At 73.4% G+C, this 55,130-nt stretch carries 50 protein-coding genes and 6 pseudogenes (1 of these 56 only partly in view); 23 read left to right on the top strand and 33 right to left on the bottom strand.

Annotated features, from left to right (window positions below; genetic code table 11):
• The first annotated feature begins 87 nt into the window (after window positions 1–87).
• Genes ACGFIZ_RS03605 through ACGFIZ_RS03590 form a run of 4 tightly spaced genes read left to right on the top strand, consistent with a single transcriptional unit; the run spans window position 88 to window position 3,283 of the window.
• Window positions 88–1,149: an ABC transporter substrate-binding protein gene (locus ACGFIZ_RS03605; RefSeq protein ID WP_393415445.1), complete on the top strand. Its 1,062-nt coding sequence runs from the start codon at window positions 88–90 to the stop codon at window positions 1,147–1,149.
• Window positions 1,146–1,925 (top strand): ABC transporter ATP-binding protein, encoded by a 780-nt coding sequence (locus ACGFIZ_RS03600; protein WP_393415443.1) that lies wholly within the window; start codon window positions 1,146–1,148, stop codon window positions 1,923–1,925. The genes ACGFIZ_RS03605 and ACGFIZ_RS03600 overlap by 4 nt, the downstream gene beginning before the upstream one ends.
• On the top strand, window positions 1,915–2,799 hold the full coding sequence (locus ACGFIZ_RS03595) for an ABC transporter permease (protein ID WP_393415441.1): 885 nt from the start codon (window positions 1,915–1,917) through the stop codon (window positions 2,797–2,799). Before ACGFIZ_RS03600 ends, ACGFIZ_RS03595 begins: the two co-directional genes overlap by 11 nt.
• 4 nt (window positions 2,800–2,803) lie before the next feature.
• On the top strand, window positions 2,804–3,283 hold the full coding sequence (locus ACGFIZ_RS03590; RefSeq protein WP_393415439.1) for an RrF2 family transcriptional regulator: 480 nt from the start codon (window positions 2,804–2,806) through the stop codon (window positions 3,281–3,283).
• Window positions 3,284–3,353: 70 nt separating this feature from the next.
• Here the strand turns inward: ACGFIZ_RS03590 and ACGFIZ_RS03585 are convergent, their stop codons facing one another.
• The 6 genes from ACGFIZ_RS03585 to ACGFIZ_RS03560 form a co-directional block, all read right to left on the bottom strand.
• Window positions 3,354–3,578: a hypothetical protein gene (locus tag ACGFIZ_RS03585; RefSeq protein ID WP_347671156.1), complete on the bottom strand. Its 225-nt coding sequence runs from the start codon at window positions 3,576–3,578 to the stop codon at window positions 3,354–3,356.
• A 232-nt stretch (window positions 3,579–3,810) separates the two neighbouring features.
• Window positions 3,811–4,014 carry a cold-shock protein gene (locus ACGFIZ_RS03580; protein ID WP_347671157.1) on the bottom strand — a complete coding sequence of 68 codons (204 nt, stop codon included), beginning with the start codon at window positions 4,012–4,014 and terminating at the stop codon, window positions 3,811–3,813.
• Window positions 4,015–4,239: 225 nt separating this feature from the next.
• A complete protein-coding gene (locus ACGFIZ_RS03575; RefSeq protein ID WP_393415436.1) occupies window positions 4,240–7,755 on the bottom strand; it encodes an ATP-dependent helicase in 3,516 nt (1,171 codons plus the stop codon).
• A 31-nt stretch (window positions 7,756–7,786) separates the two neighbouring features.
• Window positions 7,787–11,380, bottom strand: a complete 3,594-nt coding sequence (locus ACGFIZ_RS03570; RefSeq protein WP_393415434.1) for an ATP-dependent helicase — start codon at window positions 11,378–11,380, stop codon at window positions 7,787–7,789.
• A gap of 409 nt (window positions 11,381–11,789) precedes the next feature.
• On the bottom strand, window positions 11,790–12,335 hold the full coding sequence (locus ACGFIZ_RS03565) for a TIGR00730 family Rossman fold protein (protein WP_393415432.1): 546 nt from the start codon (window positions 12,333–12,335) through the stop codon (window positions 11,790–11,792).
• A gap of 4 nt (window positions 12,336–12,339) precedes the next feature.
• Window positions 12,340–13,191 (bottom strand): TIGR00730 family Rossman fold protein, encoded by an 852-nt coding sequence (locus ACGFIZ_RS03560; RefSeq protein WP_393415430.1) that lies wholly within the window; start codon window positions 13,189–13,191, stop codon window positions 12,340–12,342.
• Window positions 13,192–13,356: 165 nt separating this feature from the next.
• On the opposite strand from ACGFIZ_RS03560, the gene ACGFIZ_RS03555 reads away from it, so the two are divergent.
• Complete coding sequence (locus ACGFIZ_RS03555) at window positions 13,357–13,524, top strand: hypothetical protein (protein WP_347670942.1); 168 nt, start codon at window positions 13,357–13,359, stop codon at window positions 13,522–13,524.
• 126 nt (window positions 13,525–13,650) lie between these two features.
• Here the strand turns inward: ACGFIZ_RS03555 and dapE are convergent, their stop codons facing one another.
• From dapE to ACGFIZ_RS03540, 3 genes and pseudogenes are all read right to left on the bottom strand, one after another.
• Window positions 13,651–14,724 (bottom strand): succinyl-diaminopimelate desuccinylase, encoded by a 1,074-nt coding sequence (gene dapE / locus ACGFIZ_RS03550; protein WP_393415428.1) that lies wholly within the window; start codon window positions 14,722–14,724, stop codon window positions 13,651–13,653.
• Window positions 14,725–14,779: 55 nt separating this feature from the next.
• Window positions 14,780–15,259, bottom strand: coding sequence for an RNA-guided endonuclease InsQ/TnpB family protein (locus tag ACGFIZ_RS03545; RefSeq protein WP_393415632.1), 480 nt, complete (start codon window positions 15,257–15,259; stop codon window positions 14,780–14,782).
• Between the two features lie 319 nt (window positions 15,260–15,578).
• Window positions 15,579–15,701: pseudogene (locus tag ACGFIZ_RS03540) on the bottom strand (helix-turn-helix domain-containing protein); the annotation flags it as partial.
• Window positions 15,702–15,799: 98 nt separating this feature from the next.
• On the opposite strand from ACGFIZ_RS03540, the gene dapD reads away from it, so the two are divergent.
• The gene (dapD, locus tag ACGFIZ_RS03535) at window positions 15,800–16,756 is read left to right on the top strand and encodes a 2,3,4,5-tetrahydropyridine-2,6-dicarboxylate N-succinyltransferase (protein WP_393415426.1); all 957 of its coding nucleotides are present in this window, start codon (window positions 15,800–15,802) and stop codon (window positions 16,754–16,756) included.
• 370 nt (window positions 16,757–17,126) lie between these two features.
• On the opposite strand, the gene ACGFIZ_RS03530 is transcribed toward dapD, so the two are convergent.
• Window positions 17,127–17,441 (bottom strand): DUF397 domain-containing protein, encoded by a 315-nt coding sequence (locus ACGFIZ_RS03530; protein WP_393415424.1) that lies wholly within the window; start codon window positions 17,439–17,441, stop codon window positions 17,127–17,129.
• A gap of 59 nt (window positions 17,442–17,500) precedes the next feature.
• Here ACGFIZ_RS03530 and ACGFIZ_RS03525 point away from each other — a divergent pair, with 59 nt between their 5' ends.
• Window positions 17,501–17,926, top strand: a complete 426-nt coding sequence (locus ACGFIZ_RS03525) for a DUF4241 domain-containing protein (RefSeq protein WP_393415423.1) — start codon at window positions 17,501–17,503, stop codon at window positions 17,924–17,926.
• Window positions 17,927–18,433: 507 nt separating this feature from the next.
• The gene (locus tag ACGFIZ_RS03520) at window positions 18,434–18,916 is read left to right on the top strand and encodes a CAP domain-containing protein (RefSeq protein WP_393415422.1); all 483 of its coding nucleotides are present in this window, start codon (window positions 18,434–18,436) and stop codon (window positions 18,914–18,916) included.
• Window positions 18,917–19,258: 342 nt separating this feature from the next.
• Here the strand turns inward: ACGFIZ_RS03520 and ACGFIZ_RS03515 are convergent, their stop codons facing one another.
• The 4 genes from ACGFIZ_RS03515 to ACGFIZ_RS03500 all read right to left on the bottom strand — a co-directional run bounded on the left by ACGFIZ_RS03515 (window position 19,259) and on the right by ACGFIZ_RS03500 (window position 25,214).
• Complete coding sequence (locus ACGFIZ_RS03515) at window positions 19,259–22,657, bottom strand: S8 family serine peptidase (RefSeq protein WP_393415630.1); 3,399 nt, start codon at window positions 22,655–22,657, stop codon at window positions 19,259–19,261.
• 141 nt (window positions 22,658–22,798) lie between these two features.
• The gene (locus ACGFIZ_RS03510) at window positions 22,799–23,446 is read right to left on the bottom strand and encodes a nucleoside/nucleotide kinase family protein (protein WP_393415419.1); all 648 of its coding nucleotides are present in this window, start codon (window positions 23,444–23,446) and stop codon (window positions 22,799–22,801) included.
• Window positions 23,446–24,093: an SIMPL domain-containing protein gene (locus ACGFIZ_RS03505; RefSeq protein ID WP_393415416.1), complete on the bottom strand. Its 648-nt coding sequence runs from the start codon at window positions 24,091–24,093 to the stop codon at window positions 23,446–23,448. Before ACGFIZ_RS03505 ends, ACGFIZ_RS03510 begins: the two co-directional genes overlap by 1 nt.
• A 62-nt stretch (window positions 24,094–24,155) precedes the next feature.
• Entirely contained in the window at window positions 24,156–25,214 is a 1,059-nt protein-coding gene (locus ACGFIZ_RS03500; protein ID WP_393415413.1) for a prephenate dehydrogenase, read from the bottom strand.
• Window positions 25,215–25,242: 28 nt separating this feature from the next.
• On the opposite strand from ACGFIZ_RS03500, the gene ACGFIZ_RS03495 reads away from it, so the two are divergent.
• Window positions 25,243–25,410, top strand: a complete 168-nt coding sequence (locus ACGFIZ_RS03495; RefSeq protein WP_393415410.1) for a hypothetical protein — start codon at window positions 25,243–25,245, stop codon at window positions 25,408–25,410.
• Between the two features lie 83 nt (window positions 25,411–25,493).
• Here the strand turns inward: ACGFIZ_RS03495 and dapC are convergent, their stop codons facing one another.
• Both dapC and fdxA read right to left on the bottom strand, forming a co-directional pair.
• The gene (gene dapC, locus ACGFIZ_RS03490) at window positions 25,494–26,609 is read right to left on the bottom strand and encodes a succinyldiaminopimelate transaminase (RefSeq protein ID WP_393415628.1); all 1,116 of its coding nucleotides are present in this window, start codon (window positions 26,607–26,609) and stop codon (window positions 25,494–25,496) included.
• Window positions 26,606–26,932, bottom strand: coding sequence for a ferredoxin (gene fdxA / locus ACGFIZ_RS03485; protein ID WP_347670928.1), 327 nt, complete (start codon window positions 26,930–26,932; stop codon window positions 26,606–26,608). Before fdxA ends, dapC begins: the two co-directional genes overlap by 4 nt.
• Window positions 26,933–27,012: 80 nt before the next feature.
• Between fdxA and ACGFIZ_RS03480 the strand changes: the two genes are divergently transcribed.
• Window positions 27,013–27,969: a GNAT family N-acetyltransferase gene (locus ACGFIZ_RS03480; protein WP_393415406.1), complete on the top strand. Its 957-nt coding sequence runs from the start codon at window positions 27,013–27,015 to the stop codon at window positions 27,967–27,969.
• A gap of 13 nt (window positions 27,970–27,982) precedes the next feature.
• Here ACGFIZ_RS03480 and ACGFIZ_RS03475 read toward each other — a convergent pair whose 3' ends face one another.
• From ACGFIZ_RS03475 to mshB, 3 genes are all read right to left on the bottom strand, one after another.
• Window positions 27,983–28,447 (bottom strand): hypothetical protein, encoded by a 465-nt coding sequence (locus ACGFIZ_RS03475; RefSeq protein WP_393415403.1) that lies wholly within the window; start codon window positions 28,445–28,447, stop codon window positions 27,983–27,985.
• An 81-nt stretch (window positions 28,448–28,528) separates the two neighbouring features.
• The gene (locus ACGFIZ_RS03470; protein WP_393415626.1) at window positions 28,529–28,966 is read right to left on the bottom strand and encodes a hypothetical protein; all 438 of its coding nucleotides are present in this window, start codon (window positions 28,964–28,966) and stop codon (window positions 28,529–28,531) included.
• A gap of 17 nt (window positions 28,967–28,983) precedes the next feature.
• Window positions 28,984–29,910, bottom strand: coding sequence for an N-acetyl-1-D-myo-inositol-2-amino-2-deoxy-alpha-D-glucopyranoside deacetylase (gene mshB / locus ACGFIZ_RS03465; protein WP_393415400.1), 927 nt, complete (start codon window positions 29,908–29,910; stop codon window positions 28,984–28,986).
• 87 nt (window positions 29,911–29,997) lie between these two features.
• Between mshB and ACGFIZ_RS03460 the strand changes: the two genes are divergently transcribed.
• Window positions 29,998–32,142, top strand: coding sequence for a prolyl oligopeptidase family serine peptidase (locus tag ACGFIZ_RS03460; RefSeq protein ID WP_393415397.1), 2,145 nt, complete (start codon window positions 29,998–30,000; stop codon window positions 32,140–32,142).
• Window positions 32,143–32,230: 88 nt separating this feature from the next.
• Here the strand turns inward: ACGFIZ_RS03460 and ACGFIZ_RS03455 are convergent, their stop codons facing one another.
• The 4 genes and pseudogenes from ACGFIZ_RS03455 to ACGFIZ_RS03440 all read right to left on the bottom strand — a co-directional run bounded on the left by ACGFIZ_RS03455 (window position 32,231) and on the right by ACGFIZ_RS03440 (window position 36,552).
• Complete coding sequence (locus ACGFIZ_RS03455; protein ID WP_393415624.1) at window positions 32,231–33,634, bottom strand: ABC transporter substrate-binding protein; 1,404 nt, start codon at window positions 33,632–33,634, stop codon at window positions 32,231–32,233.
• Window positions 33,635–33,755: 121 nt separating this feature from the next.
• Window positions 33,756–34,466 (bottom strand): annotated as a pseudogene (locus ACGFIZ_RS03450) (ABC transporter permease); the annotation flags it as partial.
• 20 nt (window positions 34,467–34,486) lie between these two features.
• Window positions 34,487–35,500 carry an ABC transporter ATP-binding protein gene (locus ACGFIZ_RS03445; RefSeq protein ID WP_393415395.1) on the bottom strand — a complete coding sequence of 338 codons (1,014 nt, stop codon included), beginning with the start codon at window positions 35,498–35,500 and terminating at the stop codon, window positions 34,487–34,489.
• Complete coding sequence (locus tag ACGFIZ_RS03440; RefSeq protein ID WP_393415622.1) at window positions 35,497–36,552, bottom strand: ABC transporter ATP-binding protein; 1,056 nt, start codon at window positions 36,550–36,552, stop codon at window positions 35,497–35,499. The genes ACGFIZ_RS03445 and ACGFIZ_RS03440 overlap by 4 nt, the downstream gene beginning before the upstream one ends.
• Window positions 36,553–36,841: 289 nt before the next feature.
• Here ACGFIZ_RS03440 and ACGFIZ_RS03435 point away from each other — a divergent pair, with 289 nt between their 5' ends.
• The gene (locus tag ACGFIZ_RS03435; protein ID WP_393415392.1) at window positions 36,842–37,390 is read left to right on the top strand and encodes a Uma2 family endonuclease; all 549 of its coding nucleotides are present in this window, start codon (window positions 36,842–36,844) and stop codon (window positions 37,388–37,390) included.
• Here the strand turns inward: ACGFIZ_RS03435 and ACGFIZ_RS03430 are convergent.
• The 3 genes and pseudogenes from ACGFIZ_RS03430 to ACGFIZ_RS03420 form a co-directional block, all read right to left on the bottom strand.
• Window positions 37,390–37,569, bottom strand: a pseudogene (locus tag ACGFIZ_RS03430) (transposase); the annotation flags it as partial. The gene ACGFIZ_RS03435 and the pseudogene ACGFIZ_RS03430 overlap by 1 nt on opposite strands.
• A gap of 106 nt (window positions 37,570–37,675) precedes the next feature.
• The gene (locus ACGFIZ_RS03425; RefSeq protein ID WP_393415389.1) at window positions 37,676–38,995 is read right to left on the bottom strand and encodes a hypothetical protein; all 1,320 of its coding nucleotides are present in this window, start codon (window positions 38,993–38,995) and stop codon (window positions 37,676–37,678) included.
• 115 nt (window positions 38,996–39,110) lie between these two features.
• Window positions 39,111–39,356 carry a hypothetical protein gene (locus ACGFIZ_RS03420; protein WP_393415386.1) on the bottom strand — a complete coding sequence of 82 codons (246 nt, stop codon included), beginning with the start codon at window positions 39,354–39,356 and terminating at the stop codon, window positions 39,111–39,113.
• Between the two features lie 164 nt (window positions 39,357–39,520).
• Between ACGFIZ_RS03420 and ACGFIZ_RS03415 the strand changes: the two genes are divergently transcribed.
• The 6 genes and pseudogenes from ACGFIZ_RS03415 to ACGFIZ_RS03390 form a co-directional block, all read left to right on the top strand.
• Window positions 39,521–40,957, top strand: coding sequence for a TldD/PmbA family protein (locus ACGFIZ_RS03415; RefSeq protein ID WP_393415384.1), 1,437 nt, complete (start codon window positions 39,521–39,523; stop codon window positions 40,955–40,957).
• A 73-nt stretch (window positions 40,958–41,030) separates the two neighbouring features.
• On the top strand, window positions 41,031–42,461 hold the full coding sequence (locus tag ACGFIZ_RS03410) for a metallopeptidase TldD-related protein (RefSeq protein WP_393415381.1): 1,431 nt from the start codon (window positions 41,031–41,033) through the stop codon (window positions 42,459–42,461).
• A 220-nt stretch (window positions 42,462–42,681) separates the two neighbouring features.
• Complete coding sequence (locus ACGFIZ_RS03405; protein ID WP_393415379.1) at window positions 42,682–43,488, top strand: hypothetical protein; 807 nt, start codon at window positions 42,682–42,684, stop codon at window positions 43,486–43,488.
• A 10-nt stretch (window positions 43,489–43,498) separates the two neighbouring features.
• The gene (locus tag ACGFIZ_RS03400; protein ID WP_393415376.1) at window positions 43,499–45,415 is read left to right on the top strand and encodes a fumarate reductase/succinate dehydrogenase flavoprotein subunit; all 1,917 of its coding nucleotides are present in this window, start codon (window positions 43,499–43,501) and stop codon (window positions 45,413–45,415) included.
• Window positions 45,415–46,201: pseudogene (locus tag ACGFIZ_RS03395) on the top strand (succinate dehydrogenase/fumarate reductase iron-sulfur subunit); the annotation flags it as partial. The gene ACGFIZ_RS03400 and the pseudogene ACGFIZ_RS03395, both read left to right, overlap by 1 nt.
• 77 nt (window positions 46,202–46,278) lie before the next feature.
• Window positions 46,279–46,521 (top strand): annotated as a pseudogene (locus tag ACGFIZ_RS03390) (succinate dehydrogenase/fumarate reductase iron-sulfur subunit); the annotation flags it as partial.
• Window positions 46,522–46,632: 111 nt separating this feature from the next.
• On the opposite strand, the gene ACGFIZ_RS03385 reads toward ACGFIZ_RS03390, so the two are convergent.
• Complete coding sequence (locus ACGFIZ_RS03385) at window positions 46,633–47,073, bottom strand: (deoxy)nucleoside triphosphate pyrophosphohydrolase (RefSeq protein ID WP_393415373.1); 441 nt, start codon at window positions 47,071–47,073, stop codon at window positions 46,633–46,635.
• Window positions 47,074–47,257: 184 nt separating this feature from the next.
• On the opposite strand from ACGFIZ_RS03385, the gene ACGFIZ_RS03380 reads away from it, so the two are divergent.
• From ACGFIZ_RS03380 to ACGFIZ_RS03370, 3 genes are read left to right on the top strand one after another with little or no spacing between them, the layout of a single operon-like run.
• Window positions 47,258–47,566, top strand: a complete 309-nt coding sequence (locus tag ACGFIZ_RS03380; protein ID WP_393415370.1) for a pterin dehydratase — start codon at window positions 47,258–47,260, stop codon at window positions 47,564–47,566.
• Window positions 47,567–47,586: 20 nt separating this feature from the next.
• Window positions 47,587–48,321: a class I SAM-dependent methyltransferase gene (locus ACGFIZ_RS03375; RefSeq protein WP_393415367.1), complete on the top strand. Its 735-nt coding sequence runs from the start codon at window positions 47,587–47,589 to the stop codon at window positions 48,319–48,321.
• 34 nt (window positions 48,322–48,355) lie between these two features.
• Window positions 48,356–48,718, top strand: coding sequence for a PH domain-containing protein (locus tag ACGFIZ_RS03370; protein WP_393415364.1), 363 nt, complete (start codon window positions 48,356–48,358; stop codon window positions 48,716–48,718).
• A 330-nt stretch (window positions 48,719–49,048) separates the two neighbouring features.
• Here the strand turns inward: ACGFIZ_RS03370 and ACGFIZ_RS03365 are convergent, their stop codons facing one another.
• The 5 genes and pseudogenes from ACGFIZ_RS03365 to ACGFIZ_RS03345 form a co-directional block, all read right to left on the bottom strand.
• Entirely contained in the window at window positions 49,049–49,861 is an 813-nt protein-coding gene (locus ACGFIZ_RS03365; RefSeq protein ID WP_393415361.1) for an alpha/beta hydrolase family protein, read from the bottom strand.
• A 266-nt stretch (window positions 49,862–50,127) separates the two neighbouring features.
• Window positions 50,128–50,481, bottom strand: a complete 354-nt coding sequence (locus tag ACGFIZ_RS03360) for a hypothetical protein (RefSeq protein WP_393415358.1) — start codon at window positions 50,479–50,481, stop codon at window positions 50,128–50,130.
• A gap of 59 nt (window positions 50,482–50,540) precedes the next feature.
• A complete protein-coding gene (gene ychF, locus ACGFIZ_RS03355; protein ID WP_347671557.1) occupies window positions 50,541–51,626 on the bottom strand; it encodes a redox-regulated ATPase YchF in 1,086 nt (361 codons plus the stop codon).
• Window positions 51,627–51,720: 94 nt separating this feature from the next.
• Window positions 51,721–52,047: pseudogene (locus ACGFIZ_RS03350) on the bottom strand (peptidase E); the annotation flags it as partial.
• Window positions 52,048–52,098: 51 nt separating this feature from the next.
• Complete coding sequence (locus ACGFIZ_RS03345; protein ID WP_347671558.1) at window positions 52,099–52,596, bottom strand: MarR family transcriptional regulator; 498 nt, start codon at window positions 52,594–52,596, stop codon at window positions 52,099–52,101.
• Window positions 52,597–52,686: 90 nt separating this feature from the next.
• Between ACGFIZ_RS03345 and ACGFIZ_RS03340 the strand changes: the two genes are divergently transcribed.
• On the top strand, window positions 52,687–53,664 hold the full coding sequence (locus tag ACGFIZ_RS03340) for an EamA family transporter (protein WP_393415354.1): 978 nt from the start codon (window positions 52,687–52,689) through the stop codon (window positions 53,662–53,664).
• Here ACGFIZ_RS03340 and ACGFIZ_RS03335 read toward each other — a convergent pair.
• A complete protein-coding gene (locus tag ACGFIZ_RS03335) occupies window positions 53,556–54,071 on the bottom strand; it encodes a hypothetical protein (protein WP_393415351.1) in 516 nt (171 codons plus the stop codon). The two genes, ACGFIZ_RS03340 and ACGFIZ_RS03335, sit on opposite strands and share 109 nt — an antisense overlap.
• A 187-nt stretch (window positions 54,072–54,258) precedes the next feature.
• Between ACGFIZ_RS03335 and ACGFIZ_RS03330 the strand changes: the two genes are divergently transcribed.
• On the top strand, window positions 54,259–55,130 hold the 5' portion of the coding sequence (locus tag ACGFIZ_RS03330) for a DNA-3-methyladenine glycosylase 2 family protein (RefSeq protein WP_393415348.1). It continues 631 nt past the right edge of the window; 872 of the gene's 1,503 nt are visible here — the first part of the coding sequence; it begins with the start codon at window positions 54,259–54,261; its stop codon lies beyond the right edge, outside the window.

Raw genomic sequence — 55,130 nt, 5'->3', positions numbered from 1 at the left:
GGCATGTGGATGAGCCTTGACGCAGCCCGAACCCTGCCCCAGTCTTCCTACCAACTAAGTAGGAATACTGTAGATTGGACGAGCGATATGAGACGCCTCCCCTTCCGCCGGTTGGCCTCCCTGGCCACCCTCGCCGTGGTGGGCACGGCGGCCCTGGGCACCACCGCCGCCTGCGGCACCGACGACGCCGCCTCGGGCGGCTCCGGCCCGGTGACGCTGCGGCTCGGCTACTTCCCCAACATCACCCACGCCCCGGCGGTGGTCGGCGTGGAGAAGGGCATCTTCGCCGAGAAGCTGGGCAACAGCGCCAAGCTGGAGACGAAGACCTTCAACGCCGGCCCGGCAGCCATCGAGGCGGTCTTCTCCGGCGCGCTCGACGCCACGTACATCGGTCCGAACCCGACGGTGAACGCCTACTCGAAGTCCAAGGGCGAGGCGGTCCGGGTCGTCACCGGCGCCGCCTCCGGCGGCGTGGCGCTGGTGGTCAAGCCCGACATCACCTCGGTCGAGCAGCTGCGCGGCAAGAAGATCGCCACCCCGCAGCTCGGCAACACCCAGGACGTCGCCCTGCGCTACTGGCTCAAGGAGAAGGGCCTGACCACCACCAAGGAGGGTGGCGGCGACGTCAAGGTGGTCCCGCAGGAGAACGCCCAGACCGTGGAGACGTTCAACAGCGGCGCGATCGACGGCGCCTGGGTGCCCGAGCCGTTCGTCTCCCGGCTGGTCAACGCCGGCGGCAAGGTGCTCGTCGACGAGCGGGACCTCTGGCCGGACAGGAAGTTCGTCATCACCAACCTGATCGTCTCCACCAAGTTCCTCAAGGCCCACCCCGACGTGGTGAAAAAACTGGTCGAGGGCCAGGTCGCGGCGAACGAGTTCGTCAACACCAGGCCGGACGAGTCCCAGCAGGCCATCTCCGACCACATCGGCAAGATCACCGGCAAGCCGCTGGACGTGAAGCTGATCAAGCAGGCGTGGCCGACGCTGGAGTTCACCAACGACCCGATCGCCTCGTCGCTGAAGACCGGCCTGGACCACGCGGTCGCCGTCGGGCTGACCCAGCCGGTCAGCCTCGACGGGCTCTACGACCTGACGTACCTCAACGAGGTGCTCAAGGCCCAGGGCAAGACCGAGGTCGCGCAACCATGACGTCGACCGCGACGGCGTCGCGCAGCGCGACCGGTTCGGTCGCGCTGCGCGGCGTGACCAAGGTGTACGGGCAGGGCGGCAACGCCGTCCTCGCCCTGGACGGGGTCTCCCTCGACGTCGAGCCGGGCGAGTTCGTCTGCCTCGTCGGCGCGTCCGGCTGCGGCAAGAGCACCCTGCTCAACCTGGTCGCCGGCCTCGACCGGCCCAGCGGCGGGCAGATCGAGCTGGGCGAGGGGGTGGAGCCGGGGCTGATGTTCCAGGAGGCCGCGCTGTTCCCGTGGCTCACCGTCGAGGGCAACGTCGACGTGCCGCTGAAGCTGCGCCGGCTGCCCCGCGCCGCGCGCCGGGAGCGGATCGCCGAGCTGCTGCGTACGGTGCACCTGGCCGACTTCGGCCGCAAGCGGCCGCACCAGCTCTCCGGCGGCATGCGGCAGCGGGTCGCCCTGGCCCGCACCCTCGCCCTGGACACCCCGGTGCTGCTGATGGACGAGCCGTTCGGCGCGCTCGACGCGATGACCCGCGACATCCTGCACGACGAGCTGGAGCGGATCTGGTCCGAGCGGCGGCTCACCGTGCTCTTCGTCACCCACAACGTCCGCGAGGCGGCCCGGCTCGCCGACCGGATCGTCCTGCTGTCCAGCCGCCCCGGCCGGATCATCTACTCCACCCGGGTCGACGTGCCCCGGCCGCGCCGCATCGACTCTCCCGAGATCGCGGCCATCGCCGCCGAGGTCACCGACCGGCTGCGTACGGAGGTGGGCCGCCATGGCCAGTGACACCATCACCGGCACCCCGCGGGCCGACGCCGAGATCTCCGGGCTCGACGCGCTGGAGATCGCCGGCCGGCAGAAGACGACCTCCCGGGCCACCACGATCTGGGCCGCGACCTGGCCCAAGCTGGCCGCGCTCGCCATCGCCGTCGCCGCCTGGCAGGTGGTGGTGTGGGCCGAGATCTGGCCGCCGTACTCGCTGCCCGGGCCGGTCACCGTCGGGCAGGAGTTGCTGCGCCAGGCCAGCGGGCCGCAGCTCTGGGAGGGCATGGCCACCACCCTGCGCCGCGCCGCGGTCGGGTACGTCTTCTCGGTCGGCGTCGGCCTGCTCCTCGGGCTGGCCGTCGCCCGCTTCCGGGTGCTGCGGGCGGCCATCGGCTCGATGATCACCGCATTGCAGACCATGCCGTCGATCGCCTGGTTCCCGCTGGCGATCCTGCTGTTCGAGCTGAGCGAGAAGGCCATCTTCTTCGTCGTGGTGCTCGGCGCGGCCCCGTCCATCGCCAACGGGGTGATCAGCGGCGTCGACTACGTACCGCCGCTGCTGCTGCGGGCCGGGCGCAACGTCGGCGCGCGGGGCCTGAACCTCTACCGGTACGTCGTCGCCCCGGCGGCGTTGCCCGCCATCGTCGCCGGGCTCAAGCAGGGCTGGGCCTTCTCCTGGCGCAGCCTGATGGCCGGCGAGCTGATCGTGGTCGGCATCTCCAGCACCTCGCTGGGGGCGCAGCTGACGTACTCGCGGGAGCTGTCGGACGCGCCGTGGCTGCTCTCCACGATGATCGTCATCCTCGTGGTGGGTCTGCTCGTCGACGCCGCGTTCGGGGCGGCCGACCAGGCGATCCGGCGCCGCTGGGGCGTACTGGACCAGGCCGGGCAGTGACGCCGTGTACGTCTCCGCGCGCAACGAGTACGCGCTCCGGGCCATGCTCGCCGTCGCCGCCGCCTCGGCGGGGGCCGGGGCGGGCGGGAACGACGGCAGCGCGCGGGTCGGCGCCGGCCCGGAGCCGGGCGGCGAGCTGGTCAAGGCGGCCGCCCTGGCGGAGAGCCAGGACATCCCGCTGAGCTTCCTCCAGGGCATCCTGCTCGACCTGCGCCGGGCCGGACTGCTGCACAGCCACCGGGGCAACGAGGGTGGCTACACCCTGGCCCGGCCGGCCGACTCGATCAGCGTCGGCGACGTGCTCCGCGCGGTCGGCGGGTCGCTCACCTCGGTGCGCGGCCAGCCGGCGGGGTCCGCCGGCTACCACGGGGCGGCCGTCGGCCTGCGCGACGTCTGGCTGGCCGTGGACGGGGCGATCGCCCTGGTGGTCGACCGGACCAGCCTGGCCGACCTGCTCGTCCACGAGGCCCGACCCACGGCCTGACGGCACCGTCGGGCTCGGCTGGCGCCCGAGAAGGACCGGCCGCTCAGCCGGTGGGCGCGAGGCCGCCGGCTCAGCCGGCGGCCCTGTCCGTCACCGGGACGACACGGCCGCGAAGGTCGCCGCCGTCCGGCCCGTCCGGGTGGTGGAGCCCCACCACCCCGGACGGCGGCCGGGCGCCCCGGCCCGGGTGCCACGGCGTGAGGGCCGCGACCATGGCCAGCAGCAGTCCCGCCCCCGCGACCGCCAGCACCATCAGCAGTTCACGCACCGCCCCCGACTCGGCGTCGCCGGCCATCGTCACCCCTCCCGCGCGGCCGGCCCCCGGCCGGCCCGTGCTCCCCCGCGGCAAGCATCGATCACGCGAATGGCCCGGGCCAGTCGTCGATCGGACCCTTTTCCCGCCCGATTTCCGACTCGGTCCACACCGGAAAGGCGTGCGGCCGGCCCGCCACGCTATGGGGCGGGCCGGCCGCGTCGTCACGCCCGCACGGGCGCCACGCGTTCCCGGCGTACGGGTGCCAGCTGGTTCAGAGCGGGCGGATGTTCTCCGCCTGCGGGCCCTTCTGGCCCTGGGTCACGTCGAACTCGACCCGCTGGTTCTCGTCCAGGCTGCGGTAACCGGAGCTCTGGATCGCCGAGAAGTGGGCGAAGACGTCGGCGCCGCCGTCGTCCGGGGTGATGAAGCCGAAGCCCTTGTCAGCGTTGAACCACTTGACGGTGCCAATTGCCATGTGTTTCGTCTCCTTGACGGAACGTTTCCGGTCCGCACCTGTTGCGGGCCGGAGGGGAAGCGCGCCACGGGTGGCGCACCTGTCGCTGGTGGTCGCCCCGCCCCGGAGAACTCCGGAAACGACAAAGAGCGCCTGGGGCCATAATCCGCCAGGCGCACACGAAGTCTCTGGGAACCACAACTGCAACCCAGACAACGTATCACGGATCTCGGCGATCCGGCAGTACTACCGGGCCTCCGGGATCCCGGCGATCAGGGCGGTCAGCCCGGCGACGTCGAGCAGGTCCGCCGGCCGGACGGTCACCCCGTCCCGCACGTAGTGGAAGGCCGCCCCCACCTGGTCCACGGGCACCCCGGCCAGTTCGGCCCACGCCAGCCGGTAGACGGCGAGCTGCACGGCCGCCGCCTCGGCAGCCGCCCCGGCCGGCTGCCGCCCGGTCTTCCAGTCGACCACGTCGAACCGCCCCCCGGGGCGGGCGAAGACGGCGTCCATCCGACCGCGCACGACCACCCCGGCGAGCACCGTGGCGAACGGCACCTCCACCTCCACCGGCACCCGGTCGGCCCACTCGCTGGCCAGGAAGCGCGCCTGCAGGTCCGCCAACTCCTCGTCGCCGGCCTCGGCGTCGGCCGCCCCGGGCAGCTCGTCCACGTCGAGCAGCCGATCCGCGCCGAAGCGCTGCTCCAGCCAGGTGTGGAACGCCGTGCCCCGGCGGGCGTACGGGTTGGGCTCGGTCGGCATCGGGCGGCGCAGCGTACGGGCCAGCTCCTCCGGGTCGCGGCGCAACGCCACCAGCTGGGTGACCGAGAGCTGGCCCGGCAGCGTCACCTCGACGGACCCCGCGCCGGCGGTCAGCTCGGCCTGCTCGGCGAGCAGCAGATCGGCCTCCCGCCGCCACCGCGCCACCTCCGGGTCCGCGTCCGCCGGGTCGGCCGCCGGGCCGGCGTCGGCGTCGACCCCCTCGACCGCCCGCCCGGCGTCGGCCCCCTCGACCGCCGGCCCCGCGTCGGTCCGGTCTGCCGCCGGCCCGGCGTCGGTCCGGTCTGCCGCCGGCCCGGCGTCGGTCCGGTCGACCGTGGGCTCGCCGGGCAGGGGCGCGCGGGCGGCCGCCGGGCCCTCGGCGAGGAACCGGCGGACCAGCGCGGCGGCCTCGGCCAGCGCCGGGCGCCGCCCGCCCAGCGGGTCGGCCGGCCACTCGGCGCGCAGCACCACCTCGGTGGTCGGGTTCGTCGCGTCCCCCGCCGGCTCCGGCGCCCAGCGGTCGACCAGGTGCCCGTCGCCGCCGTCGAGGCAGGCGTCGTGCACCTCGCGCAGGAACACCGACGGGCCGCGCGGGCGCTTCGTCCCCTCCCCCCACCAGTAGCCGGAGCAGAGCAGCAGCCGCCGGGGCCGGGTCACCGCGACGTACGCCAGCCGGCGCTCCTCCCGCTCGTCGTGCGCCCGCCAGGCGTCGGCGAAATCGGCCAACGCCCGGGCCACGCCGCGCTGGTCCGCGGCGTCGGCCAGGCCCAGCTCGGGCAGGCCGTCGGCGTCGCCGCGCAGCGGGAACGGCAGCACCCCCAGCCCGCCCAGCCAGTGGTCGGAGTTGCGCACCGGGCCCGGCCACACCCCCCGGCTCAGGCCGGCGACCGCGACCACGTCCCACTCCAGGCCCTTGGCGGCGTGCGCGGTGAGGATCTGCACGGCGCCCTCCACCACCTCCACCTCGCCCGGGGCGAGGCCCCGTTCCTCGTCCTCGGCCGCGGCGAGGTAGGCCAGGAAGCCCGACAGGGTGGCCCCCGGGGACTCGCCGGTGAACCGGGCCGCCACGTCGCCGAGGGCGTCCAGGTGGCCCCGGGCCAGGCCGGCGTCGCCGGTGCCGTCCCGGCCCGCCCGCACCGCGACCTCCACGTCCAGGCCGATGGTGCGCTCGACGTCCGCGATCAGTTCCGGCAGCGTCTGGTCCAGCCGGTGCCGCAGCAGGGCCAGCTCCTCGGCGTACGCGCGCAGCCGCGCGTAGCCCTCCGCCGAGTACGCCTGCGCCGGCCCGAGGTCGGCCAGCGCCTCGACCAGGGTGGCCTCGTCGAGCAGGTCCACGGCGATCTCGGGCTCGTTACCGGCGGCGAGTTGCCGGCGGCCGGCGGCGATCGCCCGGGCCCGCCGGTGCAGGGCCACCAGGTCGCGCGGCCCGATCCGCCAGCGTGCCCCGGTGAGCAGCCGCAGCAGCGCCGCCCCGTCGGTCGGGTCGGCCAGCACCCGCAGGGTGCACACGACGTCGCGTACCTCGGGGGTGTCCAGCAGGCCGCCCAGCCCGACGACCTCGACCGGCAGGCCCCGGGCGCGCAGCGCCGCCGCGATCGCCGGGATCTGGCTGCGCAGCCGGACCAGCACGGCGGTGGTGGGCCGCTGCGGCACCGGGATGTGCTCGGGCAGCGTCCCCGGCATGCGGGCCGCGCCCCGCCAGGCGGCCAGCACGCCGTCGGCGATCCAGTCCGCCTCGTCGGCGTACGTCGGCAGCAGCGCGCAGTGGACGGTGCCGGCGGCCAGGCCGCCCGGCGTGCGGTGCGGGATCGGGTCCTGCACGCTCAACGCGGCGCGCAGCTCGGGCACCCGGGCGCCGGCCGCCCGCAGCGGTGTGGCCAGGGCGTTCGCCACCCCCAGGATCTCGGGTCGGTTGCGCCAGCTCGTGGTGAGGCTAAGCACCTCGGCCGGCGCGCCGTCGGCGCGGGCGAACTCGGCGGGGAAGCGGTCCAGGGTGCCGGCGCTGGCCCCGCGCCAGCCGTAGATCGACTGGCAGGGGTCGCCGACCGCCGTCACCGGGTGGCCGCCGCCGAACAGGGCGTTGAGCAGCACCACCTGGGCGTGGCTGGTGTCCTGGTACTCGTCGAGCAGCACCACCCGGAACCGGTCCCGCTCGATCGCGCCGACCGCCGGGTGGTCCCGGGCCACCCGGGCCGCCCGGGCGAGCTGGTCGGCGAAGTCCATCGCCTCGAAGTCCTCCTTGCGCCGGGCGTACGCGCGGACCAGCGGGAGCAGCTTCAGCCGGGTCTGCTGCAGCTGCAACGCCTTCCGCACGTCGGCGTACACCCGGCCGGGCCGGGCCTGCACCTCGGCGAAGAACCGGCCCGTCCAGGCGGCCAGCCCGTCCGGGTCGACCAGGTGCTCGTCCAGCTCGCCCGCCAGGGCCAGCACCGCGTCGGTGATGGTGCTCGGCATCCGGTCGACGCCGGACATGTCGCCGTCGTAGTTGCGCACCAGCAGGTCCACGAGCTGCCAGCGGGACGCCTCGGTGAGCAGCCGGGTCGACGGCTCGTACCCGGCGCGCAGGCCGTGCTCGGTGACGATCCGCCCCGCGTACGAGTGGTAGGTGGAGACGGTCGGCTCGCCCGCGAACGGGTCGTCCCCCGGGTCCCGCCCGCGCCGCCCGAGCCGGCGCACCAGCTGGTCCAGCCGGGTACGCACCCGGTGCGCCAGCTCACCGGCCGCCTTGCGGGTGAACGTGAGCCCGAGGACCTGCTCGGGCCGCACGTACGCGTTGGCGACCAGCCAGACCACCCGGGCCGCCATCGTCTCGGTCTTGCCGGACCCGGCGCCCGCGACCACCAGCAGCGGCTCGACCGGCGCGGCGATGATCGCGGCCTGCTCCCGGGTGGGCGCCGGCAGCCGGAGCAGGCGGGCCAGCTCGACCGGGGTGTACCGGGGGCCGGAGTCGGCCGTCCGGGGCGCCGGGGTCGAGCTGCCGAACAGGGTGGGCTGGGTCATGCCTCGCGCTCACGGGAACGCTCCGGACTGGTCACGGGTCCTCCGGGCTGCGGATGGTCGGCGGCTCGACGACCTGGCGCCCCTGCCCGGACACCGGGCAGCTCGTGCGCACCGGGCAGACCCGGCACTTGGAGTTGGCGACCGCGGCGAAGGTGGCGGCGGCCATCGTATCGGCGGTGCGCCGGACCAGCGCCGTCGCCCAGCCCGCCTCCGGCCCCTGCCCGGCCGCCGGCTGGCTCTGCTCCTTCGCGTCCTTCGCCGCCGTGCCGAGCTGCACCAGGGCGGCGCCGCCGGACTCCTCCCCGAACTCGGTGAACGCGCCCGCCTCCACCGCCGCCTGGTACGCCCCGAGCTGCGGGTGCTCGGCCACCTCGGGCTCGGTGACGGCCGTGGACCGGCCGGTCTTCAGGTCGACCACCACCAGCCGCCCGTCGGCGTCCACCTCCAGCCGGTCCACCCGGCCGGTCAGCTCGACGGGTCGGTGCGGATCGTCGAGGCGTACCGCGAACTCGTGCTCGATCGCGAGCAGCCGGCGCGGGTTGGCGGCCAGCCAGCGCAGCAGCTTGTCCACCATGGTCTCGGCGCGGGCCCGCTCCGGGCCGACCATCCACCGGGCCGCCAGCTCGATCGCGTCGAACCGGGCGGCCACGTACTCCAGCAGGGCCGAGCGGTCGGCGCTGGCGTCCTCGGCGAGCATCGCGGCGGCGTGCACCAGGTTGCCGACCCCCTGCGCGGCGCTGGCCGGCGCGCTGCCGCCGTGCCGCTCCAGCAGCCAGCGCAGGCTGCACCGCAGGGCGCTCTCCATCGCCGACGGGGTGACCCGCACCGGCTTCCCCTCGTCGACCAGCGGCCGGTCGTCCGACAGGGCCCGCAGCCCCCACCAGTCGTCCGGATGCGCGCCGGGGACCCCGGCGGCGGCAAGGCGGGCCAGCTCGGCCGCCGCCGCGCGCCGCCGGTGGTGCGGCGCCGCCGGGTCTGCCACCACGGTACGCAGTTCGGCGACCAGCGCCGGCAGGGTCAACGCCCGGGGCGCCCCGGCCACCGGCAGGGCGACCCGGCCACGTCCCGACCCGTCCTCCGGCCCGCTGCCCTCCGAGTCCTCACCCCCGGTCGGGCCGCCGCCTCCAGTCGGGCCGTCGTTTTCGGCCGGGGCGTCGACACCGGTCACGCCCGGCGGCTCGGTGGGGTCCAGTTCGTACTCGGTGGGGTCCAGTTCGTAGAGGAACCGGCTGGGCTGCTCCTCGTGGTCGTCGCCGCCGACCGCCGTTGAGGCGACCGCGCTGACCAGCAGCCGCCGCCGGGCGCGGGTCACCGCGACGTGGAACAGGCGCCGCTCCTCGTCCAGCAGGGCGGAGGTCTGCCCGACCAGCACGGCCCGCCCGCCGTCGCCCTCCGCCCGGCCGGCGAGCACGTCCACCAGCCGCTCGGAGCCGAGCAGGCTGCCGCGCAGCCGCAGGTCCGGCCACACGCCCTCCTGCACCCCCGCGACGGCCACCAGGTCCCACTCCAGCCCCTTCGCGGCGTGCGCGGTGAGCAGGCGTACCGCCTCGCCGCGGTCCGCCGCGGCGGCCAGGGTGTCCGCCGGCAGGTCCTGGCCGAGCACGTGGTCGAGGAAGACCTCGGTACGCGCGCCCGGGAGCCGGTCGGCGAACCGGGCCGCCGCGTCGAAGAGCACCAGCACGGCGTCCAGGTCCCGGTCGGCGGCCTCGGCCCGCCAGCGCCGCGCGATCTCGTGCTCGCCGGTCGCCGTCCGGCCCCGGGTGATCGCCCCGGCCCAGCGTTCGGCCAGTCCGCTGTCCCGCCACACCGCCCACAGCACGTCCTCGGCCGTGGCCCCCGGGCGGGCGGCGGCCTCCCGGGCCGTGGCCAGCAGGCCGGCCACTGTCTGCGCCGGCTCGGCCCAGCGCCGGTCGATGCCGGCCAGCTCAATCGGGTCGCGCAGCGCCTCGACGATCAGCTCCCCCGAGGGGCGGCGGTCCCCGCCGGCCAGGGCGAGGGCCCGCAGCCCCTGGCGCAGCCGCCGCTCCGCCAGGGGGTCGGCCCCGCCGAGCGGCGAGTGCAGCAACGCGACGGCCGCCTCCTCGTCGAGCCGCTCCGGCTCCAGTGCGCAGCGCAGCAGGAGCAGCAGCGGGGCCACCCCCGGCTGCAGGTGCAGCGGCAGGTCCTCGCCGTGCACCACGGTCGGCACCCCGGCGGTGTGCAGCGCCCGGCGCAGCGACGGCAGCTGCCTGTTGGTGGACCGGAGCAGCACGGCCATCCGCGACCACGGCACGCCGTCGAGCAGGTGCGCCGCCCGCAGCGCCTGGGCCAGCCAGGCGGCCTCGCCGGTCGCCGAGCGGAAGGTGCGCACCTCGACCGAGCCGGGCGGGGCGTCGGGCAGCGGGCGCAGCCGCCGGTGGGCGGACGGACCGCGCAGCCGCGCCGTCAGCCGCCGCGTCGCCGCCAGCATCCCCGCCCCGGCCCGGTACGAGATGGTCAGCACGACCTGGGCGGACGGCGCGCCGGAGGCGGTGCGGAACCGGTGCGGGAACGCGGTCACCCCGGCCGGGTCGGCACCCCGGAACGCGTACGTGGAGGAGTCCGGGTCCGCGAACGCGACCAGGGACTTGCCGCCGCCGGCCACGACGGCGAGCAGGTCGAGCTGGGCGGGGTCGGTGTCGGCCAACTCGTCGACGTAGACGTGGGCGAGCCGGCGGCGCTCGGCCTCCAGCAGCTCGGGGTCGTCGAGCAGCAGCCCGGTGGCGGCCCGGACCAGCTCCGCCGGGTCGTACGCGATCGAGCCGCGGTTGCTCACGTCGCGCAGCGCCAGCACGGCGACGTACTCGCGGAGGAAGCGGGCGGCGGCCGGCCAGTCGGCGCGGCCCAGCTTCTCGCCGAGCCGGGCCAGCTCCACCGGACCCACGCCCCGCTCGGCGGCCCGCATCAGCAGGTCCCGCAGCTGTTGCGCGAACGCCCGGGTACGCAGGGCGGGGCGCAGGTCGTCCGGCCAGCCGACCGGGTCGTCCGCCGGTTCCTCGCCCACCGCGTCGAGCAGCTCGCGGATGATCAGATCCTGCTCGGGGCCGGTGAGCAGGCGCGGGGACGGCTCACCCCGCTCGGCGGCGGCCCGGCGCAGCAGGCCGAACGCGTACGCCGGAAACGTGCGTACCAGCGGCTCGCGCAGCACCCGGTGCCCGTCGCCGGCCACCCGGGCCTCGATCCGGCGGCGCAGCTCGGTGGCGCCCCGGCGGCCGAAGGTGAGCACCAGGATGCGCTCCGGGTCGACGCCCTCGGCCACCCGCGCCGCCACCGCCTCGACCAGGACACTGGTCTTGCCGGTGCCCGGGCCGCCGAGCACCAGCATCGGCCCGTCGGTGTGCGCGACGACCTCGGCCTGCACCGGATCCGCCCGCCACCCGTCAGGGCGCAACCGGTCACCCCGCGCCGCGCGCTCGTGCGGCTGATCGGCCCGCCGCCGGCGCTCCTGCGGCTGATCGGGTTGCAGCTGATCGGGTTGTGGCTGATCGGGCTGCGCGGCATCGCCGCCGGCCCCGTCGGGCCGCCGCTCCCCCCATGCCGGCTCTCCCGATCGGCCGTCCCCCCGGGCCGCCTCGGCAGACCGGCGCACCAGCCGGTACGCCTGCATTCCCCCATCCCACCACGCCCCTGCGACACCCACCGGCCCCGCCCCACCCCACCTGACCCACCCCACCTGACCCACCCACCCGCCCAGCCCGGTCCGGTCCAGTCCGGTCCGGTCCAGTCCGGTCCAGTCCGGTCCGGTCCGGTCCGGTCCGGTCCGGTGATCATGGGGTTAGCGGTACGCAGGGAGATCAATGCCGCCGCCATGTCCATGATCACCGCGGACGGACGCGGGAAGGATCGGTCTGGCCCGGTGTCGTGCCGCCCGTAACGGGGCACCGCCCGTGGGGCGCCGCCCGTGGGGGGCGCCGTCCAGGGGGTGGTGATCAAGAGAGTTGCGTCAGATCGGAGATCGACTCTGACGCAACTCTCTTGATCACCGAGGCGAGCCCAGGGCGGGGTGGACGGGGCCGTCAGGTCAGGTGGGCTTCCAGGGCGTCCAGGGCCGCCGGGATCGTGTCGACGACCGTGAGCAGGCCCAGGCCGGCCGGCTTGAGGAAGTTACGGTCGGCCAACGTGGCGAGCCAGTCCAGCAGGGGGCGGTAGAAGCCGTCGGCGTCGACCAGCACCATCGGCTTCGCGTGCAGGGCCAGGGTGGCGGTGGTCCACACCTCGAACAGCTCGTCGAGCGTGCCGAGCCCGCCGGGCAACGTGAGGAACGCGTCCGACTTCTCGATCATCAGCGTCTTACGGTCGGCCATGCCGGCGGTGACCAGCAGCTCGTCCGAGGCGAGGTCGGCGACCTCCAGGTCGACCAGCGCCTGCGGGATCACCCCGAGGGTGGGGCCGCCGGCCGAGCGCGCCCCGTCCGCCACCGCGCCCATCATCCCGACGCAGCCGCCCCCGCTGACCAGCGTGTGGCCGCGGCGGGCGATCTCCGCACCCGCCTCGGCCGCGAGGTCCAGCCAGCGCTGGTCGAGGGTACGAGAGGACGCGCAGAACACGCAGATCGCCGCCACCGGCTCAGCCCTCCCCACCCTGCTCGGCGGCGGCCCGCTGGTCCGCCCCGGTACGCGCGACGACCTCCTCGCGGACCGCCTCCTGCTCGGCGGAGAGCGCCGCCTCGGCCTCCACGATGTGCCGCACCGCCGCGTCGACGTCGTCGGTGAGGCGGATCAGCTCCAGGTCGATCGGCCCGATCTTCCCGTCGGCGGCCATCGTGTCGCGCAGCCAGTCCAGCAGGCCGCGCCAGTAGTCGACGCCCATCAGCACCACCGGGAACCGGGTGACCTTGCCGGTCTGCACCAGGGTCAGCGCCTCGAACAGCTCGTCCATGGTGCCGAAGCCGCCGGGCAGCACGACGAACGCCTGGGCGTACTTGACGAACATCGTCTTGCGGGCGAAGAAGTAGCGGAAGTCGATGGCCACGTCGACCCAGTCGTTGAGGCCCTGCTCGAACGGCAGCTCGATGCCCAGCCCCACCGAGAGCCCGCCGGCCTCGTTGGCGCCGCGGTTCGCCGCCTCCATCACGCCGGGCCCGCCACCGGTGATCACCGCGTATCCGGCGCGGGCCAGCGCCGCGCCCAACTGCTCGGCGAGCCGGCACTCGGGACTGTCGGGAGTGCTCCGGGCCGAGCCGAAGACGCTGACCGCGGGCGGCAGGTCGGCCAGGGTGTCGAACCCCTCCACGAACTCCGACAGGATGCGCAACGCCCGCCAGGAGTCCCTGGTCTTCCAGTCGCCGCGCCCCCGGGAGTCCAGCAGCCGCTGGTCGGCGGTGCTACTCGGGATGGCTTTGCGGCGCAGCGTGACGGAACCCCGGTGCCGCGTCCGGCCGGGATCGCGGCCCGGCGCCTGACCGTTGCTGTCGCTCATGGGAACCAACCGTAGTGGAGGGCCGCCCGTCGGGCCGGGCGCCGCCGCGACCCGGCGGGCCGACGAAATTTTCCGGCGGCGCAGGCAACTAATTCGGTCGCACGGGCGTCTTAGTATTCACATACCGGGTATGCCCCGGCGCGTGCCTTCGGGGGAGGAGCAAGCGTGATCAACAACAGCGAGATGGTCCGGATCCGGCGCCAGATGCAGCGGCGGATCCGCGACGTGGTGGCCGAGCGCCGCCGCGCCCGACAGTTGGAGGCCGAGATCCACGGCCACACCGGCGACCCGTCCGACACCCGCACCGAGTCGTCCCTGACCCCCACCGCCTGACGGCCCCCACCCGTGGGAGCCTGACGGCCCACGACCCGTAGCAGACGCAGGCCCGCGTCCCCGGCAGCCGGTGACGCGGGCCTTTCGCCGTCGAAGGGCGGGAGCCTCGACGCGTACGCCGACCGCTCAGGCGGGGGCGAGCCAGCGGTGCAGGGTGGCGGCCCCGTCGCGGATCTTGCTGATCTCGACGTGCTCGTCCGGGTGGTGGGCCAGGTTGGGATCGCCCGGGCCGAAGTTCAGGGCGGGGATGCCCATCGCGGCGAACCGGGCCACGTCCGTCCAGCCCAGCTTGCCGATCGGCGCGGCGCCGACCGCCGCCAGGAACTCCCGCGCCGGGGCCGCCACCAGCCCGGGCGCCGCCCCGGCCGCCATGTCCGTCACCGCCACCTCGAAGCCGGCGAAGACCTCCCGCAGGTGCGCCTCGGCCTCGGCCGGGCTCCGGTCCGGCGCGAACCGGTAGTTCACCTCGATCTCGCACCGGTCCGGCACCACGTTGCCCGCGACGCCGCCGTGGATCCGGACCGCGTTCATGCCCTCGCGGTAGTCGCAGCCGTCGATGGTGACCCGGCGCGCCTCGTACGCCGTCAGGCGGCGCAGCACCTCACCGGCGGCGTGGATCGCGTTCACCCCGTGCCAGGAGCGCGCCGAGTGGGCACGTACGCCCGTGGTGGTCACCACGGCCCGCATGGTGCCCTGGCAGCCGGCCTCCACGATCCCGTACGTCGGCTCCAGCAGCACCGCGAAGTCGGCCTGGAGCCACTCCGGGTACGCCTCGGCGACCAGGAACAGGCCGTTGTACTTGGACTCGATCTCCTCGGCCTCGTAGAAGAAGTACGTCACGTCGTACTTCGGCTCGGGCAGGGTCACCGCCAGGTGCAGCGCGTACGCCACCCCGGACTTCATGTCGGAGGTGCCGCAGCCGTACATCAGGTCCCCGCGCATCGTCGACGGGAAGTTGTTGTTCAGCGGGACGGTGTCCAGGTGCCCGGCCAGCACCACCCGCGAGGCCCGCCCCAGGTCGGTACGCGCCATGACGGTGTTGCCGTGCCGGTAGGTGGTCAGGTGCGGCACCCCGCGCAGCACCTCCTCCACGCAGTCGGCGATCGCCTTCTCGTTGAGGGAGACGGACTCGATGTCGACCAGCGCGCGGGTCAGTGCCACCGGATCGGCCAGGACCTCGGGGGTCAGCGGGTTCTCCATGATTCGCACGGTACCGTCAGGAACGGTGAGGGCGAGGATTGACAGCCTCCCCCGCCTAGAGGCGGGGGATTCCCACCCTCGCGGGTCGGGATTCCTGGTTCACCGCAGACCGCACGGAAGGAGGTCCCCCGTGTCTGACGTCCGCTCCGCAGGCGTTTTGTGTCTCGACCAGCCCGGCCGCGACGGCGATGTTCTTGGCGGCGTTGACGTCCCGGTCATGCCGGGTGCCGCACCCCGGACACGACCAATGCCGTGTGCCGAGGGAAAGCGTGGCGAGCAGGTGCCCGCACGCCGAACACGTCTTACTCGATGGGTACCAGCGGTCCACCACGGCGAGCGTGCGGCCGTCGCGGTGCGCCTTGTAGGTGAGCAGGGTACGGAACTCGGCCCAGCCGGTGCGGGAGATCGCCTTGGCCAGGGAGCGGTTGCGGACCATGTTCGCCACCGCCAGATCCTCCACCGCGATGGTGTCGAACCGACGCACCAAAGCGGTGGACTGCTGGTGCAGGAAGTCCCGGCGTGCGTCGCGTCGGATCCAGCGCCGTCACATCCACATCCGGCCACGACCACACGAACCGCAACACACCCGGTGTCTTCCCCAGCGTCAGGTTTCCACCGCGCAGTCGAAACGCCGACCGGTTGTAGGAGGCCGACTGGCGGCCGTGCCGGGACTTGTACCGCGGATACCGGGCGCGCTTCTGGAAGAAGGCGGTCATGGCGGTGTGCTGGTGGCGCAGGGTCTGCTGCAACGGTACCGACGACACCTCCCCCAGGAACGCCAGATCGGGCTGCTTCTTCATCTCCGTCAGCGCCCGATCCGTCTCCGCGTACGAGGTCGATCTGCCTCCGGCGTGGTAACGAGCGTGGCGGGCGGCGAGAGTGCGGTTCCACACCACCCCGATACAGCCGAACGTGCGGTTCAGCACGCTCACCTGCTCCGGGGTCGGATACGCCCGACACCTGTACGCCGTCCGCACAGGACCAGTATTACCAGACCAGAAAGGACAGTCATGGCTGACAGCGCGCCCGCCATTCCTCCCCACCCTGAAGGACGGGGCATCCTGGCGGTGATCCTGTGAAGACCGAATCCGCCTGGGGCATCGGCCTGGCCACCGTCACCGCCGAGGATCAGGTGCTCGACACCTGGTACCCGACGGGAAAGCTCGGCCTCGGCGCGCTGCCGTTGGTGCCCGGTGAGGACCAGGCCGACGTACTCGACCTGCCGCCCGGCGCGATCGGCGAGCGGGCGCTGCCCGGCCTGCGTACCGCGGTCGTGGTCACCGAGATCGGCTCGCTGGCCGACCCGATCAAGGACGCGACGGACGCGTACCTGCGGTTGCACCTGCTCTCCCACCGCCTGGTGCGGCCCAACGAGCTGAACCTCGACGGCGTCTTCGGCAAGCTGGCGAACGTGGCCTGGACGTCGGCGGGGCCGTGCCCGCCGGACCGGGTGGACGAGCTGCGGGTGATCGAGCGGGCCGCCGGCCGCCACCTGGCCGTGTACGGGGTCGACAAGTTCCCCCGCATGACCGACTACGTGGTCCCGTCCGGGGTGCGGATCGCGGACGCGGACAGGGTCCGGCTCGGCGCGCACCTGGCCGCCGGCACCACCGTGATGCACGAGGGCTTCGTCAACTTCAACGCCGGCACCCTCGGCACCTCGATGGTCGAGGGCCGGATCGTGCAGGGCGTGGTGGTCGGCGACGGCTCCGACATCGGCGGCGGCGCATCGATCATGGGCACCCTGTCCGGCGGCGGCACCGAGCGGGTCAGCATCGGCCAGCGGAGCCTGATCGGCGCGAACGCCGGCGTCGGCATCTCGCTCGGCGACGACTGCGTGGTCGAGGCCGGCTGCTACATCACCGCCGCGTCCAAGATCAGCCTGCCGGACGGCCGGGTGGTCAAGGCCCGCGAGCTCTCCGGCGTGGACGGCCTGCTGTTCTGGCGCAACTCCGTCACCGGCGCGCTGGAGGCCCGCCCGCGCACCGGCCAGGGCATCGAGCTGAACGCCGCCCTGCACGCCAACGACTGACCCGCCCTGCGGCGGGCCCCGTCGGCCGGGGTCCGGGCGACGGGGTCCGGGCCGACGGGGTCCGGGCGACGGGGTCCGGGCCGACGGGGTCCGGGCGACGGGGTCCGGGCGACGGTACGTCTGTCGGCCGACTGTGGAGCTGCCCCGTTCATGCGTCCGCGCCCGGCCGGCGCGCCGCTCGCGGCCGCGTCCGCTGGTCGCGTCGCCCGCCCCGCCTGTGCGGGCAACTCCAGAGGCTGCAGGCTCCGCTCCGATTCTTGGTACGAAATGGCCCCCATAGGGGCGGCTTGATACCAAGATTCACGGCGGCATGCTCCACCCGGATACGACAGAAGCCCCCGGCATCTCGCCGAGGGCTTCTTCGTTCGCCTCAGGACTGCTTCGCGAACTTCACGAACGAGCGCCAGGTCTGCGGGTCGAAGGTGAGCACCGGACCAGCCGGGTCCTTGCTGTCACGAACACCGTGGCCGGCAAGGTGGGTCAGTGCGGAGTGGCGGAGCTGGTGCGGCGGGTACCCGACGCCGTGCGGGTCGTGGAGCATGGACGCCCGCTTGAACAGGTGCTCGGCGCGGGGGGCACGACAGCCGGCCCCGGCCGGTGTCAGGGTCGATGTCCGCGAGGGCTTGGGCGCGGCGCCAGGCGACCGGGGCGCGGCGGTCGGCGAGCTGGCTACGTGGTGCCTCATAATGTGGCGCTGAGGCGTCCATATCGGGTGCCGTGGTGAGACTCCCGGAGGAGCGTTCGATGCCGCTGTCGGCCCCAGACTTCGAACGGCTCTTTGTGCCCGGAACACGTCACACACTTCCCGGCGGCGACGTCGCTACTGTCCGGCTGCGGCGGGACGCCTCCCTGTGGTTGCCGTCCGGGTGGGTCGTCGCCGGCGAGCCCTTCGTGTTCGGGGCTATGTCCGAGTCCGAGGACAGGTTTGTCCAGCAGGTGCCGCCGGGTCGGTATCCGCTGGTGCTGGTGCTCGCCGTGTTCGGCGAGCCGGGCGAGCAGGATGCGTACGAGATGATCGCGGCGGCCCGGCTGGTGGTCCGGGACGAGCCCGCCGTCTCCTGGGAGATGGCGGTGTGTGCGGGCCAGGACGTCTCCGAACTGGGCGACGGCGGGTCGGGCGCACCGCTGACGGCGAGGTGGCCTGCTTCCTCACCGACTTTTTCATCCTGACCGACGCTAGTGACAGCGAGGATGATGAGCCACCCTCAGGCGACGCTCCGACGAGCGCCTCGGAGGACTCGACCATACCGCCGCGCCCTCCATATGCGACCATGCCACAGCCGCTGTCCCGAGTGCCGAACACATCCTCCAAGATCGCCACCAGTCGGAACGTCCTGGCAACCCGGCCAGCGGATCCCACCCTTGAAACCGTGACCGCCTCACAGGGTTGCCGCAGACGTTGGTGGGCTCACTCGAGGGCGGGTACGGCTGTGAAGCGCCAGCGGAGCAGCCAGCCGCGCGGCCCCGGACGACGGCGCGAGCGGGCCCCGTGGGGCCGCGCAGCCGCACTCCAACCTCGGTGGATCATCTACAAGCAGATCCGTGAGCAGCGACAGTCGAAGGGGACAAGACATGCCGAGGAGCAAAAAGCGTAAACGTCGGGACGGCTCAGTCGTGAATTTCCGGGGAGCCGCGAGTAGGACGACGAGCGTGCCGCCACAGAGACGGTCTCATGAGGTGGACGAAGATGACGACTATTTCGTGGTGAGCTCCGGCGGGGCCGCGCACACTCGGTCTGCTCAGCCGGCGGTCAGCATTGGCCCTGACACCTACCGGACCCACCTCGAGAACACGGTGGTGCGCTTGACCAATCAAGCCAGAGCTAAAGCTGGCGTGCCCCCGCTGAAAATCAATGAACTGCTTCGCCAGGCGGCGCGCAGCCACAGCGCCGACATGGCGCGGCGCGGCTTCTTCTCCCACAACGACCCAGATGGCGTTACGCCCTTCGACCGGATGCGGTCACACGGGTACGCCCAGCCCGCCGCAGAAAATATTGCCAAGGGTCAGCGGCAGCCGCACGAGGTGGTTCATTCCTGGCTGAACAGCCCTGGACATCGCGCTAATCTACTAAATCCCGAATTCTCCGTTATTGGTGTCGGCTTACACCTCGACAGCGGCCCCTGGTGGACACAAAACTTCGGCTACCCGGCCCAGGCGTAATTTTCAGCCCCGAATCAACGGTAACGCTGGTCAACTGGTCGTCGGCACTAGCGGCCCCGCCATCCTGCGGGTCCAGCTCTGACCAGCGTTTCCGTTGGTTTTTCGCTGATTACGTAAACCGGGAGGCCTTCCTGTGGTTCCTGCCTCTCACCGACGAGGAGGCGCGGGCGACGGCGCTGAGGCTACGGCGATGAGACCGTCCCGTCCGTATCTCCCGATGCGCCCGCTGTGAGGTCCCCGACCTCACGGACCGGTTCATCACCTGGGCCAGGACCCGAAACTGAGCCCGGTGCGGGAGGCCCGGGCCCGGCGGGATCGCCCCCGCCGGGCCCGGACGCCGCGTCACCGCAGGCGGTACGCCTGGATGATCCGCATGGTGACCGTGTTGCCGGCGGTGTCCCTCGCGGTCGCCCGCAGCGAGACGTGGCCGGCGCCAGCCGGGTGCCTGAGCGTCGCCGCCCAGCCGGAGCCCTTGCGGTGCAGCTCCGCCTTACGCCAGGTCCGGCCGCCGTCGTACGAGACGTCGACGGCCAGCGCGGCGACCTTCGCCGCCGGCGAGCCGGGCTGCCGCTCGACCGCCACGGGAATCTCGAACCTCCGGCCGGCCGGGGCGCTGTTGTCGGCGCGCAGCGGCGGGGCGAAGCGCACCGCCATCGCCGGCTGCGCGGCGTAGTCGTCGCCGGGGACGTGCCGGGAGCGGAAGGTCCAGGCGCTGGTGACCTCGGTGCTGAGGTCGGTGAAGTCGCGCTTCGCCGAGACCTCCAGCCGGTAGTCCGCCGCGCCGGGCGGCACCTCGAAGTCGCCGTACCCGGCGTAGGGGCTCTCCCCGACCAGCTCGCCGTCGCGGTACAGGGCGGTCCGCTCGGCGTCGTTGAGCGACCCGCCCGGGTGCCCGGCCGCGTCGCCGTGCACGGGCAGGTCGACCACGATCGTGTCCCCGGTACGGGTGATGCCCTCGTGCCCCCAGCGCCGCGCCGGGAACGACGGCCCGTACGGCGCCACGCCCCACGTCTCGTGGGACGTCCGCCCGGCCCGGTACGCGGTGAGCGGGCTGATCAGCACGGCCTTCGGTTCCAGCCAGCCGTCGGCGTCCCGGGTGCCGTACATCATCTCGCTGCTCCACCGCACGCCGGTCGTGTTGTAGTGCTCCACCCGCCGGCCGGGCGCGGTGGGCAGCACCACGGCGGACCCGCCCGTGTTGTACTCGGGCTCGCCCATCACGATCCGCTCGGCCTCCAGCCCCGGGTACGCGTCCCGGAAGGTGTGCACGACCGTGGCCAGGTCCCGGCTGCGATAGTGCCGCTCGAAGCCGGTCGGCATCCGGCCGGGGAACGCCTCCAGCAGCGCGTACAGGTAGGGGCTGCTGGCCGCCTCCCGGTCGGCCCACTGGCTGCCGATCGTGCCGACGAACACCTCGGGCGTGCTGTCCGGGCCGAGCTGGCCGACGGTCAGCCCCTCGAAGCCGTCGAAGCTCCACAGGCCGAAGCCGTAGATGCTCTGGTCGGCGCCGTAGAAGACCGAGCTGACGTCGACGAGCAGCGGGGTCGCGTCGCGCTGCGGCACGGTGGCCACGACCGGCTTGGCGGTGCGGGCGTCCACGGTGAGCCGGAGCGGCCGGTCGACCACCAGCTCGGGCTGGCTGAGCGTGGTGGCGCCGACGTACTCCCCGGCGTCGTCGAGCTGGAACAGGTAGCTGAGCAGCCCGTACCGGCCCTTGGGGACGCGGACGGTGGCCGTTCCGTCGGCGCTTTGGACGTCGTGGGGGAACGCGAAGCCGTCCAGGGGGGCCAGGGACGTGTAGTGGTCGCCGGTGGGCGAGCCGCCGCGGTCGAGGTGGTTGATCGTGACGTCGTAGCTCTCCACCTCGCGGTTGACGGCGATCGGGGTGACCGCCACGGCCGCGCCGGACCGGGCCACGACCCGGCCGGTGTAGTAGCCGTCGGGGCCGCCGACCCGGGTGTCCGCGGTGACCGTGGCCTGCGCCTCGCCGCCCGCGGGCACGGTGACACTGGACGCGCCGAGCCGGAACGCTCCGGCCGGGGCGGGCTGGCCGTCCGGCCCGGTCGCCTCGACCGAGAGGTCGAGGGTGACCGGGGCGGCGCCGGAGTTGCGCCAGGTCACCGTGCGGGTGATCGGCTCGTCGTCGCCGTGCGGCCAGATCGTGCGGCCGAACGACACGCTCGCCGGGGCGCTGGTGACGCCCTGGGTGATCGCCCGGGCCAGGTCGATCCGGCCCGCGCCCTGCTGGTACGCGGTCTGCCCCGGGTGGGGCCTCGCCGCGGCCATCAGGGTCGCCTTGAGCGCGCCGGCCCGCCGGTCGGGGTGCTGCTGGGCGAGCAGCGCCACCGCGCCGGCGGCGTGCGGGGTGGCCATGGAGGTGCCGGAGAGGGTCATGTACCGGTTGCCGACGGGCGCGCCGAGGTCGCTGCCGGCGGCCCGGGCGGCGACGATCCCCACGCCCGGGGCGGTGACGTCGGGCTTCAGGGCGTCGTCGCCGACTCGCGGGCCGCGGCTGGAGAACCGGGCCAGCTCGTCGTCCCGGTCGACCGCGCCGACCGCCAGGGCGGCGTCGGCGGTGGCCGGGGAGCTGACCGAGCCGTCCGAGCCGGCGTTGCCCGCGGCGATGACGAAGAGGGCGCCGGTCTGCTCGGTGAGCGACTGCACCGCCTGCTCCAGCGGGTCGACGTCCGGGCTGTTCGGCCCGCCGAGGCTCAGGTTGACCACCCTGGCGCGCTTCTCCACGGCGGCCCACTGCATGCCGGCGAGGATGGCCGACTCGGGGCAGCCGTAGACCTCGCACACCTTTCCGGACAGCAGGGTCGCGTCCGGGGCCACGCCCCGGTACTTGCCACCGGACGCCGCGCCGCTGCCGGCGACGATCGAGGCGACGTGGGTGCCGTGCCCGACGACGTCGCCCGGCTCCGCCTCCTCGGTGAAGTTGCGGGACTCCGCGAGCCGGCCGGCGAAGTCGGGATGGTCGCCGTCGACCCCAGTGTCCAGCACCGCGACCGTGACGCCGCTGCCGGTGAGCCCGGCCGCGTGCGCGGCGGGCGCGCCGATCTGCGGCACGCTGTGGTCGAGCGTGATCTGGCGCCTGCCGTCCAGCCAGAGCCGGTCGACACCCCCCGCCATGTCGACCCGGGCTCCCGCCCGGCCGGTGGTCACCGCGGCCCAGACCGCGTCGGCCCGGGCCTTGTCGGCGGTCACGGCCGCGCCGCCGATGGCCGGCAGGTCCCGGGTGACCCGAATGCCGTCGGTCGCGGCCACGGCCCGGCGGCCCTCCCCCGACCGGTACGACACCAGCAGCGGCAGGCTGTCCCGGTGGGCGTCGTCGTGGCCGGCCTCGACCAGCCCGGTGACGTCGAACAGCCGCCGGTCCACCCGGCCGGACCGCAGCAACGGCAGCGCGTCCTGGGGCAGCACGCTGACGTGCCCGTCGGTCCGCTGGACCAGGAACCGCAGCTTGTCCCGGCCGCCACCGGGACGGACGCTCACCGCGCCGGAGCCGGTGAGGGTGACCCGGTCGCCGGTGACCAGAGTGACGGTGGACGGACCGCCGGCCGTGGGCCCCGCCGGCGCGGCCTTCTGCGTGCGGGCGCCGGGGGCCGCCGGGGACGGTCCGGCCGGGGCGGCGGCGGCCGGCACGGTCAGCGGCGCGGCGAGCACCAGACCGAGGGCCAGGCCGAGGCCGAGGGGCTTTCTTCCTCTTCGATGCAACGGATCCTCCTCGTGGGGCGTCATCACTGACGAGAGGCGCACATTGACCAGAGAAGAATTGCATACTCGGTATGCATACGGAAGCACTCAAGGTGACGGATCTCGTACACAATGTCTTCCTCGCCGCCCCGGAGCGCGGGGCCGGGCGGCAGTCCTCCCGGCCCGTCAGGCCGGCGGGGGCTCGGCCAACCGGACCACCAGGTCGGCGCGGTCGGCCGTGCCGGCCACCAGGGTCGCGTTGGCCTCGTCGCTGCCCAGCGCCCAGGCCCGCGCCTGCTCGGGCGACCGCCCGTGCGCCTCGTGCCGGGCCGTCAGCCGGCGCCGCCGCAGGTCGTCGTCCAGGTCGAGGAACCACGCCTCGTGCAGCAGGGGCCGCACCTCGTCCCAGGGATACTCCGCCAAAAGCAGGTAGTTGCCCTCGGTCACCACCAGCCGGACCTCCGGCGGCACCTCGATCGCCCCGGCGACGGGCTCCTCGATGTCCCGGCGGAACTCGGGCGCCCACACCGAGGTCGGCTCCGGCTGGTGCAGCCGGCGCAGGAGCGCGACGTACCCGACGACGTCGAAGGTGTCCACCGCGCCCTTGCGGGCGTCCCTGCCGAGGCGGCACAGCTCGGCCTGGGCCAGGTGGAACCCGTCCATCGGCACCAGCCGGGCGGCCGGCCCCACCGCGGCGACGACGCGCTCGGCCAGGGTGGACTTGCCGGCCCCCGGGGTGCCGGCGATGCCGAGCAGTTGTCGGGGGCCGGCCGTGGCGAGGGCCCGGGCGCGGGCCACCAGTTCCTCGACGGGCAGCACCCGGGCGGCGGGCATCAGCCGAGGACCGGGGCGGTGATCGAGAAGCGGGCCTCCACCGCCGCCTGCACGGTCTGCGGGCGGGGGTCGAGCTCCAGCTCCGGCGGCCCGCCGGCCTGCATCCCGCCGCCGTACGCGGCGCGGGCCAGCATCGGCTGCGGGCCGCCCAGCGCGGTGTCGGCCAGCTCCAGCAGGCCCGTGACCCGGGCGCCCAGCGCCTCGGCGTACTCCCGGGCACGGACCAGCGCGTCGGCGATCGCGGCGTGCCGCGCCTCCCGGTACGCCGGGCTGTCCGGGCGCAGCGCCCACCAGGGGCCGGCGACCTCGACCTGGTCCTGGTCGGCCAGCCGCAGCATCAGCTCGCCCAGCGCGGCGAAGTCGCTCAGGGTCACGGTCGTGGCGACGCTGCCGTGCCAGGCCACCACCCGCTCGCCGGAGCGCCGCGTCTGCGGCCACACCCGCAGGTCGCCGGTCTCCCGGCGCTCCACGGCCGGCTCGGCGGAGTCGAGCAGCACCCGCACCGCGGCGGCCCGCTCGGCGAGCCGGGTCAGGGTCGTCTCCCGGTCCCGGTCCCGCGCGGTCGCGGTCACCATGAACCGGGCCAGCTCGGGGGGCACCTCCCGGTGCGCCTCGCCGCGTACGGTCACGACCGGTCCGTCCACCATGCCCTCACCCTAACGAAGGAACGGCCCCTTATTGACCCCTCGGGTATGGAAGGATTCCCGTCTCACGCCTCGGGGCCGACGGGGACGTGCCCGGCGGCGCCGGCCGCGTCCGGCTCCGGGACGTGCCCGGTGTAGGCGACCTCGCCGTCCGCCACCCGGCACGCCGTCAGGTAGCCGCCGGCCGAGCCGAGGGACAGCAGGTACTCCAGCTCGTCGTCGGCCTCGGCGCCGAGCGCGAAGCTCCGCGCGGCGGGGCGCGTCGCCCGGCCGAGCAGAGCCAGCCGCAGCCCGCGGGCCCGCTGGTAGTGCGCCACGAGGGCGTCCGCGTCGCCGGCCCGCAGCGCGGCGGCGAGCTCGTCGAGGAACGCGGTCACCCGGCCCAACTGCGCCAGGACCTGCTCGCGGTTGTTCAGCAGCATGTCCGCCGTCCGCCTGGCCGGGGTGCCGGCGACCCGGGTGCCGTCGCGGAAGCTGCCGGCGGCCAGCCCCAGCACGGCGTCCCGCAGCTCGGTGCCGGCCACCGCGCCGGCCAGGCTGCCCGCCAGCAGGTGCGGGATGTGCGAGGCGAGCGCCGCCGCCGCGTCGTGCACGTCCGCCGACATCGGCACGATGCGCGCGGCGAAGACGTCGATGACGAGAGCGGCGAGCGTACGGAACCCCGCCATCCCCGCCGCCGAGGGGCAGAGCACCCAGGCCGCCCCGTCGAAGAGGGTGGGGACGGCGGCGGCCAGCCCGGCCCGCTCGGTGCCGGCCATCGGGTGCCCGGGAACGAACCGGTCGGTCAGCCCGTACGCCGCCGCGTGGCCGGCGACCGCGCCCTTCGTGCTGCCCACGTCGGTGACCACGCACCCGGGCCGGGTGTGCCGGGTCACGGTGCGCAGCGTCTCCGGCAGGGTCGACAGCGGACCGCAGAGGAACACCACGTCCCGGTCGCGGACGGCGTCGGCCAGTTCCTCGGGGAAGTTGACGCCCCGGGCCCGCCCCTCGACGCGGGTGGCCTCGTCCGGGTCCCAGCCGACGACGTCCGTCCCGTGCTCGTGCAGGCGCAGCAGCACCGAGCCGCCGATGAGCCCGGTGCCCACCACCGCGACCCGCGGGGCGCGGCCCGGCCTGTCCACCATCGGCGTACCTCGGGGTCTCGGTCGACACATGTCGGGTTCGCCCCGACCCGGGCACCGAGGATATCGCCTGGTCGCCCGGTGCCGGCGGTGGGCACCCCGGCACCGCCGGGGATCCCGGGCGCTGTACTCCAGCGAGCCGCTGGAGAAGCGCAGCCGGGACACCCTGCTCGCGGTCTTCGAACGGATCAACGCCTGACGCCGCGGGTGCCCCGGCCGGCGCGGCCGAGGCACCCGCGGGCAGCCGGCGTGCCCCGGCCCGGCGGGCCGGGGCACGGCTGGTCAGGGTTGGGCGAGCCGCCCGGGGACCACCGCGACGTGCGCGTCGGACGCGGTCAGCGCCACCCGTATGTGCTGGGCGCCGCCCGGGCCGTAGAGGGCGCCCGCGGCGACCAGGATGCCCCGGCGGGCCAGCCAGTCGACCGTACGCCAGCAGTCCTCGCCCCGGGTCAGCCACAGGTAGAGCCCGGCCTCGGAGTGCTCCAGCGTGAAGCCGGCCCCGGTGAACGCGGCCAGCAGCCGCTCCCGCCGGGCCCGGTAGCGTTCCCGCTGCGCGTCCGCGTGCCCCTCGTCGGCGAGCGCGGCGATCATCGCCGCCTGCACCGGGGCGGGGACGATCATGCCGGCGTGCTTGCGCACCTTCAGCAGCTCGGCGACCAGGGCCGGGTCGCCCGCGACGAAGCCGGCCCGGTAGCCGGCCAGGTTGGACCGCTTGGACAGCGAGTGCACCGCCAGCACGCCGTCGTACGACCCGCCGCGGACCTCGGGGGCGAGCACCGAGACCGGCCGGGCCTCGGCCGACCAGCCCAGCGGCAGGTAGCACTCGTCGCTGGCCACCACGGCGCCCCGCTCCCGGGCCCAGTCGACCACCTTGCGCAGGTGGTTGGCCGGCAGCACCCGACCCGTCGGGTTGCCGGGCGAGTTCACCCACACGAGCCGGACCCGGGGATCGGGGCCGAGCGCGGTCAGCGAGTCGGTGCGTACGGTGGTGGCGCCGGCGAGCCGCGCCCCGTCCTCGTAGGTCGGGTAGCAGACCGGCGGCACCACGACGACGTCACCGGGGCCGAGGCCGAGCAGGGTGGGCAGCCAGGCCACCAGCTCCTTGGAGCCGATGGTGGGCAGCACGCCGAGGCCGTCGACGCCCGTGCCGCAGGCCCGGGCCGCCCAGGCCGCGATGGCGTCCCGCAGGGCGGGCGTGCCGGCGGTCAACGGATAGCCGGGTGCGTCGGACGCCGCCGCCAGCGCCTGCCGGATCACCGGGGGCACCGGATCGACCGGCGTGCCGATCGAGAGGTTGATCAGACCCTCCGGGTGCGCCGCGGCCACAGCGGCCGCGGCGTCCAGGGTGTCCCAGGTGAACTCGGGCAGCCGCGACGAGACCGGCGCGGGCCGGTTCAGTGGCCCTCTCCGCGCGGCGGCTGGGCCGCGACGAACGTCGCGTCCTTCTCCACCTTGCCGAGCTTCGACGCGCCGCCGGGCGAGCCCAGGTCCTCGAAGAACTCGTAGTTGGCCCCGGTGTAGTCCTTCCACTGCTCCGGGACGTCGTCCTCGTAGAAGATCGCCTCGACCGGGCAGACCGGCTCACAGGCACCGCAGTCGACGCACTCGTCGGGGTGGATGTAGAGCATCCGGTTTCCCTCGTAGATGCAGTCGACCGGGCATTCCTCGATGCATGCCTTGTCGAGCACATCCACGCAGGGCTCGGCGATGATGTATGTCACCGGTCTTCTCCTCCGCAAGACACGTCGCGATCACCCGCGACCGGTAAGAGCCTAGTATCTCGCCGGGGAGGGGGTCGATCGTGCTCCGACAGCAGGATGTGGGACATCGGATCGTGGTCCGGCGGATTGTGGGGATTCACGAAGGCCGGCCACTCTTCACCGACGCCCTGGGCGAACTGGTCGAGCTGAATGAGACCCACGTCACACTGGTGACCGAGCAGGGCCGGCTGCGGGTGCCGGTCGGGGAGGTACACCGGGCCAAGCGGGTGCCGGCGGCCCGGCGGCCGACGGCGTCCGCGGTGGTGGCGCTGGAACTCGCCGCCGACGAGGCGTGGCCCGCCCCCGTCCGGGACCGGCTCGGCGACTGGCTGCTGCGCGCGGCCGACGGCTGGACGGGCCGGGCGAACTCCGCGCTCCCCGTCGGCGACCCGGACCGGCCGCTGCCCGCCGCGCTGGACGCCGTGGAACGCTGGTACGCCGAGCGTGGGCAGCCGGCCATGGTGAACACGCCGCTGCCGCTCGCCGCGCCCGTCGGCGCCGAACTGGACGCGCGCGGCTGGTCCGGCCGGCCGCCGGTGCTGGTGCAGACCATCGCGCTCGCCGCGCTGCCGCCCGCCCCGCCGGAACGCGCCGGCCTGCCGCCGGTCGAGCTGGCCGCCGCGCCGTCGGACGACTGGCTCGCGGTCGCGGCCGGCCGCAAGGGCGGCCTGCCCGACGCCGCCCGGCACGTGCTCACCGCCGTGGAGCAGCTCCGCTTCGCGGAGGTGTACGCCGACGGCGAGCTGCTCGCCGTCGGCCGCGGCAGCGTCACCGGCGCGGGACGCTGGCTCGGCCTGACCCTGATCGAGGTGCTGCCGCACGCCCGCCGGCAGGGCCTGGCCACCCGGGTGCTGCGTGCCCTGACCGACTGGGGCGCCGCGCTGGGGGCGACCCACGCCTTCCTCCAGGTCGAGCAGCGCAACACGGCCGCCGTGGCGCTCTACCGGTCGCTGGGCTTCAGCACCCACCACACGTACGTGACGAGGGTGCGGCCCTGAGCCGGGCGGGCCGTCAGCGGCGGACGGGGCGGCGGGGCCTGGACGTCTTGAACTCCGCGTAGCGCTGGAGCTGCACGGAGCGGTGGTCGCGGCCCAGCGCGGTCAGGGTGAGGAAGCCGACCAGGACGCCGGCCGCGGCGGCCGCCAGGTACAGCCAGACCTGGAGGAAGAACGTGCCCGCCCCGTTGCCGAACGGGTTCGCCCCGACCAGCAACGGCCCGACGAGGATCGTGAGCAGCAGCGCGATCCCCACGGCGGCGGCCGTGTCACCGGCCCAGCGGGAGACCGGGTGGTCCTGCCCCCAGCGGAACGCGGTCACGGCGAGGATCGCCCCGATCGCGAGGAACATGCCCCACGTGACCCGGTCGGCGGCGCTGTCGTTGCCGTCGAAGCCGAGCTTGATGACCACCCGGGCGACCACGTTGACCGCGAACAGCGAACCCGCGAGCACGCCGACCGCCCGCCACCGACCCTTCATCGCACGCCTCCCGCCGCACCGCCCGCCCCACGACGGGCGCTCCTGGCACGAATGTCTACCACTGCGAGCCGAGCGGCGTCATCACCCGTCGCGGCGAACCGGCGGCGGGGCGAGCACCTGCCGGAAGCCCATCACCGCGAACGTCATGGCCCCGGCGACGATCATCGCCAGGCCGACCCAGTTCTCCCCGGAGAGCAGCAGGTCCCCCTCGTGGGTCCGCACGGCCGCCGCGCCCATCAGCACGAACCACGGCGTCGCGGGCAGCGCCACCGCCCACCGGCGGCCGACCGTCGCGTGGGCGAACCACGCCAGCGCGACGTTGGCGAGCACGGCCACCGCCGCCGACACGCCGATCAGGTGGCCGGCCACCCGGACGGTGGACAGGATCAGCTCCAGCAGGCCGGTGGCCACCGCGGCGACCACGGCCACCACCCCGCCGGAGGCCCGCAGGGCCACGTCCAGCAGCGGCCGGGATCCGCGCGGCGCGGGCGGGGGGGCTTCCGGCGGGACGACCGACATCGGCGCGGCGGGCAGGGTCACCGGACGCCGGCCGCCGCGACCGGGGTACGACCGGGATCGCCGTCGAGGACGAGCCCGGCGAAGAGGTCCTCCTCCCAGCCGTACGGGCCGGCGCCCGGCCCCTTCTCCCCCACCGCCAGGGTGTAGTACTCCACCCCCATGAACTCGGCGCCGAAGTTCCCGGCGATCGAGTAGAGCCACGAGGCGGCCGGGATCTGGGTGGCGTGCGCCCGCATCGCCGCCTCCTTCGCGGCGTGCCGGTCGGTGGCGTCGATCCGGGCGGCGATCTCCGGGTCCGGAGTGCCGAACGGCAGCTCGTCGGCGTTCTCGATGCCGGCGAAGGGGTTGTCCGACGACTCGGCGAAGTGCGTCAGGCCGGCCTCCAGGACGCTGCGCGGCATCGCCGTCCAGTAGACCTTGGCCGGGGCGATCCCCTCGACGGCGGCCAGCTCGACCGCCCGCATCGCCACCCGGTGCGCCTGGATGTGGTCGGGGTGGCCGTAGAAGCCGTTGGGGTCGTAGGTGACGAGCACCTGCGGGCGTACCTCCCGCAGGATCTCCAGCAGGTACCCGGCGGCCTCGTCGAGGTCCGCCTGCCAGAAGGCCCGGGGGTGCTCGTTGGTGGCGAGCCCCATCATCCCGGAGTCGCGGTAGCGGCCCGCCCCGCCGAGGAAGCGGTGGTCGGTCACGCCGAGCGCGGCGCAGGCCGCGGCCAGCTCGCCGATCCGGTACCCGCCGAGCTGGTCGGCCTCGGCGGCGACCAGCTGGGCCAGCTCCGGCACGTGGATCTCGCCCTCCTCGCCGAGGGTGCAGGTCACCAGCGTGACGTGGGCGCCGAGGGCGGCGTAGTGCGCCATCGTCGCGCCGGTGCCGATGGACTCGTCGTCGGGGTGCGCGTGGACCAGCAGGAGGCGGCGGTCGGGCAGCGTCGTCACGACGGTCACTCTAACCGGCAGTTCACCCCCCACCGTCCCCGACGCGTCCCCACAGGTCGGCCACATCATCCCCGGCGCCGCTCTACGATCCGACGTGTGGACTTTCCGGAGCTGGCCGCCCGTACCCACCGGTTCAGCCACGGGGCGCCGCGCGCCGTCTCCGTGGCCGACGACGGCTCGCGGGTGACGTTCCTGCGCTCGGCCGGCCCCGAGGATCCCGCCGACGCGCTCTGGCTGCTCGACACGGCCACCGGCGAGGAGCGGCTCGTCGCGGAGCCCCGCGCCCTGCTCGGCGCCGACGCCGACCCGGCCGCGCTGTCCCCCGGCGAGCGGGCGCTGCGCGAACGGCTGCGCCTCAGCGCCGCCGGCATCGGCTCGTACGCCCTCGACGTGGCCGGCCGGGTGGCCGTCTTCGCGCTGGCGGGGCGGCTGTTCCGGGCCGACCTGGTGCACGGCGACGTGGTCGAGGTGGCGACCGTCGGGCCGGTGCTCGACCCGCGGCCCGACCCGACCGGCGAACGGCTCGCGTACGTCACGGACGCGGCCGACGGGGTGCGCCGGGGCGAGCTGCGGGTGGTGGCGCCCGACGGGACCGACACCATGCTGGCCGGCGAGGACGGCGGGGTGACCTGGGGCCTGCCCGAGCACATCGCGGCCGAGGAGTTCCACCGGTACCGGGGCTACTGGTGGGCCCCGGACGGGCGCTCGGTGCTGGCCGCCCGGGTCGACGAGTCCCGGCTGCCGCGCTGGCACCTGCACGACCCGGCGGACCCGGCGAGCCCGCCGGCCACCGTCGCGTACCCCGTGGCCGGCGGGCCGAACGCGGAGGTGAGCCTGCACCTGCTCGACCTCGACGGCGGCTGGGTCGACGTGCACTGGGACCGGGAGACCTATCCGTACCTGACCTCGGTCGACTGGGCCGACGGCAACCCGCTGATCACCGTGCTGCGCCGCTCCCAGCAGCACGGCCTGGTGCTCGCGGTGGACCCGCGCACCGGCGAGACGCAGGTGCACGCCGAGCTGGCCGACCCGCGCTGGGTGGAGCCGATCCCCGGCACCCCGGCGCACCTGCCGGACGGGCGGGTGCTGGTCGGTGGCGAGCTGGCCCACGACGGATACGACGCCCGGTGCCTGTTCGCCGACGGCACCCTGCTCACCCCGCCCTCGCTGTACGTGCGCCGGGTGGTGGGCCGGCTGCCAGCCGGCGGCGGCCCGGCGGACCTGCTGGTGGAGGCGAGCGAGGGCGAGCCGAGCCAGCGGCACCTGTACCGGGTGCGGACGCTGATCGGCGCCGGCGTGGACGCCCGGCGGATGAGCGGCACCCCCGGCTGGCACACCGCGGCGGTGGGCGGCGACACGCTCGTCGTCGGCACCGCCTCGCTGGACCAGGCGGGCACGACCTGGTCGGTGTGGCGGGGCGACCGGGAGGTGGCACAGCTCCGCTCGTTCGCGGCGGCCCCGCCGTACGCGCCCCGGCCGCTGATGGTGCGGGTCACCGACCGGCGGCTGCCCAGCGCGGTGCTCTACCCGACCCACCACGTCAAGGGCACCCGGCTGCCGGTGCTGCTGGACGTGTACGGCGGGCCGGGGCACCAGGAGGTGACGGCCGCCCGGTCGGCGTGGCTGGAGCGGCAGTGGTGGGCCGAGAACGGCTTCGCGGTGGTGACGGTCGACAACCGGGGCACCCCCGGGATCGCCCCGTCCTTCGAGAAGGCGGTGCACCGGCGGGTGGCCGACGTGGTGCTGCTCGACCAGATCGACGCGCTGACCGCCCTGGCCGGCAAGCACCCCGACCTGGACCTCGGCCGGGTCGGCGTCCGGGGTTGGTCGTTCGGGGGCTGGCTGGCCGGGCTGGCGGTGCTGCGCCACCCGGAGCTGTTCCGGTGCGGGATCGTCGGCGCCCCGGTCACCGACTGGGCGCTGTACGACACGGCGTACACCGAGCGCTACCTCGGGATGCCGGAGGAGGGGGCGGACGTCTACGCGCACCACTCGCTGGTGGAGCTGGCCGCCGAGCCGCCCGTGTCGGGCGAGCCGGCCCGGCCGCTGCTGCTGGTGCACGGGCTGGTCGACGACAACGTGGTGGCCGCGCACACGCTGCGGCTGTCGGCGGCGCTGCTGGCGGCCGGCCGGCCGCACTCGGTGCTCCCGCTGACCGGCGCCACCCACATGGCGGCGGGCGGCCTCGCCGAGCGCCTGCTCAAGCTGGAGCTGGGCTTCCTGCGCACGCACCTGTCGTGACTCCTGACCACGCAAAGAGCCCCCTCGCACCACGTTGTGCGAGGGGGCCCGGTCCGCGCCCGACGGCGCGGACGTCACCGCGGAACGGTCACTGCTTGACGTACGCGTTCACGAAGGACGGGTAGCCGAAGACGCTGGAGATGAAGATCCCGCCGACCTTGGACCCGTGCACGTTGTAGGCCACGTCGACGAAGAGCGGCACCACCGGGGCGTGCTCCTTCATGATCCGCTCGTCGAGCTTGGCCCACTCCGGCCCCTGCTTCGCCGGCTCCAGGGCGAGGATCCGGTCGAACTCGGCGTTGATCGCCGGGTCGTTGAAGTACGACGAGTTGCTGTTGCCCTCGGCCTTGATGGTGCGGCCGTCGTAGAGCACCGGCAGGATCGACGCGCCGCTCGGCCAGTCCGCCGCCCAGTTGCCGATGTACAGGTCCCAGGGGTTGTCCTTCTTCTTGACCTCGTCGAGCTTCGAGTCGTCCGGGATGTTCCGGACCGTGATCTTGAAGCCGGCGCGCTCCAGGTTGGCCTTGAGCTGGGTGCCCATCTGCTGCTCGGTCGTGTTGTCCGCGACGCCGAGGACCAGCTCCGGGGTCTGGCCGCCGAGCAGCTCCTTGGCCTTGTCGATGTTGCCGGTCGCCCCGGCCGGGTACGCGTCGTACGCCTGGTAGCCGATGGTGGCCGGCGGCATCAGGGTGGTCAGCGGCTGGGCCACGGTCTGGCCGCCGAGCGCCTTGACCAGGCCCTCCCGGTCGATGGCGTAGTTCAACGCCTGCCGGATCCTCAGGTCGGTGACCCGCTGGTTGTTGATGAGGAGCTGGTTGGCGCTCGGGGTCGGGGACAGGATCGTCCGCGACTTCAGCGCCGCGTCCTGGGCGACCCGGGCGACCAGCGAGGCCGGCACGGCGTTGAAGGCGATCGCGGCCTGGTCCGCGCCGTTGTCGGCGATCACCCGGTTGTTCGCCGCGTCGGCCGTCGGGCCGAAGCTCCACACGATCTGGTCCGGGTACTGGTGGCGCACCGCGTCGGTGTTCGGGTCCCAGTGCGGGTTGCGGTCCAGGGTGAGCTGCACGCCGGCCTGGTTCTTCGCGACCTTGTACGGGCCGGAGGAGAACGGGTGCTGGTCCAGGTTGACCCCGGTGTCCTTGTCGGCCCTCAGCGGCGCGGTGGTCGGCAGCGAGACCGCGAACGGCAGGTCACAGCGGGGCTTGGCGAACTCGAAGCGCAGGGTCTTGTCGTCCGGGGTGGTCAGGCCCGGGGGCAGGGAGCCCTTGTTCTTCTTGAAGTCCCACCTGGTGTCGAACTGCGGGGTGTCGGCCAGCCACTCCTGCACGTAGGTCGGGCCGCCGGCGAGGTCCGGGTCGAAGGACCGGGCGATGCCGTACGCGATCTCCTTGGCGGTGATCGGGCTGCCGTCCTCGAACTTCACCCCGTCCTTGATCTTGAATTCCCAGACCTTGCAGTCGTTGTTGACGTTCGTGCCCGGCGTCTCGGCCAGGTCGCCGACGAGGACCAGCCCGCCCTTGCCGTCGTCCTTCCAGGTGGTCAGGTAGCGGGCGAACAGCCGCCAGCGAGAACGACACCAGGATCGGCGCCCAGATGTTCGGCAGGAGCTGCCGGAACAGCATGTGCCCCAGCCCGGCCCCGCTGGCCCGGGCGGCCTCCACGAACTCCCGCTCCCGCAGCGCGATGACCTGCCCGCGTACGAGCCGGGCCGTGCTGGTCCAGTTGAACAGCGCGAAGATGGCGATGAGCACGCCGATCTGGAACGCGGGCGGCACCTCCTCCCGCTGGCCGTAGAAGCGCAGCGCGACGGTCGGGGTGATCGCCAGCGCGATGATCAGGAACGGCATGGCCAGGGTCAGGTCGGTGATCCAGTTGACCACGGCGTCGAGCCAGCCGCCCAGGTAGCCGGCGAGGGTGCCGAGCACGATGCCGATGGCCGCGGTGATCACCGCGGCGGTGAACGCGATGAACAGCGACGTGCGCAGGCCGTGCACCATCCGGATGAAGATGTCCCGGCCCAGGCCCGGCTCCAGCCCGAACCAGTGCTCGCCCGTGACGCCCCCGGCGTAGCCGAGCGGCATGCCGAAGCCGTCCAGCCGGCTCTGGAACTGCTCCCGCGGGCCGATACCGTACAGCGCCTCGATCAACGGGGCGGCCAGCGCCACCAGCACGAAGAACGCCAGCATGCCGGCGCTGACCATCGCCGTCCGGTCCCGGCGCAGCCGGGCCCAGGCGAGCTGGCCGGGCGACCGCCCGACGAAGCCCTTCGCGTTCGCCTTCGGGTCGGCACCGTCGCCGGAGGACTCGATCTCCGCCAGCGTCACGCCCTCGACCGGGGACAGGCTCACCTCGTCACCTCCTCGCCGCCGACGCCGACCGCATCCAGCTCCGGGAAGTGGCAGGCGGTGTGCTGGCCGCCGGCCACGCGCGGCTCCAGGGCCGGCTCCCGGGTGGCGCAGATCTCCTGCGCCTTCCAGCAGCGGGTCCGGAACCGGCAGCCCGACGGCGGGTTCAGGGGGGTCGGCACGTCGCCGGCGAGCCGGATCCGGCCGCCCGGGCCGAGCGCGGTCACGTCCGGGATCGCCGAGAGCAGCGCCCGGGTGTACGGGTGCTGCGGCCGCTCGTAGATGTCCGCCCGGTCGCCGAGCTCCACGATCTTGCCGAGGTACATCACCGCGACCCGCTGGCAGAAGTGCCGCACCACGGCCAGGTCGTGGGCGATGAAGACGAACGCCAGCCCCAGCTCGCGCTGCAGGTCGCGGAGCAGGTTGATCACCTGCGCCTGGATCGAGACGTCCAGGGCGGAGACGGGCTCGTCGGCGACGATCAGCTTCGGCCGCAGCGCCAGCGCCCGGGCGATGCCGATGCGCTGCCGCTGCCCGCCGGAGAACTCGTGCGGGTAGCGGTTGTAGTGCTCGGGGTTGAGGCCGACCAGCTCCAGCAGCTCCTGCACCCGCTTCTTCACCCCGCCGGGCGGGTCGATGCCGTTGACCTGCAACGGCATCGCCACGATCCGGCCCACGGTGTGGCGGGGGTTCAGCGAGGCGTACGGGTCCTGGAAGATGATCTGCAGGTCCTGCCGCAGCGGGCGCAGCTCGCGCCGACCGGCGTGGGTGATGTCGCGGCCGGCGAACTCGATCCGCCCGGCGGTCGGCTCCAGCAGCCGCACCAGCATCCGGCCGGTCGTGGTCTTGCCGCAGCCGGACTCCCCGACCAGGCCGAGCGTCTCGCCGGGGCGCACCTCGAAGTCCAGGCCGTCGACGGCGCGCACCACGCCCTTGGTGCGGAACCCGTCGCGCACCGGGAAGTGCTTGGTCAGCCCGCTGACCTTCAGCAACGGCTCGGTCTGGCCAGTCATTGGGCCACCCCCACGTGTGCGACGTCCTCCCGGTACAGCCGGGTGCGCTCCTCGGCCGGCAGGTGGCAGGCGACCAGATGGCCCGCCTCGCCGGCCGGGCGCAGCACCGGCACCTCCGTCCGCGAGCGGTCGCCGTTGCGGTCGGCGTAGCGGCAGCGGGGGTGGAACGCGCACCCCGACGGAAGGTTGATCAGGCTGGGCGGGTTGCCGGTGATGGGCACCAGGTCCGTGTCGGCGTCGCCGTGCAGGGAGGGCACGCTGGAGAGCAGACCCCAGGTGTACGGATGCTGCGGCCGCCGGAGCACCTGCTCCACGCTGCCGTGCTCGACGGCCCGGCCGCCGTACATCACCAGCACCTCGTCGGCGACCTGGCTGACCACGCCGAGATCGTGGGTGATCATGATGATCGCGGAGTGGAACTCGCTCTGCAGGTCGGCGAGCAGGTCCAGGATCTGCGCCTGCACGGTGACGTCCAGCGCGGTGGTCGGCTCGTCGGCGATCAGCAGGTCCGGGTCGTTGACCAGGGCCATCGCGATCATCGCCCGCTGCCGCATGCCGCCGGAGAACTCGTGCGGATACTGGTCGTACCGCTTCGCCGGCTGCGGGATGCCGACCCGGCCGAGCATGTCCACGGCCCGCTGCCGGGCCTCCCGCCGGCCGGCCCGCGGGTGGTGCACCCGGTACGCCTCGGCGATCTGCCGGCCCACCGTGTAGTACGGGTGCAGCGCCGACAGCGGGTCCTGGAAGATCATCGCCATGTCCCGGCCGCGCAGCCTGCGTACCTCCTCCTCGGGCAGGCCGACGAGCTGTCGGCCGCCGACGGAGATCTCGCCGGTGATGGTCGTGCGCTTGGCGCTGTGCAGGCCGAGGATCGCCAGCGAGGTGACGCTCTTGCCCGAGCCGGACTCGCCGACGATGCCGAGCGTGCGCCCCCGCTCGACGGCGAAGGAGACCCCGTCGACCGCGCGGACCGTGCCGTCCTCGGTGTCGAAGCGTACCCGCAGGTCGCTCACCCGCAGGTACGGACCGTCGCCCTCCCGCTGCTCCGGCACGCTCGGGCGGTCGTCCGGTTGGCCGGACGGCGCCGGTGCGGGCTTGTCCACGACCGCCTCCCCCAGTGACGAAGTGAAGAGAACTTACAACACATCACTGAGGGCGAAAATAAGCTACAAGCCGGGCGGCTGTCAGCGTGCCTCAGGGTAACGACTCGACAACGCCGTCACTACCCCTGAACTGGGCCCTTCCACCACCCCCGACATCCACCACACGACGCACGCCGGGTGCGACGATGGTGGTTGCTGACACAGGAGGATTTCCGGCCGGCACGAGGTGGAGGTGACCATGACCGCGGCGGTGTTCGACCACAACGGACCGTGGACGGAAGAGGAGTACCTGGCCCTCGGCGAGACGTCTCAGCGGGTCGAACTCTTCGACGGGAGCCTCCACGTGACCCCAGCCCCCACCCCACGGCACCAGCGGATATCGCGCAAGTTGGGCAACAAGCTCGAAGCGGCGGCCGAGTCCGTCGGGCTGGAGCTGCTGGAAGCCGTGAACGTCCGGCTGCGTCCCGGCCGCATCCCCATCCCCGACCTCGTCGTCACCAACCCGGTCGACCTCGACGAACTCAATGTCGAAGCGCATGACGTCCGGCTGGTCTGCGAGATCATCTCGCCGAGCAACGCGGCCACTGACAAGGTGTTGAAGATGCACTACTACGCCGCCGCCGGCATCGAGTGGTACCTGCTGGTCGAGCAGGACACCGGCTCGCTGCACCTCTACCGACGCCGGGGCGCCCACTACGCGGAACACTCGGCGGCCAAACGGGGCGAGGTGCTGGAGCTGACCGAGCCGGTGCGGGCCAGCATCCGCCCGGAGGATCTCGTCCCCTGACCGGCGGCGGTGCGGCGGTCGGGCTGGTCGCACCAGGTCGTCTCGGGTAGGTAGAGCCTGCGGTCGATCAGCGCCCGACCGGCGGGTGTCACGTAGGCCAGGAACACCCCGACCTGGCTGTTCTCGATCCGATCGGCGGTGCCTGTGTACTGCCGTCCCACACCGCCGTACGCAACACCCGCTGCATCGCCTGCGGATCGCAGTGACCCGCCCGTTCAGCAAGGGTCAAGATGATCTACCTTCATCGAACCCCTCTCCGCGCTCGTGGCGCGCTTGAACATCAAGCTAAGCCTGGGCGCAGGATGCCGCGGTGCCGGCGTGTCGCACGGTAACTGATACGGAGTGGGTGGACAACGACTCCTGAATGAGGCTGCGGGCACGGCTGATCTCGTCCGACGGCAACGCAGCCAAGACGTTCTCGAGCGGATTCACGCGGCGCGCGTGGTCGAACCTCTGGACGTCATGTTCCGACATCCCTGTGATGCCTTGAGAGTTGTCGACCGCGAGCGTGGGCGTGGGCATTTCAGCACGGTCCGACGATTGCGCACGTTGCGGGCGGTACAGCATTTTGCGAGCTATCCCGTAGTGAGCTGCGGACAACTTCCGCCGTTCTTCGTAAATGTCGTGCGCCGCGACCAGGACGGACACGGTCAGGTCGTCGAAGGCTCGGGTTTTGGCCGTGCTCCGTTGAATGACCTCGGCGAGTGTCGGCGCGCGGGCCGCCCGGTCCAAGCGCTTTCCTTCGGCGGACATCATCGACCCGGCACGATCGCGCAGCCATTGTTCGTGTCTGATTTGTGGCATACCGAATATGGCGTCCCGTGCCAGCGACTCCACTTCATGTGGGCCGCTTGGGGCCTCCGCCTTGGCTTCCCACGGCACACCGAACTGTCGGATCTGGTTCATAAAGACGTCGATGGAGAATTCTCCCCGTGGATCTTGCCCGCGGGCAAAGTTCGCCATCCGCTGACGAAAGCTCCGCAGGAACGCGTGACTAGCGAGTAGACGCGACAGTGACTCTTCCGACACCGCTGACACCGCGCCAGAAACGATCGGGTCCAGCGATCTGTTGGCTGCGGAGCCGAGCGCCGCGCCAACTTTGAACAGTTCCCACAGCATCACTTCGCTGGCAGTGCCGGTCCAGGTACGCACCCGTGGGCCGTCGAATACGCCTTCGGACCGGCTGTGCAGGTCACCATCGAGGCGGACCTCGACCGTAGGAACGTTCCAACTGATGATCGACGTGAACGACTGCCACGGCGGGTGCCCAGAAGCAGATTGGACGGCGAGTCGGGCGTAATAGTGGCGGAAAGAAAGGTCGCCAGCCGTCGTACTGTCGAGCACAGCGTCGGTGCGGCCGTGGACCAGCGCGAGTCGTACCAGGGCGCTGCCCCAGAAGCCGAGATCGACGAGCAGTCGCCGACATGTCGGCGTGGGCACCTGGTCCGGGCGCGCTGGCAGCGCAGCGAGACGATGGCTCATGTCGGCGGCGAGCCGCTCGAACGCGGCAGGGCTGTTGAGCGCTTCGGTTATGCGCGCCGGTAGATGATCGAGAGTCCAGCGGGAGATCTGTTCGGAGTAGGCATCCATGCCGGGGTCGCCCATCGAGAGAAGCGAGTGGGACGCGAAGGTCGGCGCATCAGGTGAGCACGGGCGAAGTGATCATCACCACTGGCTGAGCGATCAGTCAATCATTCGATTGGCCCGTCTGGTTCGCCGTCTACCGCCGCCCGCCTCGCGGCCAACGCCGCCGCTCGGGCGCGACGAGGACACCGTCGTCATGCGCGAGGAGCGCGCTGACCGTGGCGCCCTGCACAGCGTCGAGCTGCCCCATGAAGGCGACGTCGATCTCCGCCAACCGGAGGTGGGCAGGTTCCAACCTCAGCCGGCCAGCGCCCACGAGGAGCGCCTGCGGGTCGGCGTGGCCTGCCCGTTCAGCGAGGGACCAGCAGGTTTTGCGTTCCACGCCCGACAACAGTCCTTCCACGAACTGCCCGGCGGTCGCACATGGCTCCGCCCGTTGAAGCAGGAACCCACCGGAGCGCGGCGTGAGCCGCGTGGGAGGAATCCCGGCCCTTCGAGGCCGGGAGGACGTCAAGGATGTCGGTCCGGTCGCCTAGGGTCGGGGCCATGACCGGATTCGACGCGGCGTCCGCCGCCGTGCAGGCCGCCCTCGACGCGGGCGCCCGGTACGCCGACGCCCGGGTGATGCACCGCCGGTACGAGTCGATGTCCGCCCGTAACGGCGAGATCGAGGAGCTGACCCAGGACGAAAGCCTCGGGCTGGGCGTCCGGGCGCTGGTCGGGTCGAGTTGGGGCTTCCACGCCGTACCCGATCTGTCGGACGCGGCGGCCTGCGACGCCGGCGGGCGCGCCGCGCGGATCGCCGCGGCGAGCGCGCGCGTGCCCGGCCCGCCGATCGACCTGGTGCCGGTCGAGCCGACCACCGCGAGCTGGTCCTCGCCCTGCGAGGTCGACCCGCTCGGGGTGGCCCTGTCCGACAAGGGCGACCTGCTGGTCGGCGCCACCGCGACGATGGCCGCGCACGGCGCGGACGTCGCCGAGGGGCTCTACCAGATCTGGGACACGGCGAAGTGGTTCGTCTCCAGCGAGGGGCACCGCATCGACCAGCGCATCCGGGAGTGCGGCGGCGGCGTCTCCGCCACCTCCATCGGCGACGGCGAGACCCAGCGCCGGTCGTACCCCAGCTACCGCGGCCAGTACGGCACCACCGGCTGGGAGCTGGTCACCTCGCTCGACCTGGCCGCGCACGCCGCCCGGATCGCGGAGGAGAGCCGAGCGCTGCTGACCGCGCCCGAGTGCCCGGCCGGCGAGACCGACCTGATCCTCGGCGGCGAGCAGCTCGCGTTGCAGATCCACGAGTCGGTCGGGCACGCCATCGAGCTGGACCGCATCCTCGGCTGGGAGGCCGCCTTCGCCGGCACGTCCTGGCTGGACCTGGCCCAGCTCGGCTCGCTGCGCTACGGCTCCGAGCTGATGAACGTCACCATCGACCCGACGATCCCCGGCGCGCTGGGCAGCTTCGGCTTCGACGACGAGGGCTCCCCGGCGGTCCGGCGCGACGCGGTACGCGAGGGCCGGTGGGTGGGCGTGCTCGCCGGCCGGGACTCCGCCGCCGTCGCCGGTCTCGATCACGGCGGGAGCGTACGGGCCGACGGCTGGGCCCGGCTGCCGATGGTCCGGATGACCAACGTCGGCCTGGAGCCCGGCCCGCACACCCTCGACGAGATCATCGCCGCCACCGACGACGGGGTGCTGATGGACCTGAACCGCTCCTGGTCGATCGACGACAAGCGGCTCAACTTCCAGTTCGGCTGTGAGATCGGCTGGGAGATCAAGAACGGACGGCGGGGGCGGATGCTGCGCAACCCCACGTACACGGGGATCGGCCCGCTGTTCTGGCGCTCGATGGACATGCTCTCCTCGGAGACCGTCGCGTGGGGCACGCCGAACTGCGGCAAGGGCCAGCCGGGTCAGGTGGGGCACACCGGCCACCCGGCCGCGCCGGCCCGCTTCCGCAACGTCCGGGTGGGGGTCCGCGCATGAGCGAGCGCAGCGAGCGAATCAGCCGGCTCAGCGCCACAGCTCATGACGGCGCCGAGCGCAGCGAGGTGACGGCATGAGCAACGATGTGGAACGGCACGTGCTGGATCTCGCCGGCCGGGTCGTCGAGCTGGTCCGCGAGTTGGCCGGGCCCGCCGCCGAGGCCGAGGCCGTGGTGACCCGGACGGATCTGGCGCTTACCCGGTTCGCCAACTCCTTCGTGCACCAGAACGTGGCCGAGTCGGGCGTCGCCGTGCGGCTGCGGCTGCACGCCGAGGGCCGGACGGCCGCCGGGAGCGGCAGCGTGGTCACCCCCGACGGGCTGCGCGCGCTGGTCGAGCGCACCCTGGCCGCCGCCCGGCTCTGCCCGCCCGACCCGGCCTGGCCGGGGCTGACCCCGCCGTCGCCGACCCCGGCCGCCCCGGCCTGGGACGAGGCCACCGCGTACGCCGAGCCGGACGAGCGGGCCGAGCGGGTCCGCGCCTTCGTCGCCGCCGTCGGCGGGCTGGAGGCGGCCGGCTACTGCCGGACGGCGTACCTGGTGTCGGCGTTCGCCAACTCCGCCGGGCACGCGACGCACGGCAGCGCCGCCGAGGCGGCCATGGACGGCATCGCCCGCGCCGGCGGGGCGGACGGCGTCGCCCGCCTGCACGCCGACCGGCTGGCCGACGTGGACGGAGCGGCGCTGGGTGCCACGGCCGCCAGGAAGGCCCGCGCGGCCGTCGACCCGGTCGAACTGCCGCCCGGCCGGTACGAGGTGGTGCTGGAGCCGGCCGCCGTGGCCGACCTGCTGAACAACTTCTCCATCTGGGGCTTCAACGGCAAGCGGTACGCCGAGCGGCAGTCCTTCGCCGAGCCGGGCGCCGCGCAGTTCGACCGGTCGGTGACGCTGGTCGACGACCCGCTCGGCGGGTCCGGGCTGCCCTTCGACCTGGAGGGCGCCGGGCGGCGGGCGCTGACCCTGGTGGACGCCGGCACCACGGTCGCCGTGGCGCACGACCGGCGCAGCGGCGCGGAGGCCGGCACGGGCTCGACCGGGCACGCGGCGCCGGCCGCGGCCACCTTCGGCCCGATGCCCCGCAACCTGCGCCTGGCCGGGCCCGCGCGACCGTCCGGCGCCGGGCGGGTCGCGCCGGCCGGGCCGGCGGCGGGCACGGAGGCGCCGGCCGGGCCGGTGCTCGACGAGGCGACGGCCGCCCTCGTCGCCGGGATGGAGCGCGGCCTGCTGGTCAGCGACCTCTGGTACACCCGCGTGCTGGACTCGAAGAGCCTGGTGATCACGGGCCTGACCCGCAACGGCGTCTGGCTGGTGGAGGACGGCGTGCCGACCCGGGCGGTGCGCGACCTGCGCTTCACCGAGTCGTACCCGCGGGCGCTCGGCCCCGACGCGGTGCTCGGCATCGGCGACCGGCCGGTCCGGCAGCCGGACCGGGTCGAGGGGGTCTGGTGGGACGCCCCGGCGCTGCGGCTGGCGGCCTGGAACTTCACCGGCGGCGCGTCCGGCTGATCCGCCGGATCGGGGATTTTCCCGGGCCGGGACACACGGGCACTCCCCTGCGCGAACAGCCTGCGGAGATCGGCGTAACGTGTGTCAATTAGCTGCGCCGGTACACCCGGTGCGGTCGGTGGTGTGCGCGTGACGTGGCAGCGGGGTGCGGGTTCGCCGGTCCGCGTGCCGACCGGAACATGATGCCGCCCGTTGAGGGCCCGTCAGGGAGACGACTCGAATGACATCAACGGCAACGAGGCCGCGGGGAGCGCGAGCGCGCGCCGCCATAGCGGCGAAGACGTTGCGGACGGACCGCTGGTGGTTTGCCCCACTGATCACCGTCGTCGGTCTCACCGCCTGGGTCGCGTACGCGACGGTCCGGGTCTTCATGCACGACTACTACTGGGTGGACGCGTACCACTACCTGACTCCGTTCTACTCCCCCTGTGTCACCGAACGGTGCGTCGAGGGCGCCTCGCACTTCGGCAGCTTCCTGCCCGGCTGGTGGATCATCCCGGACGCGGCGCTGACCCTGCCGTTCCTGCTGCTGTTCCGGCTGACCTGCTACTACTACCGCAAGGCGTACTACCGGTCGTTCTGGCTGTCGCCGCCGGCCTGCGCCGTGCCGGACGGGCACCAGACCTACGGCGGCGAGACCCGGTTCCCGTTGCTCGGGCAGAACCTGCACCGCTACTTCTTCTACGCCGCCGCCATCATCTCGCTGATCAACACGTGGGACGCGATCCTGGCCTTCCACTCGCCGAAGGGCTTCGGCTTCGGCCTGGGCAACCTCGTCCTGCTCGGCAACGTGGTGATGCTCTGGGCGTACACGATCTCCTGCCACTCCTGCCGGCACATCATCGGCGGCCGGCTCAAGCACTTCTCCAAGCACCCCGCGCGGTACAAGGCGTGGACGCTGGTCTCCTGGCTGAACGTCCGGCACATGCAGCTCGCCTGGATCACCCTCGGCACCCTGGCGCTGACCGACTTCTACGTCATGGCGGTCGCGGCCGGGTGGTTCAACGACCTGCGGTTCATCAACTAGAGGGCCTGACATGACCACCACGAATCGCATCGAACGACACCACTACGACGTGGTCGTGATCGGGGCCGGCGGCGCCGGCCTGCGCGCGGCCATCGAGGCCCGGCTCGCCGGCAAGAAGACCGCGATCATCTCGAAGTCGCTGTTCGGCAAGGCGCACACGGTGATGGCCGAGGGCGGCGCGGCGGCCGCCATGGGCAACGTGAACAGCCGGGACAACTGGCAGGTGCACTTCCGCGACACCATGCGCGGCGGCAAGTTCCTCAACAACTTCCGGATGGCCGAGCTGCACGCGAAGGAGTCGCCGCAGCGGATCTGGGAGCTGGAGACGTACGGGGCGCTGTTCGACCGTACGAAGGACGGAAAGATCTCCCAGCGCAACTTCGGCGGGCACGAGTACCCGCGGTTGGCGCACGTCGGCGACCGGACCGGCCTGGAGCTGATCCGCACCCTCCAGCAGAAGATCGTCTCCCTCCAGCAGGAGGACAAGGCCGAGTTCGGCAACTACGAGGCCCGGATCAAGGTCTTCGCCGAGACCACCATCACCGAACTGCTGCTCGACGGCGACCGGGTCGCCGGGGCGTTCGGCTACTACCGGGAGTCCGGCGAGTTCGTCCTGTTCGAGGCGCCGGCCGTGGTGCTGGCCACCGGCGGCGTCGGCCGGTCGTACAAGGTCACCTCGAACTCCTGGGAGTACACGGGGGACGGTCACGCGCTGGCGCTGCGCGCCGGGGCGACGCTGATCAACATGGAGTTCCTCCAGTTCCACCCGACCGGCATGGTCTGGCCGCCCTCGGTGAAGGGCATCCTGGTCACCGAGTCGGTGCGCGGCGACGGCGGCATCCTGAAGAACTCCGACGGCAAGCGGTTCATGTTCGACTACGTCCCCGACGTCTTCCGCAAGCAGTACGCGGAGACGGTCGAGGAGGCGGACCGCTGGTACACCGACCCGGACAACAACCGGCGCCCGCCGGAGCTGCTGCCCCGCGACGAGGTCGCCCGCGCGATCAACAGCGAGGTCAAGGCCGGTCGGGGTACGCCGGCCGGCGGCGTCTACCTGGACATCGCCTCCCGGCTGCCGGCCGAGGAGATCCGGCGCCGCCTGCCGTCGATGTACCACCAGTTCAAGGAGCTGGCCGACGTCGACATCACCAAGGAGCCGATGGAGGTCGGCCCGACCTGCCACTACGTGATGGGTGGCGTGGAGGTGGACCCGGACTCGGGCGCCGCGTACGGCACCGTGCGCGGGCTGTTCGCCGCGGGCGAGGTGTCCGGCGGCATGCACGGCTCCAACCGGCTCGGCGGCAACTCGCTGTCCGACCTGCTGGTCTTCGGCAAGCGGGCGGGCGGGCACGCCGCCGCGTACACCGACCAGCTCACCGCGCGCCCGAAGGTGTCGGTGGCGGCGGTGGAGACCGCGGTGGAGACGGCGCTCGCGCCGTTGCAGCGGGACACCGGGGAGAGCCCGTACAAGCTCCAACAGGACCTCCAAGCGGTGATGGGGGACCTGGTCGGGATCATCCGGCGGGAGGGTGAGCTGGCCGACGCGCTGGAGCGGCTCGCCGAGCTGCGCGAGCGGGTGGCGAAGGTCAGCGCGGCCGGCGGCCGGCGCTACAACCCGGGCTGGCACCTCGCGCTGGACCTGCGCAACATGCTGGTCGTCTCGGAGTGCACGGCGAAGGCGGCGCTGGAGCGCCAGGAGTCGCGCGGCGGGCACACCCGGGAGGACTTCCCGAAGATGGACCCAAAGTGGCGCCGGGTGAACCTGGTCTGCTCGCTGGACGGCGACGCCGTGCGGCTGACCCACAAGCCGCTGCCGAAGCTGCGGCCAGAGCTGATGAGCCTGTTCGACCGCGCGGAACTGGCCAAGTACCTGACCGACGAGGAGCTGGCCGAATTCGACGCCCTCGCTGAGGAGGCGGGCAAGTAATGGGAACCAAGCGTCACTTCCGGGTCTGGCGGGGCGACGAGAACGGCGGCGACCTGCAGGACTACCAGGTCGAGGTCAACGAGGGCGAGGTCGTCCTCGACGTCATCCACCGGCTCCAGGCCACCGACGCGCCGGACCTGGCCTGCCGGTGGAACTGCAAGGCCGGCAAGTGCGGCTCGTGCTCGATGGAGATCAACGGGATGCCCAAGCTGGGCTGCATGACCCGGATGTCGACCTTCGAGGAGAACGAGACGGTCACGGTCACCCCGCTGCGCACCTTCCCGGTGATCCGGGACCTGGTCACCGACGTCTCGTTCAACTACGAGAAGGCGCGGGAGACCCCGGCGTTCGCGCCGCCGGCGGGGGTGGCCCCGGGCGACTACCGGATGCAGCAGGTGGACGTCGAGCGCTCGCAGGAGTTCCGCAAGTGCATCGAGTGCTTCCTGTGCCAGAACACCTGCCATGTGATCCGGGACCACGAGGAGAACAAGCACGCCTTCTCCGGCCCGCGTTACTTCATCCGGGCCGCCGAGCTGGACATGCACCCGCTCGACGCCCGGACCGACCGCAAGGAGTACGCGCAGGCGGAGCAGGGCCTCGGATTCTGCAACATCACGAAGTGCTGCACCGAGGTCTGCCCCGAGCACATCAAGATCACCGACAACGGGATCATCCCCATGAAGGAACGGGTCGTAGACCGCAGGTACGATCCCCTTGTGTGGCTCGGTAGCAAGATCTTCCGGAGGAGTCAGGTGCCTCAGACCAACGTGACCAGCGCCCAGCACAGCGGTGCGGGGAACTCCGCAGGGCACTTCGGCACTCAGCGTGGCGCGTCGGCGCATTCCGGCGCGATGGCCGGCGGCGTGCACTCGCACGCGGGCGGCTCGCACGACCCGAGCGCGGAGGCGCAGGCCCAGAGCGGTGTCAACTGGCACCGCGAGGTGCCGCACCCGACCGCGCCGGCGGTCGGTGAGAACGGCCGGCTCCCGCTGACGGAGCTGACGTTCGACCGGGCGGCCGCGCCGTCGCCGTTCGGCGACGACGTGAAGTTCCCGATCCCGCCGGAGCACCTGAACTTCGCCCACCCGGAGCAGGACAAGCACTGAGCACGACGACTGACGACGACGGGGGCCCGCGGCAGACGCCGCGGGCCCCCGTCCCATTTCCGCCCGTCACGCCCCGTCACCGGCTCGGGGAAAGGGAGGCGCGCGGGGTCGTCAGCCGTCGGCGAGCAGCGGGCGCAGGGCGGCGACGATCGGTGCGTCGGCGGGGAGCCAGGTGACGGTGTCGAGTTCGGCGGCGGAGAGCCAGCGCAGCGCGGAGTGCTCCAGGGCCTTCGGCTGGTCGTCGTGGAGCAGGCGGGCGGTGTACACCTTCAACACCGAGCGGCCGTGGGCCATCCGCACGTTGCGGCCGACCCGCTGGCCGACCTCGACGCGTACGCCCAACTCCTCGGCGCACTCGCGGGCCAGCGCGGCGGTCTCGCTCTCCCCCGGTTCGACCTTGCCGCCGGGGAACTCCCACATGCCGGCGACCTCCGGCGGAGCGGACCGGGCGCAGGCCAGCACGCGCCCGTCCGCGATGATCGCCGCCCCGACGATGACCCTGAGATCCCGCCGCTCGGTCTGTTCGTTGTCGCTAGCCCGTTCAGTTCGCACGGGCGTCCAGCGTGCCAGATCAATCGGCGGTTTGGGTAGCTCGGCCGGCCGCTAGGCCAGTAGAAGTGGGAAGTGTGGGCGTGGACACACCCTCGAGTCGGACGGAAGACTAAAGGGCACCGAGAAGACACGGGATGGCGACGATTTGGCCACAAGCCGGCAGCGACCCCTGGGAGGTACGGTGATGCGGGTGCTGTTCAGGGGACGCGCAAAGCACGACTACCTGAGCGACGCCCTGAACCTGCTGACCGGGTGGAGCAGGGAGGGCGAGCAGATCCGGCGCATCCTGGTGATCGACGACACGCAGCACGCCGCGCTCACCGAACGGGTCAAGGTGGTCGCCGACGCCCTGCACCTGCGCCCCGAGATCAGCCGCCGGGACGACCAGACCCAGATCCGGGTCGGGCACGGCGACGGGGAGCCGCTGTCCGAGGGCGAGGTCCTGCTGGCCGCCCGCATCGAGGACGCGTACCGGGCCGTCACCGGCTCCTGACCGCCCTCCCACCGAGCCTGATGCGCGACGGCGAGTTCCTCGATCCGCTGCTGGTCCCGGTGTACGACGCCGAGTGCCGCTGGGGGCCCGACGACGACTTCTTCCTGGCGGTGGTGAACGAGACGCCGGCCGCCCGCGTACTCGACCTGGGCTGCGGCACCGGCCGGCTCGCCCTAGCCCTGGCCGCGGCCGGGCACTCGGTCACCGGCGTCGACCCCGCCGGGCCGTCCCTGGCCGCCGCGCGGCGCAAGCCCGGCGCCGACCGGGTCACCTGGGTGCAGGCGGCGTCCCCGGCGCTGCCCGACCGGGCGTACGACGTCGCCGTCATGACCAGCCACGTCACGCAGGTCTTCGTCGCCGACGACGAGTGGGAGCGTACGCTCGCCGACCTGGCGCGGGCGCTGCGGCCCGGCGGCCGGCTGGCGTTCGACTCGCGCGACCCGGCCGACCGCGCCTGGGAGCGCTGGAACCCGGTCGACTCGCGGCGGGTGATCGGGTTGCCGGACGGCCGCCGGGTGCGGGCCTGGACGGAGTTCACGGAGGTACGCGACGGTGTGGTGGACTTCACCCACCACTACGTCCTGCCCGACGGGGCGGAGCGGCTCAGCTCCGCCACCCTCCGCTTCCGGAGCGAGGCGGAGCTGCGCGACTCGCTCCGGGCCGCCGGCTTCACCGTCGAGCGGGTCCACGGCGGTTGGCACGGACAGGCCGTGGGCGAGGGAGACGGGGAACTCGTCGTCGTCGCCCGCCGATGAGGGGCGTTGGCGTGGTCCACCTACCGTGAGGTGCATGGCCAACGCGACGTACGACCGCAAGGAGCAGTACCAGCAGATCCAGAGCGGCCTCCTCGACGGGGAGCAGATCATCGCCGTCTACGACGCCATCGGCACCGGGACGGGGTTCCTCGGCCTCACCGACCGGCGGGTGATCATCCAGGACCGGTCCTTCGTCGGCAAGCGGTACGCGATCACCAGCATCCCGTACTCGAAGATCACCAGCGTCAGCGTGGTGAGCAACAAGTCGTGGGGCGGGTCGTTCTTCTCCACCGGCGCCATCGCCATCCACGTCGGCACGCACACGTACGAGGTCGAGTTCCGGGGCGCCCAGAAGAGCCACCACGTGCACAACGTGATCCTGCACTACATCTCCTGACCGCGGGCAAGATCGGTTGGGTCCTGGTGCTGGGATACTGGTCCGCATGCGCTGGCGTACGGCAGGACGTGGCAGGTCAGCGCCACCCGGGAGTACGGCGCATGCGTGAAGGCCGCACTGGACGTCCTGTCCGGACGCGACCCCGTCCACCTCGGCCGCCGGGAGACCGGCGTCGACGAGGCGCTAACCGGCGCGTAGCTGCGGTGCCCGTCCGGATTCGCTCTCGCCGATCATGCAGTTGTGGTGCCAGAAAAGCCGGGAACGCCCACTTTGCCAGGCACCACAGCTCCATGATCGACGCACAACAAGGCTCGGGGGCCTGCGCGGCGGTCAGGCCGTCGGCAGGTGGGTGTCGAGCCAGCTCAGCAGCGTCGCCGTGTACTGCGGGCTGATGCTGCCGACGTCCTCGCCCTCGCCAACGGTGGGATAGTGGTCGCAGCCGTCGAGCCGGCAGACGGTCGGCGGCAGGGTCGCCCCGGCGGTGGCGCGGCGCCAGACGGCGATGCTGTCGTCGACGGGCACCCAGGCGTCGGTCGCGCCGTAGAACAGCAGCACGGGGCAGGACACCCCGGCGAACACCGGGGCCGGGTCGAAGTCCATGTCGCGCCAGGTGCCCGGCTGCTCGGGCAGCTCGCGCGGCACGTACACCAGGGGGAACCAGCGGCGCCCGGCACACCGGTCCACCGCCGCCTGCGCGGTCGCGCGGTCGCCGTCGCCCCGCAGGTACGCCTCCACGGTCGCACGCAGCCGGTCCAGCTCGGCCAGGTCGACGGCGCCGTAGCCGTGCCGGCGGAGCTGCTCGGCCGTGCCGTAGCGCATCTGGGCCGCCGGGCTGACCCCGCTGGCGGAGACCAGCACGAGGAAGGCGACCAGTTCCGGGTGAAGCGCGGCGGTCAACGGCGCCACCCAGGCGCCCTGGCTCAGCCCCCACAGCCCGACCGGCACGTCGCCGGCGTGCCGGCGCAGGACGCCGACAGCCGCGGCCGCGTCGGCGGCCTGCTCGGCCAGCGGCACGTCGCGGCCACCCACGCGCGGCCGGCGGTCGAAGCGCAGCACCGCGATCCCCGCCTCGGGCAGCACCCGGGCCAGGTGCGTGTAGCAGAAGAAGGACCGTTCCCCCGCCCCGGCCGCATGGAGGACCACCACGCCGCCCCGGGCCGGGCCGGGGCGGCAGGTCCATCGTGGCCGGCAGACGCACGCCGCCGACGTCGATCGTCAGCTCCATGCGGGCAGTCAAGCACGGGTCCCGCGGCCACGCCGACCCGTCCGGGCCGGCCTTCCCGGGCGCTGGCTGGTGACGGGTGACGCCCGGATGGAGCGGAATGATCGACTGGCCGCGGAGGGCCGGCCACTGCAACGGGCAGCCGGGAACCGGGGACGCTCACAAACGGACTCGGCCGTCGCGCCGGTCAATCCGAGAGGCTGACGCAGTAGGTCTGCTGGCGGCTCTTCAACCACGCGCCTTCGGCACCACAGTCCGACGGATGGCGCGCGGTCCGGGTTATCTCGGCGTCGTGGGCGGTCTCGCAGCCGACCGCCTTCGCCCGGCCAGTCACCTCGCGCAGCCCGCCGGCCTCGACGATGCCCGTGTCGCCGCCCACCAGGAAGCAGGTGCCGACGTGGAACGGGCCGGGATCCCGGTACGCGAAACGGACGCCGAGGAACGCGACCAGCCCGAGTACCACCACGGCAGGCGGCGCGATCCACCATGCGATCCGCCGCCGACGTGCCCTGTCGCGTTCGATGTGACGACCCACTTCCACCGTCGGGTTGTGCCCCAGAACGATGACGCAACCCGCTGACCTACGAAAACAGGCCGGATTCAGACGTTGAAGCGGAACTCCACCACGTCGCCGTCCTGCATGACGTACTCCTTGCCCTCGATGCGGACCTTGCCGGCCGACTTCGCCGCCGCCATCGATCCGGCCGCGACCAGGTCGGCGTAGGAGACCACCTCGGCCTTGATGAAGCCGCGCTGGAAGTCGGAGTGGATCACGCCCGCGGCCTCGGGGGCGGTCGCGCCGACCGGGATGGTCCAGGCCCGCGCCTCCTTCGGGCCCGCCGTCAGGTACGTCTGGAGCCCGAGCGTGCGGAACCCGACCCGGACGAGCTGGTCCAGCCCCCGCTCGGACTGCCCGATCGACTCCAGCAGCTCGCGGGCCTCCTCCTCGGGCAGGTCCACCAGCTCCGACTCGATCTTGGCGTCCATGAAGACCGCCTCGGCCGGGGCGACGAGGGCGCGCAGCTCGTCGAGGAACTCGGCGTTGGCCAGCTCGGCCTCGTCGACGTTGAAGACGTACAGGAACGGCTTGGTGGTGAGCAGGTGCAGCTCGCGCAGGTGCTCCAGCTCGATGCCCGCCGCCGCCGCGCCGGCGTACAGCGTGGTGCCGCCGTCGAGGACCTCGACCGCCTGCTTCGCGGCGGCCACGGCGGCGGCGCGGTCCTTGCGGAGCTTGGCCTCCTTCTCCAGCCGGGGCAGCGCCTTCTCCAGCGTCTGGAGGTCGGCCAGGATCAGCTCGGTGTTGATCGTCTCGATGTCGTCGGCCGGGGAGACCTTGCCGTCGACGTGCACCACGTTGGGGTCGGAGAAGGCCCGCACCACCTGGCAGATCGCCGACGCGTCCCGGATGTTCGCGAGGAACGCGTTGCCCCGGCCCTGCCCCTTCGAGGCGCCCCGGACCAGGCCGGCGATGTCGACGAACGACACCGGGGCCGGGAGCACCTTCTGGGAGGCGAAGATCTCGGCCAGCTTGTCCAGCCGCTCGTCCGGCAGCCCGACGACGCCGACGTTCGGCTCGATGGTGGCGAACGGGTAGTTCGCCGCGAGCACGTCGTTCTTGGTCAGCGCGTTGAACAGGGTGCTCTTGCCGACGTTGGGCAGGCCGACGATCCCGATGGTGAGGCTCACGGGCCGCCAGTCTACGCGGCCGTCCGGGCCGGCCTCCGGCCGCCGCGCGTTCGGCAGGGGCAGTCGGGCCTCAGGCCAGGCGGCGGGGGGTGATCACGGTCTCCCGTACGCCGCCGTCGGCGGCCCAGATCACGTCCTGCGCGAGCAGGTGCGCGCGGACGTCCTCGACGTTCGGCATGGGGAACAGGGCGACGTGCGAGACGCGGAACGGGGTGCCGGCGAACGCCCCGTAGACGGCGGTGAACGACGTGGGCTGGTCGCCCACGGCCTGGCCGAGTTAGCACAGCCGGGGCTCCGGGCCGGCCTGGGCCAGCTCGGCGGCCAGCTCGAAGACCGGCCCGGGGCGCAGGTCGTACGGGCCGCGGTCACGGCCGAAGAAGCCCATGCTGGTGGCGACGATGGTCGGTTCGCTGGCGGGCATGCTGACCCCTGTCCTCTCGTCGGTACGTGGAGCAGACCCGGACGCCGCGGCTCAGGATCTGGACGCCGCCGCGAGCAGGGTGCGCAGCAGGTCGGCCAGCCGGGTGCGATCCTCCGGCGGCAGGACGTCGAGGATGCGCCGCTGCACCGCGAGTCCCGCCTCCACCGACTCCTCGACCACCCGGCGGCCCTCCTCGGTCAGGCTGACCCGCAGGCCGCGCCGGTCGGCCGGGTCGGGGCCGCGGCGCACCAGCCCGGCCCGCTCCAACCGGTCCAGCCGGCCGGTCATCCCGCCGGAGGTGAGCATCATCGCGGCGGCGAGCGCCTTGGGGGAGAGCGTGTACGGGTCACCGGCCCGCCGCAGGGCGGCCAGCACGTCGAAGTCGCCCCGGCTGATGTCCCAGGCCGCGTATACCCGTTCCTGCTCGTCGCCCACCAGCCGGGCCAGCCGGTAGATGCGGCCGAAGACCGCCATCGGTTCCGGCCGTAGCCCGGCCCGCTCGCGGCGCCACTGCTCGACGATGACGTCCACGTCGTCCGGCTCGGTCATCCCGGCATTGTGCCGCAGCCCGCACTGGCGGGCTTTACTCACCCGTGATTTGCTTAGCGCTAAGCTACTTAGCATCGAGAGGTTGAGCCGATGAGCCGAGGTGCCGCCGATCTGCTGGCCACCGCCGTCGCGCCCGTGGCCTGGGGTACGACGTATCTGGTCACCTCCGAGCTGCTGCCGCCCGACCGGCCGCTCTGGTCGGGGGCGATCCGGGCGCTGCCCGCCGGCCTGCTGCTGCTCGCCCTGACCCGGCAGTGCCCCAACGGCGGGTGGTGGTGGCGGGCGGCCCTGCTCGGCGCGCTCAACATCGGCGCGTTCTTCCCGCTGCTCTTCCTCGCCGCGTACCGGCTGCCCGGCGGCACCGCCGCCGTGCTCGGCGCGGCCCAGCCACTGCTGGTCGCCGGGCTGACCGGGCTCGTCATACGCGAACGTCCCCGGCCACCCGCCCTGCTCGCCGCCGCCGCGGCACCGCTGGGCGTCGCCCTGGTCGTGCTCCGGCCGGACGCCGGGCTCGATCCCGTCGGCGTGGCCGCCGGCCTGGCCGGGGCCGCCGCGATGGCGGCCGGGCTGGTGCTGACCCGCCGCTGGGGCCGCCCCGCCGGGGTCGGCATCCTCGCCGCGACCAGCTGGCAGCTCACCGCCGGGGGCCTGATGATCACGCCGTTGGCGCTCGCGCTGGAGGGGCCGCCGCCGGCTCCCGACGGCCCGGCCCTGCTCGGGTACGCGTGGCTCGGGCTGGCCGGCACCGCCGTGGCGTACGCCCTGTGGTTCCGCGGGGCGGCGCGACTGCCGCTGACCCAGGTCTCCGTGCTCGGCGCGCTCAGCCCACTGACCGCCGCCGCGCTCGGCTGGCTCGTGCTGGGGCAGGCGCTGGGCCCGGTGCAGCTCGCCGGGTTCGCCGTTGCCGTCACCGCGACCGTGGTCGGCCAACTGCCGGACCGCCCTCCGCCCCGGGCCGGTCAGCCGGCCAGCACCCGCCGCTCCCCCGCGCCCGGCCCCGCCCCCTCCGGCGCGGCCGTCGACAGCTCCCGGTCAGCCACCGCGGCCAACTCGGGGGTGGTGAGCTGACGGCGGATGGCCGGGGACAGCTCGCGGGCCGCGGCGGCCGGCAGGGTGAACCGGTGCGCGGCGGACGGACCGGCGGCCTCGGACTCGCCGAGCATCCAGCGCACCTCGTCGGCCGTCCAGCCGAGCCCGGGGCGGCCGGCGATCTCCCGGACCAGGCGCAACCCCACCCGCGTGTCGTCGTCGTAGAAGCGCATGCACCAGTGGTGCGCCCACATGCCGAGGGCGCGCAGGCCGGCGGCGTCCAGGGACGCGACGAGCCGCCCGCAGGACGTGTCGCGGAACGCCCGCCCGGGATCACCCGCCCGGTCCCGCTCCAGGGCGCCGTACGCCGCCGGCGCGACCGCCCGCATCCGGTCGTAGAAGCTCTGGACCACCGTACGGTCGAGCCGCGCCCGCCCCGACAGCATCAGCGGACACCTCGCCCGGCCACGCTCGCCATCGCCGCCACCCCTTCTTGAGTTGGTGGCGGGACCGTACCGGCCATGACCGACACTTTCGGGACACGGGGGTCGACAAGGGGATGCCTTGCACCTTCCACGGCCAGGTCCGATTTCCGCGAGCCGGACGGGTGGCCGGCGGGGCACCATCGGTGCCGTGGAGTTGGACTTCGAGCGCTGCTACCGGGCCGTCGACAGCCGCGACCAGCGGTTCGACGGGTGGTTCTACACGGGCGTCACGTCGACGGGGATCTACTGCCGGCCGTCCTGCCCGGCGACCACCCCGAAGCGGCAGAACGTCCGGTTCTTCCCGTCCGCCGCGGCGGCGCAGGGGGCGGGGCTGCGCGCCTGCCGCCGCTGTCGCCCGGACGCCGCCCCGGGCTCGCCGGAGTGGGACGTCCGGGCGGACACCGTGGGCCGGGCCATGCGGCTGATCGCCGACGGGGTGGTCGACCGGCACGGCGTACCCGGGCTGGCCGCGCGCCTCGGCTACACCGAGCGGCACCTGCACCGGCTGCTGCGCGCCGAGCTGGGTGCCGGGCCGCTCGCGCTGGCCCGGGCGCAGCGCGCGCAGACCGCCCGGATCCTGATCGAGACGACCGGGCTCGGGATGGCCGAGATCGCGTTCGCGGCCGGGTTCGGCAGCGTGCGGCAGTTCAACGACACGATCCGGGAGGTCTACGCCACCGCCCCTTCGGAGCTGCGAGCCGCCCGGGGACGACAGCCGGCGGCCGGTGGGGCCGGCACGATCACACTGCGGCTGGCGTACCGGCCACCGCTGCACGCGGGGGCGCTGCTGGACTTCCTCGCGCTGCGGGCGCTGCCCGGCGTGGAGGAGGTGCGCGACGGGACGTACCGGCGGGGGTTGCGGCTGCCGCACGGCGCGGCCGAGGTGGCGCTGACCCCGGCGGACGGGCATGTGGCGGCGACCCTGCGGCTGGCCGACATGCGCGACCTGGCGCCGGCGGTGGCCCGCTGCCGCCGGCTGCTCGACCTCGACGCCGACCCGGCCGCCGTCGACGACGCCCT

This window comes from Micromonospora sp. NPDC048830, assembly GCF_043198215.1.
In the GTDB taxonomy this organism is placed as follows: Bacteria; Actinomycetota; Actinomycetes; order Mycobacteriales; family Micromonosporaceae; genus Micromonospora.
Note: the sequence above shows the minus strand (reverse complement) of the source record. Positions and strands in the feature narration are given on the sequence as shown.

Bases quoted from the DNA above. Each gene is read 5' to 3' on its own strand.
- ACGFIZ_RS03505 (WP_393415416.1), bottom strand. From the start codon at position 24,093: ATGGTGGACGGACCGGTCGTGACCGTACGCGGCGAGGCGCACCGGGAG.
- ACGFIZ_RS03405 (WP_393415379.1), top strand. From the start codon at position 42,682: ATGACATCAACGGCAACGAGGCCGCGGGGAGCGCGAGCGCGCGCCGCC.
- dapE (WP_393415428.1), bottom strand. From the start codon at position 14,724: ATGGAGAACCCGCTGACCCCCGAGGTCCTGGCCGATCCGGTGGCACTG.
- ACGFIZ_RS03375 (WP_393415367.1), top strand. From the start codon at position 47,587: ATGCGCGACGGCGAGTTCCTCGATCCGCTGCTGGTCCCGGTGTACGAC.
- ACGFIZ_RS03425 (WP_393415389.1), bottom strand. From the start codon at position 38,995: ATGGGCGACCCCGGCATGGATGCCTACTCCGAACAGATCTCCCGCTGG.
- ACGFIZ_RS03415 (WP_393415384.1), top strand. From the start codon at position 39,521: ATGACCGGATTCGACGCGGCGTCCGCCGCCGTGCAGGCCGCCCTCGAC.
- ACGFIZ_RS03525 (WP_393415423.1), top strand. From the start codon at position 17,501: ATGCCGCTGTCGGCCCCAGACTTCGAACGGCTCTTTGTGCCCGGAACA.
- ACGFIZ_RS03475 (WP_393415403.1), bottom strand. From the start codon at position 28,447: ATGAAGGGTCGGTGGCGGGCGGTCGGCGTGCTCGCGGGTTCGCTGTTC.
- ACGFIZ_RS03500 (WP_393415413.1), bottom strand. From the start codon at position 25,214: ATGGTGGACAGGCCGGGCCGCGCCCCGCGGGTCGCGGTGGTGGGCACC.
- ACGFIZ_RS03560 (WP_393415430.1), bottom strand. From the start codon at position 13,191: ATGAGCGACAGCAACGGTCAGGCGCCGGGCCGCGATCCCGGCCGGACG.
- ACGFIZ_RS03600 (WP_393415443.1), top strand. From the start codon at position 1,146: ATGACGTCGACCGCGACGGCGTCGCGCAGCGCGACCGGTTCGGTCGCG.
- ACGFIZ_RS03400 (WP_393415376.1), top strand. From the start codon at position 43,499: ATGACCACCACGAATCGCATCGAACGACACCACTACGACGTGGTCGTG.
- ACGFIZ_RS03605 (WP_393415445.1), top strand. From the start codon at position 88: ATGAGACGCCTCCCCTTCCGCCGGTTGGCCTCCCTGGCCACCCTCGCC.
- ACGFIZ_RS03345 (WP_347671558.1), bottom strand. From the start codon at position 52,596: ATGACCGAGCCGGACGACGTGGACGTCATCGTCGAGCAGTGGCGCCGC.
- ACGFIZ_RS03435 (WP_393415392.1), top strand. From the start codon at position 36,842: ATGACCGCGGCGGTGTTCGACCACAACGGACCGTGGACGGAAGAGGAG.
- ACGFIZ_RS03575 (WP_393415436.1), bottom strand. From the start codon at position 7,755: ATGACCCAGCCCACCCTGTTCGGCAGCTCGACCCCGGCGCCCCGGACG.
- ACGFIZ_RS03510 (WP_393415419.1), bottom strand. From the start codon at position 23,446: ATGCCCGCCGCCCGGGTGCTGCCCGTCGAGGAACTGGTGGCCCGCGCC.
- ACGFIZ_RS03340 (WP_393415354.1), top strand. From the start codon at position 52,687: ATGAGCCGAGGTGCCGCCGATCTGCTGGCCACCGCCGTCGCGCCCGTG.
- ACGFIZ_RS03530 (WP_393415424.1), bottom strand. From the start codon at position 17,441: ATGAGGCACCACGTAGCCAGCTCGCCGACCGCCGCGCCCCGGTCGCCT.
- ACGFIZ_RS03335 (WP_393415351.1), bottom strand. From the start codon at position 54,071: ATGCTGTCGGGGCGGGCGCGGCTCGACCGTACGGTGGTCCAGAGCTTC.
- ACGFIZ_RS03585 (WP_347671156.1), bottom strand. From the start codon at position 3,578: ATGGCCGGCGACGCCGAGTCGGGGGCGGTGCGTGAACTGCTGATGGTG.
- ACGFIZ_RS03495 (WP_393415410.1), top strand. From the start codon at position 25,243: ATGTCGGGTTCGCCCCGACCCGGGCACCGAGGATATCGCCTGGTCGCC.
- ACGFIZ_RS03515 (WP_393415630.1), bottom strand. From the start codon at position 22,657: ATGACGCCCCACGAGGAGGATCCGTTGCATCGAAGAGGAAGAAAGCCC.
- ACGFIZ_RS03370 (WP_393415364.1), top strand. From the start codon at position 48,356: ATGGCCAACGCGACGTACGACCGCAAGGAGCAGTACCAGCAGATCCAG.
- ACGFIZ_RS03410 (WP_393415381.1), top strand. From the start codon at position 41,031: ATGAGCAACGATGTGGAACGGCACGTGCTGGATCTCGCCGGCCGGGTC.
- ACGFIZ_RS03595 (WP_393415441.1), top strand. From the start codon at position 1,915: ATGGCCAGTGACACCATCACCGGCACCCCGCGGGCCGACGCCGAGATC.
- ACGFIZ_RS03470 (WP_393415626.1), bottom strand. From the start codon at position 28,966: ATGTCGGTCGTCCCGCCGGAAGCCCCCCCGCCCGCGCCGCGCGGATCC.
- ACGFIZ_RS03570 (WP_393415434.1), bottom strand. From the start codon at position 11,380: ATGCAGGCGTACCGGCTGGTGCGCCGGTCTGCCGAGGCGGCCCGGGGG.
- ACGFIZ_RS03580 (WP_347671157.1), bottom strand. From the start codon at position 4,014: ATGGCAATTGGCACCGTCAAGTGGTTCAACGCTGACAAGGGCTTCGGC.
- ACGFIZ_RS03380 (WP_393415370.1), top strand. From the start codon at position 47,258: ATGCGGGTGCTGTTCAGGGGACGCGCAAAGCACGACTACCTGAGCGAC.
- ACGFIZ_RS03445 (WP_393415395.1), bottom strand. From the start codon at position 35,500: ATGACTGGCCAGACCGAGCCGTTGCTGAAGGTCAGCGGGCTGACCAAG.